The organism is Kitasatospora sp. NPDC057904, assembly GCF_042887925.1.
In the GTDB taxonomy this organism is placed as follows: Bacteria; Actinomycetota; Actinomycetes; order Streptomycetales; family Streptomycetaceae; genus Kitasatospora.
In genome coordinates this window covers 1-55,687 of record NZ_JBHVOL010000039.1, presented here as the reverse complement: position 1 = coordinate 55,687, position 55,687 = coordinate 1, and the positions used below count along the sequence as shown (strand labels likewise).

Annotated in this window: 53 protein-coding genes (1 of these 53 cut by a window edge); 23 read left to right on the top strand and 30 right to left on the bottom strand. The window is 73.2% G+C overall.

The genetic code is table 11. From position 1 onward, the window contains the following. The 9 genes from ACFVSN_RS43305 to ACFVSN_RS43265 all read right to left on the bottom strand — a co-directional run. Positions 1-625, bottom strand: the 5' portion of a protein-coding gene (locus tag ACFVSN_RS43305) for a hypothetical protein (protein WP_387597008.1). The gene continues 119 nt to the left of window position 1, outside the view; the window shows 625 of its 744 coding nt (coding positions 1-625); it begins with the start codon at positions 623-625; its stop codon lies beyond the left edge, outside the window. A gap of 186 nt (positions 626-811) precedes the next feature. Next, complete coding sequence (locus ACFVSN_RS43300) at positions 812-1,234, bottom strand: hypothetical protein (RefSeq protein ID WP_387597005.1); 423 nt, start codon at positions 1,232-1,234, stop codon at positions 812-814. A 9-nt stretch (positions 1,235-1,243) separates the two neighbouring features. Beyond that, the gene (locus ACFVSN_RS43295; RefSeq protein ID WP_387597002.1) at positions 1,244-2,434 is read right to left on the bottom strand and encodes a hypothetical protein; all 1,191 of its coding nucleotides are present in this window, start codon (positions 2,432-2,434) and stop codon (positions 1,244-1,246) included. Continuing rightward, positions 2,431-3,111, bottom strand: a complete 681-nt coding sequence (locus ACFVSN_RS43290; RefSeq protein ID WP_387596999.1) for a DUF4142 domain-containing protein — start codon at positions 3,109-3,111, stop codon at positions 2,431-2,433. Before ACFVSN_RS43290 ends, ACFVSN_RS43295 begins: the two co-directional genes overlap by 4 nt. Before the next feature lie 120 nt (positions 3,112-3,231). Next, positions 3,232-4,230, bottom strand: coding sequence for a trypsin-like serine peptidase (locus ACFVSN_RS43285; RefSeq protein WP_387596996.1), 999 nt, complete (start codon positions 4,228-4,230; stop codon positions 3,232-3,234). Positions 4,231-4,328: 98 nt separating this feature from the next. Further along, a complete protein-coding gene (locus ACFVSN_RS43280) occupies positions 4,329-4,688 on the bottom strand; it encodes a WhiB family transcriptional regulator (protein WP_387597042.1) in 360 nt (119 codons plus the stop codon). Positions 4,689-4,729: 41 nt separating this feature from the next. After that, entirely contained in the window at positions 4,730-6,055 is a 1,326-nt protein-coding gene (locus ACFVSN_RS43275; RefSeq protein WP_387597039.1) for a DUF1996 domain-containing protein, read from the bottom strand. Between the two features lie 199 nt (positions 6,056-6,254). Continuing rightward, positions 6,255-7,148 (bottom strand): helix-turn-helix domain-containing protein, encoded by an 894-nt coding sequence (locus ACFVSN_RS43270; protein ID WP_387596993.1) that lies wholly within the window; start codon positions 7,146-7,148, stop codon positions 6,255-6,257. 88 nt (positions 7,149-7,236) lie between these two features. Next, entirely contained in the window at positions 7,237-8,100 is an 864-nt protein-coding gene (locus ACFVSN_RS43265; RefSeq protein ID WP_387958996.1) for a hypothetical protein, read from the bottom strand. A 1,109-nt stretch (positions 8,101-9,209) separates the two neighbouring features. On the opposite strand from ACFVSN_RS43265, the gene ACFVSN_RS43260 reads away from it, so the two are divergent. Next, entirely contained in the window at positions 9,210-10,283 is a 1,074-nt protein-coding gene (locus ACFVSN_RS43260; protein WP_387958993.1) for a hypothetical protein, read from the top strand. 30 nt (positions 10,284-10,313) lie between these two features. On the opposite strand, the gene ACFVSN_RS43255 is transcribed toward ACFVSN_RS43260, so the two are convergent. Continuing rightward, positions 10,314-10,913, bottom strand: a complete 600-nt coding sequence (locus ACFVSN_RS43255; RefSeq protein ID WP_387958991.1) for a carbonic anhydrase — start codon at positions 10,911-10,913, stop codon at positions 10,314-10,316. Between the two features lie 495 nt (positions 10,914-11,408). Between ACFVSN_RS43255 and ACFVSN_RS43250 the strand changes: the two genes are divergently transcribed. Next, positions 11,409-12,368 carry a LysR substrate-binding domain-containing protein gene (locus tag ACFVSN_RS43250; RefSeq protein ID WP_387596982.1) on the top strand — a complete coding sequence of 320 codons (960 nt, stop codon included), beginning with the start codon at positions 11,409-11,411 and terminating at the stop codon, positions 12,366-12,368. A gap of 57 nt (positions 12,369-12,425) precedes the next feature. Here ACFVSN_RS43250 and ACFVSN_RS43245 read toward each other — a convergent pair whose 3' ends face one another. Beyond that, entirely contained in the window at positions 12,426-12,641 is a 216-nt protein-coding gene (locus ACFVSN_RS43245; protein ID WP_387596979.1) for a DUF4287 domain-containing protein, read from the bottom strand. 107 nt (positions 12,642-12,748) lie between these two features. Further along, positions 12,749-16,735, bottom strand: coding sequence for a Pls/PosA family non-ribosomal peptide synthetase (locus ACFVSN_RS43240; RefSeq protein ID WP_387596976.1), 3,987 nt, complete (start codon positions 16,733-16,735; stop codon positions 12,749-12,751). 696 nt (positions 16,736-17,431) lie between these two features. Here ACFVSN_RS43240 and ACFVSN_RS43235 point away from each other — a divergent pair. Together ACFVSN_RS43235 and ACFVSN_RS43230 are read left to right on the top strand one after the other, a co-directional pair. Next, complete coding sequence (locus tag ACFVSN_RS43235) at positions 17,432-18,088, top strand: histone deacetylase (protein WP_387596973.1); 657 nt, start codon at positions 17,432-17,434, stop codon at positions 18,086-18,088. A 182-nt stretch (positions 18,089-18,270) separates the two neighbouring features. Beyond that, positions 18,271-19,023, top strand: a complete 753-nt coding sequence (locus ACFVSN_RS43230; RefSeq protein ID WP_387596970.1) for a dienelactone hydrolase family protein — start codon at positions 18,271-18,273, stop codon at positions 19,021-19,023. 125 nt (positions 19,024-19,148) lie between these two features. Here ACFVSN_RS43230 and ACFVSN_RS43225 read toward each other — a convergent pair whose 3' ends face one another. Then, the gene (locus ACFVSN_RS43225) at positions 19,149-19,409 is read right to left on the bottom strand and encodes a hypothetical protein (RefSeq protein ID WP_387596967.1); all 261 of its coding nucleotides are present in this window, start codon (positions 19,407-19,409) and stop codon (positions 19,149-19,151) included. Positions 19,410-19,518: 109 nt separating this feature from the next. On the opposite strand from ACFVSN_RS43225, the gene ACFVSN_RS43220 reads away from it, so the two are divergent. Then, positions 19,519-20,109, top strand: coding sequence for a nucleoside deaminase (locus tag ACFVSN_RS43220; protein ID WP_387958988.1), 591 nt, complete (start codon positions 19,519-19,521; stop codon positions 20,107-20,109). A 136-nt stretch (positions 20,110-20,245) separates the two neighbouring features. After that, positions 20,246-21,070, top strand: coding sequence for a hypothetical protein (locus ACFVSN_RS43215; protein ID WP_387596961.1), 825 nt, complete (start codon positions 20,246-20,248; stop codon positions 21,068-21,070). Between the two features lie 30 nt (positions 21,071-21,100). Here ACFVSN_RS43215 and ACFVSN_RS43210 read toward each other — a convergent pair whose 3' ends face one another. Continuing rightward, positions 21,101-21,727 (bottom strand): hypothetical protein, encoded by a 627-nt coding sequence (locus ACFVSN_RS43210; RefSeq protein ID WP_387596958.1) that lies wholly within the window; start codon positions 21,725-21,727, stop codon positions 21,101-21,103. 48 nt (positions 21,728-21,775) lie between these two features. Here ACFVSN_RS43210 and ACFVSN_RS43205 point away from each other — a divergent pair, with 48 nt between their 5' ends. The 3 genes from ACFVSN_RS43205 (at position 21,776) to ACFVSN_RS43195 (ending at position 23,522) form a co-directional block, all read left to right on the top strand. Then, positions 21,776-22,438 (top strand): hypothetical protein, encoded by a 663-nt coding sequence (locus ACFVSN_RS43205; protein ID WP_387596955.1) that lies wholly within the window; start codon positions 21,776-21,778, stop codon positions 22,436-22,438. Beyond that, entirely contained in the window at positions 22,435-22,749 is a 315-nt protein-coding gene (locus ACFVSN_RS43200; protein ID WP_387596952.1) for a hypothetical protein, read from the top strand. The genes ACFVSN_RS43205 and ACFVSN_RS43200 overlap by 4 nt, the downstream gene beginning before the upstream one ends. 77 nt (positions 22,750-22,826) lie before the next feature. Further along, positions 22,827-23,522, top strand: coding sequence for a GNAT family N-acetyltransferase (locus ACFVSN_RS43195; protein WP_387596949.1), 696 nt, complete (start codon positions 22,827-22,829; stop codon positions 23,520-23,522). Between the two features lie 214 nt (positions 23,523-23,736). Here the strand turns inward: ACFVSN_RS43195 and ACFVSN_RS43190 are convergent, their stop codons facing one another. Further along, positions 23,737-24,669 carry an alpha/beta fold hydrolase gene (locus tag ACFVSN_RS43190; protein WP_387596946.1) on the bottom strand — a complete coding sequence of 311 codons (933 nt, stop codon included), beginning with the start codon at positions 24,667-24,669 and terminating at the stop codon, positions 23,737-23,739. Between the two features lie 96 nt (positions 24,670-24,765). Here ACFVSN_RS43190 and ACFVSN_RS43185 point away from each other — a divergent pair, with 96 nt between their 5' ends. The 5 genes from ACFVSN_RS43185 to ACFVSN_RS43165 all read left to right on the top strand — a co-directional run bounded on the left by ACFVSN_RS43185 (position 24,766) and on the right by ACFVSN_RS43165 (position 27,353). Beyond that, positions 24,766-25,410, top strand: coding sequence for a TetR/AcrR family transcriptional regulator (locus ACFVSN_RS43185; protein ID WP_387596943.1), 645 nt, complete (start codon positions 24,766-24,768; stop codon positions 25,408-25,410). Positions 25,411-25,493: 83 nt separating this feature from the next. Beyond that, complete coding sequence (locus ACFVSN_RS43180; protein ID WP_387596940.1) at positions 25,494-25,883, top strand: GNAT family N-acetyltransferase; 390 nt, start codon at positions 25,494-25,496, stop codon at positions 25,881-25,883. A 103-nt stretch (positions 25,884-25,986) separates the two neighbouring features. Beyond that, positions 25,987-26,412, top strand: a complete 426-nt coding sequence (locus tag ACFVSN_RS43175) for an SRPBCC family protein (protein WP_387596937.1) — start codon at positions 25,987-25,989, stop codon at positions 26,410-26,412. 8 nt (positions 26,413-26,420) lie between these two features. Then, complete coding sequence (locus tag ACFVSN_RS43170; RefSeq protein ID WP_387596934.1) at positions 26,421-27,044, top strand: MarR family winged helix-turn-helix transcriptional regulator; 624 nt, start codon at positions 26,421-26,423, stop codon at positions 27,042-27,044. Between the two features lie 102 nt (positions 27,045-27,146). Next, the gene (locus ACFVSN_RS43165) at positions 27,147-27,353 is read left to right on the top strand and encodes a DUF397 domain-containing protein (RefSeq protein WP_359969935.1); all 207 of its coding nucleotides are present in this window, start codon (positions 27,147-27,149) and stop codon (positions 27,351-27,353) included. A 50-nt stretch (positions 27,354-27,403) separates the two neighbouring features. Here ACFVSN_RS43165 and ACFVSN_RS43160 read toward each other — a convergent pair whose 3' ends face one another. Beyond that, on the bottom strand, positions 27,404-27,703 hold the full coding sequence (locus tag ACFVSN_RS43160) for an MBL fold metallo-hydrolase (protein WP_387596931.1): 300 nt from the start codon (positions 27,701-27,703) through the stop codon (positions 27,404-27,406). Positions 27,704-27,815: 112 nt separating this feature from the next. Here ACFVSN_RS43160 and ACFVSN_RS43155 point away from each other — a divergent pair, with 112 nt between their 5' ends. Beyond that, complete coding sequence (locus tag ACFVSN_RS43155) at positions 27,816-28,349, top strand: hypothetical protein (protein WP_387596928.1); 534 nt, start codon at positions 27,816-27,818, stop codon at positions 28,347-28,349. On the opposite strand, the gene ACFVSN_RS43150 is transcribed toward ACFVSN_RS43155, so the two are convergent. From ACFVSN_RS43150 to ACFVSN_RS43115, 8 genes are all read right to left on the bottom strand, one after another. Further along, entirely contained in the window at positions 28,336-29,166 is an 831-nt protein-coding gene (locus tag ACFVSN_RS43150; RefSeq protein WP_387596925.1) for a patatin-like phospholipase family protein, read from the bottom strand. The two genes, ACFVSN_RS43155 and ACFVSN_RS43150, sit on opposite strands and share 14 nt — an antisense overlap. Before the next feature lie 441 nt (positions 29,167-29,607). After that, on the bottom strand, positions 29,608-30,831 hold the full coding sequence (locus tag ACFVSN_RS43145) for an RNA-guided endonuclease InsQ/TnpB family protein (protein ID WP_387596922.1): 1,224 nt from the start codon (positions 30,829-30,831) through the stop codon (positions 29,608-29,610). A 266-nt stretch (positions 30,832-31,097) separates the two neighbouring features. Further along, positions 31,098-32,369: a sugar ABC transporter permease gene (locus ACFVSN_RS43140; RefSeq protein ID WP_380446744.1), complete on the bottom strand. Its 1,272-nt coding sequence runs from the start codon at positions 32,367-32,369 to the stop codon at positions 31,098-31,100. Further along, entirely contained in the window at positions 32,366-33,151 is a 786-nt protein-coding gene (locus ACFVSN_RS43135; protein WP_387596919.1) for an ATP-binding cassette domain-containing protein, read from the bottom strand. The genes ACFVSN_RS43140 and ACFVSN_RS43135 overlap by 4 nt, the downstream gene beginning before the upstream one ends. Positions 33,152-33,203: 52 nt before the next feature. Further along, a complete protein-coding gene (locus ACFVSN_RS43130; RefSeq protein ID WP_387596916.1) occupies positions 33,204-34,298 on the bottom strand; it encodes a sugar ABC transporter substrate-binding protein in 1,095 nt (364 codons plus the stop codon). Between the two features lie 346 nt (positions 34,299-34,644). Continuing rightward, positions 34,645-35,010 (bottom strand): hypothetical protein, encoded by a 366-nt coding sequence (locus tag ACFVSN_RS43125; protein WP_387596913.1) that lies wholly within the window; start codon positions 35,008-35,010, stop codon positions 34,645-34,647. A 115-nt stretch (positions 35,011-35,125) separates the two neighbouring features. Further along, positions 35,126-36,025, bottom strand: a complete 900-nt coding sequence (locus tag ACFVSN_RS43120; protein WP_380446733.1) for a neutral zinc metallopeptidase — start codon at positions 36,023-36,025, stop codon at positions 35,126-35,128. 129 nt (positions 36,026-36,154) lie between these two features. Next, a complete protein-coding gene (locus tag ACFVSN_RS43115) occupies positions 36,155-37,000 on the bottom strand; it encodes a helix-turn-helix transcriptional regulator (protein ID WP_387597036.1) in 846 nt (281 codons plus the stop codon). 118 nt (positions 37,001-37,118) lie between these two features. Here ACFVSN_RS43115 and tnpB point away from each other — a divergent pair, with 118 nt between their 5' ends. Continuing rightward, positions 37,119-38,576 carry an IS607 family element RNA-guided endonuclease TnpB gene (tnpB, locus tag ACFVSN_RS43110; RefSeq protein ID WP_387958985.1) on the top strand — a complete coding sequence of 486 codons (1,458 nt, stop codon included), beginning with the start codon at positions 37,119-37,121 and terminating at the stop codon, positions 38,574-38,576. Positions 38,577-38,598: 22 nt separating this feature from the next. After that, positions 38,599-39,456 (top strand): NAD-dependent epimerase/dehydratase family protein, encoded by an 858-nt coding sequence (locus ACFVSN_RS43105; protein ID WP_387596907.1) that lies wholly within the window; start codon positions 38,599-38,601, stop codon positions 39,454-39,456. Positions 39,457-39,502: 46 nt separating this feature from the next. On the opposite strand, the gene fusA is transcribed toward ACFVSN_RS43105, so the two are convergent. From fusA to ACFVSN_RS43085, 4 genes are all read right to left on the bottom strand, one after another. Next, positions 39,503-41,602, bottom strand: a complete 2,100-nt coding sequence (gene fusA, locus ACFVSN_RS43100; protein WP_387596904.1) for an elongation factor G — start codon at positions 41,600-41,602, stop codon at positions 39,503-39,505. Between the two features lie 115 nt (positions 41,603-41,717). Continuing rightward, positions 41,718-41,861, bottom strand: a complete 144-nt coding sequence (locus ACFVSN_RS43095; RefSeq protein ID WP_387596901.1) for a hypothetical protein — start codon at positions 41,859-41,861, stop codon at positions 41,718-41,720. A 135-nt stretch (positions 41,862-41,996) separates the two neighbouring features. Beyond that, the gene (locus ACFVSN_RS43090) at positions 41,997-43,625 is read right to left on the bottom strand and encodes a protein kinase (protein ID WP_387596898.1); all 1,629 of its coding nucleotides are present in this window, start codon (positions 43,623-43,625) and stop codon (positions 41,997-41,999) included. A gap of 442 nt (positions 43,626-44,067) precedes the next feature. After that, a complete protein-coding gene (locus ACFVSN_RS43085) occupies positions 44,068-47,109 on the bottom strand; it encodes an AAA family ATPase (RefSeq protein ID WP_387958983.1) in 3,042 nt (1,013 codons plus the stop codon). Positions 47,110-47,353: 244 nt separating this feature from the next. Between ACFVSN_RS43085 and ACFVSN_RS43080 the strand changes: the two genes are divergently transcribed. Beyond that, positions 47,354-48,883, top strand: coding sequence for an MFS transporter (locus ACFVSN_RS43080; protein ID WP_387958981.1), 1,530 nt, complete (start codon positions 47,354-47,356; stop codon positions 48,881-48,883). Between the two features lie 49 nt (positions 48,884-48,932). Further along, on the top strand, positions 48,933-49,916 hold the full coding sequence (locus tag ACFVSN_RS43075; RefSeq protein ID WP_387958978.1) for a zinc-binding dehydrogenase: 984 nt from the start codon (positions 48,933-48,935) through the stop codon (positions 49,914-49,916). A gap of 202 nt (positions 49,917-50,118) precedes the next feature. Here ACFVSN_RS43075 and ACFVSN_RS43070 read toward each other — a convergent pair whose 3' ends face one another. Both ACFVSN_RS43070 and ACFVSN_RS43065 read right to left on the bottom strand, forming a co-directional pair. After that, positions 50,119-50,694, bottom strand: a complete 576-nt coding sequence (locus tag ACFVSN_RS43070; protein WP_387958977.1) for a hypothetical protein — start codon at positions 50,692-50,694, stop codon at positions 50,119-50,121. A gap of 72 nt (positions 50,695-50,766) precedes the next feature. After that, the gene (locus tag ACFVSN_RS43065) at positions 50,767-51,681 is read right to left on the bottom strand and encodes a DMT family transporter (RefSeq protein ID WP_387958974.1); all 915 of its coding nucleotides are present in this window, start codon (positions 51,679-51,681) and stop codon (positions 50,767-50,769) included. A gap of 49 nt (positions 51,682-51,730) precedes the next feature. Between ACFVSN_RS43065 and ACFVSN_RS43060 the strand changes: the two genes are divergently transcribed. The 4 genes from ACFVSN_RS43060 to ACFVSN_RS43045 all read left to right on the top strand — a co-directional run. After that, positions 51,731-52,321: a MarR family winged helix-turn-helix transcriptional regulator gene (locus ACFVSN_RS43060; RefSeq protein ID WP_387958971.1), complete on the top strand. Its 591-nt coding sequence runs from the start codon at positions 51,731-51,733 to the stop codon at positions 52,319-52,321. Positions 52,322-52,348: 27 nt separating this feature from the next. Continuing rightward, a complete protein-coding gene (locus ACFVSN_RS43055) occupies positions 52,349-52,900 on the top strand; it encodes a DUF6328 family protein (protein WP_387958969.1) in 552 nt (183 codons plus the stop codon). A gap of 47 nt (positions 52,901-52,947) precedes the next feature. After that, complete coding sequence (locus tag ACFVSN_RS43050) at positions 52,948-53,700, top strand: hypothetical protein (protein ID WP_387958967.1); 753 nt, start codon at positions 52,948-52,950, stop codon at positions 53,698-53,700. A gap of 814 nt (positions 53,701-54,514) precedes the next feature. Further along, positions 54,515-55,687: trypsin-like serine protease (locus tag ACFVSN_RS43045; RefSeq protein WP_387958965.1), on the top strand; the 1,173-nt coding region annotated here is incomplete at its 3' end.

Genomic DNA, 55,687 nt, shown 5'->3' with positions numbered 1-55,687 from the left:
GCGGCACCGGCGCCGGGCCGTCGGCCGCCTGGCCCGGCAGCCGGCTGGACGAACGGAGTTTCAGGAGCAGGACGATGGCGACGGCCGCCAGGCAGACCACGTACGAGATCGTCACCCAGTCCTTGCCCGCCCTTCCGGATTTGAGGCCGTGGATCAGGGCCGCCCCCCAGGCCAGGTACGACGTCATGTGCAGTAGCCGCCACAGGCGGGCACCGCTTTGGGAGGCGAAGCGGCTGCGGATCGCGCCGGTGATCGCCACTCCGGCGAAGACGTATCCGGCGAGGGTGCCGAGGCCCACGAGTACCGGTTGGGCTCCGTCGGTGAAGGGCAGGACCGCTGCGAGCCCGGCCACGTGGTTTTCGGATACCTTGATCCATATGTGCAGTGCCAGGAAAGCCAGTCCTGCCACTGCCAGGACCCGGTGCACGCTCTGGGTGATCAGCCGGTGGTCCGAGTACAGGAAGAAGCGGTCGGTCGACGCCAGCCCCCACAGCACCGCCCCGCTCAGGCACACCAGGGCGAAAACTCCTGCGCCGAAGTCGAGGAACTGCTGTACTCCGGACGATAGTTGGATCGCCCCCAGGTAGAGCGCGGCGAATGCGGCGGCGGCCAGAGCGCCGAGCACGCCGCGTAACAACCTGCGGCGGAAGGGGGCTGGGGTCCCCGTGTCCGCGGGGTTGCTCGCTACGGCTGCGGGGGTGGCGGTACGGCCGCGCTGGGCCCTCGTTCCGTAGCGTCGTCGAGGAGGCATGCTCGTTGTTCCTTCCTTCCGTCGGGCCCTGCCGGAGGCGGGGCCGCGCCTGAGGGTCAATCAGTGTTCGGGGTGGCTCAGGTGGGAGTCGCCGGTCTCGACGCTCCCGCCGAGCATCCTGTGCACCTGTCCGGCCATGGCGTCCGGCCACGGAACCACCACCCACCGTTCCCCGGTGACGTATGTCCCGCCGTAGTCCTTGGCCAGGCCGAGCCACTGGCACTTGGCACTGTCGTCGGCGAACGTCAGCAGGCGGTAGTGGACATCAGCAGCGCTGCAGTCGGACTCGGCCATTTCGGGGGTGTCCACGGCCGTGTCGGGCGAACAGTTCAGCTGGGCGGATGTCCGCAGCACCAGGGCGGCCGGCGACGGTCGACCGCTGTCGAAGGGGGTGGGGGTCGGCCAGCAGAGTGCAGTCACGGATATGACCGACAGCCCGAGGCAGTAGAGGAGGAACCATCGGGCCTGGAACGCGTTGGCCATGGCGCCGGGTCAGTTTCCGCGGACCACGACACGGGTCGACAGCCCGGCCGAGGAGAACGGCCACCAGCAATCGTGGTCGCCCCTGCCCCGCACGTCGAGGATCTCCGTGTCCCCCCCGAACCAGAAGGCGCGCTCACCGTTGATGGTGAGCTGCACGAGACCCGTTTCGGTGACGACCTCGCCGATCTGAAGGCCGAGCGAGCGATCGAAGTCCCTCAGGTCCGCCCTCCTCACCGGTCGCCACTGGCTGAGGCACGCATCGCGGCACCTGCGGCGGTCGCCCAGGAGGATTCCGTCCCCGTTCAGGTAGATCACCCGCCTGTTCAGGGAGAGCACGTCGCCGATGGCCGGCACCACGACGACCGTCAGGTTGGTGTCGGCACCTCCCTGGGGGCCCGGTTCCTTGCCACCTTGGCCGTTGCCGGCTGTGCCCTGGCCGTTGCCACCCTGGCCCTTGCCGCCCTGACCGCCCTGCCCCTGGCCGTTGCCGGCTGTACCCTGGCCCTTGCCGCCCTGACCGCCCTGCCCCTGCCCCTGCCCCTGCCCCTGGCCGTTGCCGGCTGTGCCCTGGCCCTTGCCACCCTGACCGCCCTGCCCCTGGCCGTTGGCCCCGGCCTGGCGCTTGGCAGCCTTGGTCCCGTCGGGGGCGGCCAAGGCCCAGAGCCCGTTGCTCGCCCCGTTGCCCTTGGTGTCGCCGGGGGCGGTGTCCATGACGTACGTGTACAGGGGATGGCCGGCGATGGTCACTTGCTGGGTGTTGTCGTCGCGCGTTACGGACCCGACCGGTCCTGTCACCCCGGGCCACTGCTTGGTGGTGTCCACCTGCGGGACCGGACGCCAGGTCTGCGCGCAGTCGCCGTTGCAGTTCGACTTCGGCGGGTTGGCGGTGTCCTTGTCGAAGACGTAGACGGAGTTGCCCAGCGCGTCGGTCAGGAAGTTCCCCACCTCGTCGTTGGACTTCACCGCCAGTCCGTTGGGCCCGGCGCCCCCGGGGCTCGGCGTGGGGGAGTCGGGTGTCGGCCCGGTCGCGTTCTCGTCAGTGTGCGGGATCGCGCCCGTGTTGGCGGCCGCCTTCACGCTGGCGGTCGTGGCGGGTCCACACCCGGACGTCGCCAGGAGGGTGACGGCTACGGTTCCCGCGAGCACGTACTTGAGGAAGGGGATGGCGTCTGCCGTCCGCTTCTGTGCGATGTTCCTCATTTGGCTTCCTCGGCAGGCTTCCAGAGTTGGGTCTTCTCGAGCATGTCCATGTGATCGCGGACGGTCTTGTCCGCGACCTCGGCGAGCTGGCGCACCTGGCTGTTCTGCGTGTGGGCACGGGTGTAGGCCAGAACCTGGAACACCTTGCCGTGCGCTTCCCGGGTCAGGTTCACGAAGAGCGGGTCGAACCGGTCCGCCGGAGCAGACCGGATCTGCGCCAGCCAGTCCTTCTGTTCGCTGGTGGGTTCGGTGGGCATCCGGTCCACCTTCAGGAGTTGGGCCGCAAGTGCGTCCGCGACGTTCAGGCTGTTGTGGCCGTCGACCATGTGCTCGCCGGCCACCTTGACCTGGGCGGTCCTGCTGGTCTGCTGGGCCTGCTGCCCAGCGGGGCCTTCCCAGAGACCTGCGAGTTTCACCCGGCGGACGAAGTCGCGGTCGATCGCCGTGAGCGGCCCGTACGGTGTGCTCCGGACTCCTTCGCCGTCGTCGGTGAACCCTGCGGGGGTCGCGGCGGTGAGCGGGGTGCTCGCGCTGGTGAGAGCGGACGCGCGCCTGGCTTCCCCGAACAGTTTGACGGGTATCGCCAGGGACGCGATCGTCGCGGCCAGGCCCATGACGATGCCGGCGGTTACCACTCCCTTCGATACCTGGATGGTGCTGATCAGCCCCATTCCCATGAATCGCGCTCCGGATGGGGTCCGCCCCTTCCGCCCGCTGATGGCCATTCGTGATCATCCCTTCCAGTCCACACGGAGCCGGCCGGCGGCGATGCCGGGCCGGTGTCGGCGGGCCTGCCGTTAGCTCGGCTGCACCTGCCGGTCGAAGAAGTCGAAGACCTGCTTGGCCTCGTCCCCCAGTGCGGGTCCGGCGAGCCACTGTGCGGGGCTGGGGCCGATGGACGTGTTACTGACCAGGAACCTGCTCCCACTCGGCGTCCTGACGATCCATCCGCCACCACTTGATCCCCCGGTCATGGTGCAGCCGATAGTGAGCATCGTGGGGCGGGCGGGATCGAAGGACAGCCGGGCCGGCCCGACGGGCGAATTGCAGAGGTCGAGTCTGCGCCCGTCGAACGGCGGAGCGGCCGGGTAGCCGAAGACCGCCATCGAGGCCAATCGTTCCCGTGCGACATCGAAGCGCACGGGGATCGACCCCCCGACGGTCTCCTCCAGTGATCGCGCTCCGGAGGGAGGCGTGACACGCAGCACGCCGAAGTCGAACTGGCTTACCGGCCCGCCCTGTTCACCGCCCTCGGCGGTCCACTGGGGTGAGACGATGTAGCTGATGCCGTTCCAGGCGCCGAACGGACGGCCCTGCTGTTCCGACGGGGCCGCGCCGTCGAAGGCCGGGACGAAGGCGACGTCGGTCATCGGCTTGCCGCCCTTGCCTTCATGGAGGCAGTGCGACGCGGTCCACACGAGGTTGCTCTTGCCTGGATGCACCGGGTCGGTGATGACCGTGCCCGAGCAAACCAGTGCTGCTGCCGAGCTCCGCATGAAGATCTTCCCGAAGACCGCGAGCGAACGGTCGCCTGGCTGGGCCGATTTGGGCTCTATCGGGTCCGGGAAGGGGTCGGTGGCTGCAGCGGCGGTGCCAGCCGTCATGGACGGGGCCGCCGCTCGGGCCGAGCGCATGTCGTCCATGCTCCACGATCCCGTCTGCATGGGCTGTCCCAGGTTCTGCTGCCGGGCCCATCGCTGCCAGTCGGCCATCGTCCAGCTCTCGGCCTTCCGCGGATCCGACTGGCCGGCCGTGGTCAGGGCAGTGTCGGGCTCGCATGCCGTGGCGGCGATCATGACCATCGCCGTCAGCCCGAGAAGTGCCGCCCGGCCCCGTGCAGGCCCTTCCGTGCGGCCTTGCCGTCCCGGGGTCCTGACCGTCCTTGCGTATCGCTTCATCGTTGTGTGTCCTCGTTCCCGGACACGAACTTGAGCTGTTCGTCGATCACCCGGACCAGCAGGTCGGCCCGGCCCTCTGCCCTCAGGCGGATGAGCGCCTGGCGCTGCACCGCTGTCGTGCCCCCGGAGATCCCGCTCTGTCCGGTGATCCCAAACGCGATCTGCCGTTCCAGGCACGCCTCCCGCACTCCGGGATGGCATTGGGCGCACAAGGCGAGTGCTCGGCGTTCCTGGCGTGTGGGCTGCAGGGCGTTGTTGCTCTCCTGGCGGGGGAAGAAGAGCCGGAGGGAGGCCGTCGTGCACGGCTTCACCTTGGAGTCATGCGGTGAGCGGTACGCCGCCGGTAAGGACTTCATTGCGGTCACGCTCCTCTTCACCTGTGCCAAGGTCTCCCGGCTCAGCATTTCATTCCCGAATTTATGCAGGCGACAGCCTTGTCCATCAGGGGACGGTTCATGACGTTGATGAAGTCCGCGTGGTCGGTGACCGGCTTGTGGACCTGTTCCGGGAAACTGTCGACGGCGTAGAACTGTCCAGGCGGAATGACATAGGACACCGTCATCACCAGCTGCGGTACCGGGTGAAACCCTTTTGGACACTGCCCGCGGTCGTTCGCGAAGGCCGTGTGTGAGCGGTGGTTCGCGCTGTCCTGCTGCCCGTTCGAGCAGTCCGGGAAGGCGAAGGTGCGCACCATCTTGGAATTTGCGGGGCAGAGCGGGTACTTGTCCTTGAACTGGATGTTCTCGAAACCCGAGCAGCTCCACGAGGCGTGGGCGTTCCCGGGGCCGTTGGTGAAGGCCTTCGCGTCACCGGTGATGATCCGTGTACCGAAGTCCATTGCCTGGACCGGACCTGCGGGATTTCCCCGGAACGTGATGTCGAAGCCGGCCGGGGTGAGGATGCTGCCTTGATTCTGGTCCGGACCGCCTCCAGGCCGATTGGCGTCCTGGCCGGGCGGGCTGCCGAGGAGCCGCACCACGGGTGCGTAGTAGGTGGACAGGTCCCCGTTCGTGCAGGTGGTGCGGGCTGCTTGCAGGGTGGTGAGGCTGGAGCGGAAGTCGGTGCTGGTGTTGCCCACGTAGTCGTGTTCGTGGTGGGCGGCGGCCTGGACGCCGGGCGTCACGATGACATTGTCGGCATTGAGGTGCTGCTGGTTCTCATTGGTGCCGCACCTGGAACTGAACGTCCCGGTAGACGCGCCCTTTCCGCCTGTGGGCGGCGCGGCGTTGGGCTGGGCCTTGGTGATGTCAACGAAGTCCCTGCTGCTCAGCCCGTTCGCCCGGGCCTTGGCACCTTTGCCGTTCTGGCCGCTGAGGGCGGTGACTGCCCCGTCGGCGGCGGGTCCGGCGGCTTCGCTCTTGACCGAGCACGTGGCCATCGTGAGAAGGGCGGAACGCTGGTCAGCCGCCGTGTGCCGACTGTCAGCGATTTCGGCAATGGTCTGCCGCCGCCTCGTGGCCAGGTCTGCGAGTACGTCCTCGGTGTGCTTCGGGCTGCCGTCCGTACCGACCAGGGTCTGGTAGGCATCGGCCACCTGTTGGTCGAGCAGCCCGAGGCTTTCCTGCGTGGCAGGGTCGGTGCTGGTGCTTCCTTGAAAGCTGTCCCCGACATCGGGGCAGCTAATCGTGCTGAGATTCCGAATTTCTGCGGCGGACTCCGTACGGCTCTCCGGTTCACCGGCGGTCGAGCACGAGACGACGGACAGTCCGCCGCCGGCCAGCATCACCGTCACAGCGGCGAGCCTCGCAACATTTCCGAATCGAACCCGATTTCCCATATCCACTGCGGCAACCCCCTATCCTTTACCCGGAACCTGGAAACTGATTGCCGGACCCGATGGATCGAGCCTATGACGCCACCGAATTCCTCCTAGCAGTCGTGAGAACTGAACAAAAAAGTCGTGCCGGGCTGTGCGGAAACTGCTAGTCCTGAACTCGCCCGGCCGCCCGATGAGAGGGGTGCTCTCCCGGCCACCCCTCCAATGCCAGGACGGCGTCCGCCAGCATCGACGCGTCCGCCGCGTCTCCCAGACGCTCGTGCACTAGGGCGAGCCGTCCGAAGCATCCGGCGGCACGCGAGACGGCTCCTGCGGCGACGGCGAGACGCACCCCCACATGGCAGTACTCCTCGACCTTGGCGAAGTCGGCGAGGTCCTGGTGGAGAGCCGCGGCAAGGTCGCAGATCCGCGAGATCAGCGCCAGGAACCGGGCGCCGGTCGCCGGACCGTAGCCCGCACCGGCCAGGAGGGAAGCGAGGAACCCGAACTCGCCGTCCACCGAGCGGCTCAGGGCCTCCGGCTGCACCTGGCTTCGCATCGACTCCAGCACGGCCACTCTCGATTCCACCCGTGCGACCACCCCGGGACCGAGATAGCCGCCCGCATGGGACGGCTCCGTCGGATCGGACACGGCAGCGAGGGCGCGGTTCACCAGTCCCGCCAGGGTCCGCCCGACAAGCACCGGCGCCTCGCTGTCCACGTGGGCGCCTGGGCAGCCGAGGCTCGCCAGCACCGCGATCGTTCCGTCGAAGGTCCAGGGCTGTACGGCCAGCACGACTTCCCGAGCCGCCACGTGCAGCCAGGCCGGCCACCCGAGGCGCAGCACGTCGTTGCCGGACACGCCATGGATCTTCGCGATCGCGAGCTGAGTGGTACGGTGCGGCACAATCCGCCCCGATTCCCAGCGCGAGACCTTCTCCCGTCTGGCCGCCATGTTCCCGTACCCCAGCTCCGCGTGGGTCCTGGCCACGAGTTGGGCATAGGCCGGGTGGCTCAGCCCCCGTGCCTCCCGCAGAAGGGCCAGCGGATGCTCGGTCATCGTGCACTCACATCTCTCATGTCCGACGCACGCGCCATCGCCCGCGGGCGATGGCGCGCACCCGGGGCCGGTCCGGCGCGGAAGAGGGTCAGGAACCGGCAGCCGACCGGAGCTCGGCCAGAAGAGCCGAAACCGACGGCACCGTGCGGTATGCCGAGAAGACGCCCCGGATGTGTGTGCCCAGGGAGGTCGGCATGCCGCCGAGGAGCAACACGGCGCGCCTGGCGTGATGAACGGCCTCGTCAACGTTCCCCAGGTCGAGGTGTACGCGGAGGGCGAGGGGGATGATCCAGGTGGGCATCCTGAAGGGTCTTTCCGGAATGTCCGCTCCAAGGGCGGGCGAAAAGCCATCCAGGGCCCGACGCGGACGCCTCAGATCAGCCCAGATAATCCCACTGCTGACAGCCAGCCATTCCTCGGTCACCGACTGGCCGGACGACAGTATTCCGCCCGGAACAACACCGCACCGGCCGGACACTTCCTCATATGCTCTTTCCAGGAGTCGGAATGATCCGATCTCATCTCCGGCTCGTCCACGGCCGACCGCTTCCCGGCACCGGTTCAGTGCCGTGAGGCCCGGATCACCATGACCGGCCATCGAGCGTGAGACGTCGAGAAGCAACAGGCCGTCGTCCGGGTCACCTGCTCGCATGTGGCACATGGAGAGGTTCGAGAGACAGACGGCCGCCAGGACCGGTTGACCGATCATCGCTGCGGTGCGGGCGGCGTCGAGGAAGAACCTCTCGGCATCAGCCCACTTCCCTCCGGCGGCCGCCAGCCGACCGCACAGGTCGCCGGCCCGTGCGGCCAGCAGGAGCACTTCCCCCCGGACCTCCGGGCTGAAAGAGGTGCTGGAGAGTGCCACTGTGAGGTGCCCGAGGCAGCCCGTTGCCGCCGGCAACAGGACCCATGGGCTGACCTCAGGGATGAGCTCTCCCAGTGAGTCGACCAACTCCCGGAAGCCGGCCGTGCATTCCGCACCCGACGCACCCGCACGTGCCTGCGGGACCGTGGAGCTCAAGGAGGACAGGGAACGGGCGAAACGGGCGAGTGGCTGCCCGGTCAGGGAGACGTACGACCTGGACGGGAGGTGCGCCCTGAAGACCCGGCCCGGAGCCATCGCACCGGTCTCAGGGGCTGTCGCGACTACGCCCGGGCCGAAATCTCCGGAGGCCAGATGAAGCCAGTGCGGCCATCCCGACCTGTACACGTCCTCACGCCTCACGTGGTGAATGTGGGCGATCGCAAGCTGGGTCTGGATATCCGGCGCAACCGCACCCGACTCCCAGCGCGAGACCTTTTCCCTGCGTGCAGCGATGCCCCCGAATCCCAGGTGTGCGTGGACCTCGCTTATCAGCCGCGCATAGGAAGTCTGGGTATATCCGAGAGAAGTGCGCAGGAACGCCAATGGGTGCCGCGCCATGGTGCAGACCTCACCGCCTTCTGTTGCTGGAGATGCGACAGCGCGCTCCTGGCACGCGCATCGACCGCCGATGCTAGAGGGATTTTTGGCGACGCCATGACAGCGGCTTCGCGCAGGCACCAACGAGGCACCCCCTCGCGGGAGGGAGATTAGCTCGGCCCGCCCGAGGCCCGACAGGTCACGATTCCCACCCTTTAAGTCATCGCTGCGCCCCTTTGGGGCCCCCTCACCGCACCCGCGTCTCGTCGGGCCGCCTTGGCACAACCTGTCCTGATGTCCAGTCAGATACGTTGGAGATACCGCCTTGGCATAGGCACGACGGATGTGATGATGCGCCCGTCTCTGACGAAGATCGGCCCCAGGTCCACGGCGGCCTTTCCTCAACCCGTACGGGAGGAGGCACCACGAAGACACCGAGACAAGCCGCTGAGGGGCCATAGGCTGCTCCCTGCCCCCAGCGTCTTCCTTCGAAGCGGGCCGGCCGACCCTCCACGAAAGTGGACTGAACCGAAGTCCGAGACTCAAGGCGGCTAACCATGACGGCGCATCACACAAGCGGCCGCGGACACGTCCTCCTCCTTGCGACGGGCGCCCGGCAGCGTCACTCCGGGTTCGACTCCGAACACGGGGCGGCGGCCATGGCAGCCGTGACATCTGAGACGATGCTCTCCGGCTGGACGGGACCGGTCGACATCACCCAGGTCATCAACCCGGGAGAGTCCCAGTCGGTGCTCGCGCGAATCCATGCAGCGGCCATCGCCAACGGCCCCCTGCTGATCTACCTGTGCGGCCAGGTGACCCGAGACCGCCTTCACGGGCAGCTCCACATCGTCCTGACGAAGACGACCGGCGGCACGAGGCGCTACACCGAACTGCCGTGGCATTGGATCAGCCTGGAACTGACCCAACGTCGGCCCAACACCACCACTGTGATCGTCGACCTCCTGGCAGACGCGTCGTGCTTCCCGCTGCGACCGACCGATCTCCAACTACCGCCGCACACCGCGCAGTGGGGAGTCGTCCACCCGCCACGAGGACGCTACGCCCGAGAAACCACTCCCGTTTACTCGACGGCATTGGCCAGGCTCATGGCAGCACCCGGAGGAAGCCACCTGGCCCAGCTCCACGCCATGGCCATCGAGACGGCCAAACTCGGCTCGGGCACCGTGGTCCTCGGTGGAAACGCCTATCCGGTACAGTCCGCCGACCGGGGCGCACCTCCGCCCGCTCCACCCGCTCCCCGGATGACGACAGGCCTCGTCCGGCCGGCAGCACCCGGCCTGGAGACGAATGTGCGTCCCACTGAGCCGGCTCTGCGTTCGGCCATCAACCACGCCGTGCATGCCGGAAACTACGGGGCCGCGGCGCAGATGGCGGCCCAGTGGGAACAGCAGGTCGTCCGCGACCACGGCCGGCAGGGCTCCTGGATGGTGGAGGTACTCGAAACGCAGGCGGTGATCGCAGCCGCAAGCGGCGACACCACCAGAGCCACCCAACTGTGGATCAAAGCCGCCCGGCAACGCGCTGTCTGGCTGCCCCAAGGGTCCGGCCCTCGGCAGGAAGCCCTTCAGAATGCCCAGGCCAGCTGGTTCCGGCTGGACGCGAGCTGGCCCCAGAGCAAGCCGCTCGGCTCGGACCTGGCCGCGGTCCTGCTTGAAGCCGGCCAGGCTCAGGCCGCCGCAGCCGTCGAACAGCGGCTCGCCACCATGTAGAGCCGCAGCCCGTCACGCCGCCGCAGCGCCTCAGAGCGGGCGGAATGCACCGGGCCCGGGGCGCCAGGACAGCACCTCGCCCGATTCGACACGGTAGAACCACGCGTGCAGACCCACCCGCCCGCTGACGAGGTGTCGCGCGACCACGGGATACGTCCGCAGGTGCGCCAGCTGCACCAGCACGTGCTGCTGAGCGCGCGCCGAGAGCACGGACGGTCCCGGCATCACCGTCAGCATCGGGACGGACGCCGTCTCCGCCGTCCGTGTCAGCCACCCCTCCATCAGGGGTGTCGTGGTCCGCCGGTGGACGAGGCCTCGCAGGGCGTCGCAGTGCGAGTGCCCGCAGACGATGATGTCGGGCGTGTTCAGCTCCTCCAGTGCATACTCCAGTGTCGCTCCCACGCCACACACCGCATCGGGCCGGTAGGCTGGGATGACGTTCCCCGCCATCCGCAGTTCGAGGACCTGGCCCGGCTCTGCACCGGTCATCGACGAAGGCTGCACACGGGAGTCCGAGCACGAGATGAACAGGGCCTGCGGACGCTGGCCGAAGGAGAGTCTCGCCAGTTCCTGCCGACGCCCCGCCATGTCCCGTGAATACCGGCGGGTCCGGGCTATGAGTGCTTCCACTGCTTACTCCTGGATCTGCAAGGGGGACACGGGCCTTCCGCAGGGGCGGTGGACGATGCGGCCTCGTCGTCCCGGCTGCCGCCGGCCCGTGTACCCCGCGGAACGTCCATCAGGGGATCGATGAAGCGAGCGAGACGATCGAGATGACGCAACCCGCCGACCAGGGACAGGAAACTCACGGCGAACGGTGCCGCGACCTCCAGGAGGGCACTTGTCCGAACCCACACAGCACACTCCCACTTCGGTCAGCCGTAAGTTCCCTGCCGCCCACGAGAGTTCTCACGAAGACGGACTCTCCGATGCGTTCACGGCGAGCCTCGCCAACTTCCCACGGCTCCTGGCCCCTTTCTCACGGCCTTACCGGAAACCGATGAAAAGGGACCTGCTCTTCACCCGAAACGTGTGTCAGCCGGGGATGACCAGGGGCCGCCACCGGGCACAGGGCCCAGAGCACACACAAGGCACCTCCTGGCTCCTTGGCGCCTCCTACGATGAATGTCAAGATCATGCCCATGCCGAAATCTGCCTGAGGGGCCACTAACGCATTCCAGTTCACTGGGAGGGATCATCAACATCCGCCGCCTTGAGGTGTTCCTGGAGATCCTGGACGCCAGAAGCTTCACGACTGCCGCCCGGCGACTCATGGTGAGCCAGCCAACCGTGTCGAAACACCTCCGCCTGCTGGAGAAGGACCTCGACGTACAGCTCATCCGCCGAAGGGCGGGCGGGCTCCCCCAGGCCACTGCGGCGGGCGAAGTGTTCGCCCGCTATGCCCGCGGCCTCGTCCGGCTGACCCGGGAGGCCAAGCGTGCGGCGGCGGCGGCCGACCGATCCGGCGCAGAGGTGCTGTCCATCGGTGCCACGAGCATGGTGGGTGCCACGCTGATCCCGCGGCTGCTCCGAACGTTCCATTGGCGGTTTCCGGACGTCGAGGTCGACCTGCAGGTCGGGAACCAGGAGGCCATCGCTCAACGCCTGTTATCCGGCTCCTGCGCCGTGGGAGTCCTGGCCGGGCGCCTTCACGAACCGAGGCTGACCCAGAAGGCGTTCGCCAACGAGGATCTCGTCCTGGTGACCAAGCGCGGACACCGGTTGACCGGGTCGCGGATCGTCCCCTCCCAGCTCGGGAACGAGGTGTTCCTGCTGCGCGAGACCGGCTCCAGTGACCGCCGGGCCCAGGAGGAATCCCTGGCGAGATGGGGGCTGGAGAACGTACGGACCTCACACGTGGGTTCCGGAGAGGTCATCAAGCGAATCCTGGAGACCGGCTACGGCGTCTCCCTGATGGCCCGGACGGCGGTGCGAAGCGAACTGTCCACCGGCTCCCTGAGTGTCCTGGACATCGACCCGGCACCGGCCCGGCGGCTGATCACGGCAGCCCATCGCATCGATCACGCGCTCACCCCCGCAGAACGCTCATTCCTCGGCCTGCTCGACGAGATGGGCCCCCCGTAATGCAGTCCCACGAAAGGTCCGGCTGCCGAAATGCGGTGCCCCGCGGGCCGAACCCGCTCAGGCTCCGGCAGCCTGCGCGAGGGTGTGGGCGACGAGGGCGTTGGCGTGGCCGTGGCCCAGGCCGTGCTCGGTCTTGAGCCAGGCGACGAGCTCCATGTGCCTGGTGAGCGGGGAGGTGCGGATGAGGTCCTTCCACTCGGCGACGGGGCGGCCGTACTTCTTCTCGATCGACGGGAAGTAGGCGGCGGGGCCCTTCACGGGGGTGGCGGTCATGGTGCGGTGTCCTTCCGGGGTGGCACACAAATAGCGTGCGCGGTGCGTTTCACGGGTTGAGACCGTGATCGCACCGCGCACTCATCGCTTCACGCGCGTGACTCGCGTCACACCGTGGCGCGCCGCCTTCCCCGGCCGGCGCGGCGGCCGGCGGGCGGGGTGGGGTCGGCGTTCCAGGCGGCGACGGGGTTGCCGAGCCAGCGGGTGGAGCCGGGGACGTTCTCGCCGCGCATGACCAGGGAGGCCGGGCCGACGGTGCTGCCCTCGCCCAGGGCGGAGTTGAGCAGCACGATGGAGTGCGGCCCGGTGGTGGAGCCCGCGCCGAGGTGGACGGTGCCCAGGCGCATGACGCGGTCGTGGAAGAGGTGGGTCTGCAGGACGGTGCCGCGGTTGACGCTGGCGCCGGCCTCGACGGTGACGAGGTCGCTCTCGGGCAGCCAGTGGGTCTCGCACCACACGCCGCGCCCGATGCGCGCGCCCAGGCTGCGCAGCCACAGGTTGAGGTAGGGGGTGCCGGTGATGCTGGAGCCGCCGAAGGGCATGGCGAGTTCCTCGACGAAGGTGTCGTAGAGCTCGTTGCGCCACACGAAGGAGGACCACAGGGGGTGCTCGTCGGTGCGGAAGCGGCCCACGAGCAGCCACTTGGCGGCGGTGGTCAGCGCGCAGGCGATGACGGCGGCCAGGGCGAGGACCAGTCCGCCGGTGGCGATGGCGGTGGGCACGCCGTAGTCGTCGCGGATCTCCTGGAAGGCGGCGAGGACGAAGTCGCCGAGGACGACGGCCAGGACGATCGGCAGCAGGCGGCACAGCTCGACGCCGGCGCGCGCCCACATCAGGCGCCTGGGCGGGTCGTAGGTGCGGGCCTCGCCGCCGGTGTCGGCGACGCGGGGCAGCGCGAAGGCGGGGCGCCCGAGCCAGGAGGAGCCCTCGGGGGCGTGGGCGGGGGTGTCGGACAGGACGCCGACGAGGGAGTTGTCGGGCAGGTGGCGCCCGGGGCCGACGATGCCGGAGTTGCCGACGAAGGAGCGCTTGCCGACCTGGGCGGGGCCCAGGTGCAGCCAGCCGGCGCGGACCTCGTAGGGGGCGACGAGGGTGTCGTCGGCGAGGAAGGCGCCGTCGTCCACGCGCATGAGGCCGGGCAGGGACAGGACCGTGGAGGCCTCGACGCGCCGGCCGATCTTCGCCCCGAGCAGGCGCAGCCACAGCGGGGTGAAGAGGCTGGCGTAGAGGGGGAAGAGGGTGCGGCGGGCGGTGTCGGTGAGGCGGTGGACGGCCCAGGCGCAGAAGGCGACCTTGCCGTGGGCGGGGTGGTGGCCGGGGCGCAGGGGGCGGGAGAACAGGCGCACGGCCAGGACTATGAGCGTGGCGTGGCAGAAGAGGGTGAGGACGGTCAGGGGGATGGTGAGGGGAAGGAGCTGGAGGATGGCCTGGCCCAGGGTGCGGTCGGCGTCGATCATCGGGTAGATGATCGCGAGGGCCGGGGCGGCGGCGATCAGCGGCAGGAGGCCGAAGAGGGTCAGGCCGGTGCCGTAGGCGAGGTTCCAGGCGCGCGAGCGTGCGCGCGGGGCGGGGTGGGCGGGCCAGCCGGCGGGTGCCTCGGGGGCGGGGCGGGCCGGGGAGCCGTGCCAGTGTTCGCGGGCGGGGACGGTGCCGGTGACGCAGGAGCCGGGGGCGATGTCGGCGCCGGCGCCGACGCGGGCGCCGGGCATGAGGGTGGAGCGGGTGGCGACGCGGGCGCCTTCGCCGATCTCGACGTGGCCGAGGTGGAGGATGTCGCCGTCCAGCCACCAGCCGGCGATGTCGGCCTCGGATTCGAGGACGGCGCCGGTGCCGATGCGGGCGAGGCCGGTGACGGGGGGCAGGGTGTGCAGGTGGACGTCCTTGCCGACGCGGCAGCCCAGGGCGCGCGCGTAGCGGGCGGCCCAGGGGGTGCCGGGCAGGGCGCCGACGCCGAAGAGGGCGACGGTGCGTTCGGCGAGCCACAGGCGCAGGTGGACGTGGCCGCCGCGGGGGTGGCTGCCGGGGCGGATGCCGGCGGTGATGACGCGGGCGCTCGCGGCGGCGAGCAGGGTGCGGCCGGGGGCGCTGTAGAAGAGGAGGAGGCCGGCGAGGACGGGCCACCAGGAGGAGTGGGGGGCCCAGGGCAGGTGGGCGCCGGTGAGGTTGTCGAGGGCGGTGAGGACCAGGACCCAGCGCAGGCCGGCGAGGGTGAAGAGGCCGAACAGGGCGATGGTCTGCCACAGGCCGGCGCTGGCGGGGGTGCGGCGCACGTCGCGCCGGCGGGGCGCGGGGGCCTCGGGGGTGCGGGCGCCGGTGTGCGGCGGTGCGAGGGAGTCGAGGTGGGCGGCCATCGCGCTCAGGCCGGGGTGGGCGTAGAGGTCGGCGACGGACACGCCGGGGTAGCGGGTGCGCAGTTCGGAGACGAGGCGGGCGGCGGTGAGGCTGGAGCCGCCGAGGGCGAAGAAGTCGTCGCCGGCGCCGGGGGCCATGCCGAGCAGGGCCTCCCAGTAGCCGGCGAGCCAGCCGGCGGTGCCCTCCAGGGGGCCGGCGGCCGCGGCGTCCTGGCGGCCGGTGGTGGCCAGCGGCCAGGGCAGGGCGTTGCGGTCGACCTTGCCGGAGGTCTTGGTGGGCAGGGACTCGACGAGGGCGAGGACCGGCACGAGCGGGGCGGGCAGGCGCTCCAGCAGCAGCTGGCGGGCGGCGGCGAGGTCGGGGTGGGTGCCGGGGCGGGCGACGAGGTAGCCGACCAGCAGGTCGGCGCCGGCGGGGGTCTTGCGGACGGCGGCGGCCGCGGCGCGCACGTCGGGCAGGGCCTGGAGGGCGGCGTCGATCTCGCCGAGTTCGATGCGCCGGCCGCCGAGCTTGACCTGGTCGTCGGCGCGGCCGACGAAGACGAGGCCTTCGGGGTCGTTGCGCACGAGGTCGCCGCTGCGGTAGACGCGCGGGGAGGCGAAGACGGGGTGGGGGCTGAACTTCTCGGCGTCCTTGGCGGGGTCGAGGTAGCGGGCGGTGCCGACGCCGGTGATGAGCAGTTCGCCGGTCTCGTACCAGGGCACGGGGTGGCCGTTCTGGTCGACGACGGCGATCTCCCAGCCGTCCAGGGGGGCGCCGATGCGCACGGGCTGGCCGGGCAGCATGCGGGCGGCGGTGGCGACGACGGTGGTCTCGGTGGGGCCGTAGGTGTTCCAGAACTCGCGTCCGGGGGTGGCCAGGCGCTCGACGAGTTCGGCGGGGCAGGCCTCGCCGCCGACGATGATCAGGCGCACCGCGTCCAGGCACTCCTGGGGCCACAGGGCGAGCAGGGTGGGGACGGTGGAGACGGCGGTGATGCGGCGCTCGACGAGCCAGGGGCCGAGGTCGGTGCCGGCCTTGACGAGGGAGCGCGGGGCGGGCACCAGGCAGGCGCCGTGGCGCCAGGCGATCCACATCTCCTCGCAGGAGGCGTCGAAGGCCACCGACAGGCCGGCCAGGACGCGGTCGCCGGGGCCCAGCGGCCGCTGCTGGAGGAACAGGCGGGCCTCGGCGTCGACGAAGGCGGCGGCGCTGCGGTGGGTGACGGCGACGCCCTTGGGGCGGCCGGTGGTGCCGGAGGTGAAGATGATCCAGGCGTCGTCGGCGGGCGAGGGCCAGGCGGGGCGGCCCGACGGGCGGGCCTGGGGGCCGGCGCTCAGCTGGTGGCCGGCGCCGATGACGGCGCACACCTGGGCGTCGTGCCAGATCATGGCGGCGCGCTCGTCGGGGTCGTCGGCGTCCACCGGCACGTAGGCGGCGCCGCAGCGCAGGACGGCGAGGACGGCGACGTACAGGTCGGCGGTGCCGGAGGGGATGCGCACGCCGACGCGGTCGCCGCATCCGATGCCGTGGCCGGCCAGGGTGCCGGCGAGGGCGTCGACCTCCTGCAGGAGGGTGCGGTAGTCGAGCACCCGGGTGCCGGTGTCCAGGGCGGGCGCGTGGGGGTGGGCGTCCGCGGTGGCGGCGATGATGTCGAGCAGGCTGCGCGGGTGGGCGGGCTGGGCCACCGGCCAGGCGGCCGCGTACCCGGGGTGGGGGCGGTGCAGCGTGCCTGGGCCGGCCGTGTCCTGGCGTGCGTCCATGGGGGGTGGTTTCCTCGGCTCCGGTTCCTGGGTCAGGTCTGTTGGCTCGGGTGCGGCGTCACCCGCGGGGTGGGCGGGTGCGAACGCGCACGGGCGTCACTCGGGGTGACGCCCGTGGAAGCACGTTCTTTCACCATGACTCGGTGGGGAGTCCTGCGGATGCAGATGGAGCGTGGTCAAAGGAAATTCTCACGATCTGTGCCGCACGGGACGGCAGGGGAACGATTCGAATGTGATTTCGGTCTTTATGGGGTGTTTTCGCTGGTGAAGGGTAGCGGCTGCGGGAGGACGGCGCCGTGACGGGAGGGATGGGAGTGATGAACGCCATGCGACCGGAACGCTACCGGCTGCGGCGGGGACACCGCCTCCGCGGGGGTGTGCGAACCGTTCACCCGGACGACACACCGTGACGGCGGCGTTGACCTGGGCGGACTCTTCGGGAACGCACCGGGGCGGCCCCCGGGGCCCGGGTGAGGGGCTGGTGAGGGAAGCGCGGGGGCCGGCGACGGGACGCACACGCATTCGACGTAGGAGGTGCCGGGGACGCCGTGGACCGGCCCCGGACTTTCTCCCGGACATCCCCCCGAACTCCCCACCGGGCGTCCCCGGACCTCCCCCGCCCCTCGCACTCCCCCGGACTTCCCCGCCTCCCCGCCTCCCCGCTTCTCCCGGCCGCCCTTGCTAGCGTCGTCGTCCGTGAGCCTGGTCTGGTACGCGGCGTACGGGTCGAACCTGGACGCCGCCCGCATGGCCTGCTACCTCGCCGGCGGACGCCCCGAGGGCGGCGCACGCCACTACCCCGGATGCCGCGACCCGCGCCCGCCGCGGCGCGACGCCGCGGTGACCCTGCCCGGGACGATGTACTTCGCCTGGCACTCCCCCACCTGGGGCGGCGGCGTCTGCTTCTACGACCCCGACTTCCCCGACCCCGGCTTCCCCGACCCCGACTTCCCCGACCCCGACGCGGGCGGCGAAACACCCTTCCGCGCCTACCTCCTGACGGACGGCCAGTTCGGCGACGTCGCCGCCCAGGAGATGCACCGCTCCCCCGGAACCGACCTCGACCTCACCCGCGTCCTCACCCACGGCCGCGACCGCACCGGCCCCGGCCGCTACGAGACCCTGCTGCGCGCGGGCACGCTCGACGGCCTGCCCCTGCTCACCTTCACCGCCCCCGGGGGCCTGGCCGCCGCCCGCCTCAACCCGCCCACCGCGCCCTACCTGCGCACCCTGGCCGCCGGACTCGCACAGTCCCACGCCTGGAGCGCCCGCCGCTGCGCCGCCTACCTCGCCACCCGCCCGGGCGCGGCCGGGCACTGGAGCGAGCGGGACGTGCTGGCCGTCCTGGGCTGACGGAAAAGGGGGTGCGCGCAGCCCCGTGGGGGACTGCTAGCATCCCCTCCCGTAACCGTGACCGCACGTCAGGAGGTGGAACCCGTGAACGCAGTGACCACGCGGGTGCTCCCTCTTCCCGTCACGGCATAGGTATTCGCCGGGAGCGCCGAGAACGACGCATGTCCCGGAAGGTGATTCCTATGTCCTCTCTCCACTTCACGTCCGACACCGCCTCCGCCGGTGTCCGCGAGCGCGACTTCCTCCTCGGTGAGGTCCCCGGCGTCCTGTGGTCGCCCGAAGCCGGCTGCCGGCAGGCGCCGCTGGTCCTGATGGGCCACGGCGGCGGACTGCACAAGAAGACCCTGGCCCAGGCCGACCGCGCCCGGCACCTCGTGCGGGCCTGCGGGTACACGGTCGTGGCCATCGACGCGCCCGGTCACGGGGAGCGTCCCCGCACGGCCGTCGACGACCGGGCCCGGGCCGACATGATCCGGGCCCGCCAGGACGGCGAGCCGCTGGGCCCGATCGTCGCCGCCTACGGCACCCACCTCGCCGAACTCGCCGTCCCGGAATGGCGGGCCACGCTCGACGCCCTCCAGCGGCTGCCCGAGATCGGCCCCGACGCGCCGATCGGCTACGGCGGCGGCATCACCCTCGGCACGGCGATCGGCATCCCGCTGGCGGCCGCCGAGCCGAGGATCCGGGCCGCGATCTTCGGCGGCGGGTTCATCCCGCACGAGGGACTGCTGGCGGCGGCCCGGCGGGTCACCGTCCCGGTGGAGTTCCTGCTCCAGTGGGACGACGCCGAGGTCCCGCGCGAGCTGGCCCTGGGCCTGTTCGACGCCTTCGCCTCCAAGGAGAAGACCCTGCACGCCAACCCCGGCGGCCACGGCGACGTCCCCGCCTTCGAGGACCCGGCCCTCTTCCTGAGCCGCCACCTCGGCACGGCGTAACGCACCCGAGTGGGAAGTCGGCACGGCCGGCTTCCCCCTCCGCCCTCCCGCGCCGCGGCGGCGTGGCCGAGCACATCATCACTATGCCGCGCCACCAAGGTAGTTCACTCGCCAGTGGCAGGTGATCAGAAGGCACCGGCCGGGCGCTGGTGCCCGCACGGCACCGGGTCGCCGTTCCCGTCGACGACTTCGGAGGCGTTCGCCGAGTTCACCCACACCGTGATGCCCTGGGCGTGCACGACCGTGTTGAACGGCGACTCCTCGGGATCCTTCCCGGTCACCACCGTGAACTCCTCGCCCGGACGCATCCAGTGATCGGTGCCCCACGGCTCCACCCAGAGGCAGAGCATGCTCTCGGTCTCGTTGCTCACACTGGTCCTCGACACACCGGAACCCTACGACCACGCGGGCGTGGGAAGTCGGATCGGCCGACTTCCCACGCCCTGCCCCCGGTCGCCGCTAGCGTGGGACGCCGCCAACGAGGAGGGGACCTCCATGGACGTCGCCCGACGCCGGATCCTGCAGGCCCTGGCCGGCACCGCGCTCCCGGTCGCCGCCCCGCCGCGTGCCGCGGGCGGCGACGGCGAGCACGAGCGGTTCATGTGGCTGGCCGTCGACCTCGCCCGCACCAACCCCCTCTACCCCTTCGGCGCGGTCATCGTCGCCACCGACACCGGCGAGGTCCTGGCACGCGGCGTCAACGCCAAGGCCTCCAGCCCGCTCCTGCACGGCGAGACCGCCGCCATCACCGACTACGTCGCCCGGCACGGCAACGACGGCTGGGCCGACACCACCCTCTACACCACCGGCGAGCCCTGCCCGATGTGCACCGGCGCGATGATCTGGGCCGGGCTGCGCCGCATCGTCTGGGCGAGCTCCGTCGACGCCATCCGCAGCTCAGGCATCCCCCAGATCGACCTGTCCGTCCGCGAGGTGACGGCCCGGGCGGACACCTTCTACACCCCCGAACTGCTCCTGGGCGGCGTACTGGCCGACTGCACCGACGCCCTCTTCGAACAGGCCCGGCAGCTGCGGAGGCACACCGCCGCGGCGGACGGAGTCAGGCCCTCATCCATGCCGCGGTGAGCAGCGCGAAGACGGCGCCGGCCGGGTCGGTGAGGGCGGATCGGGGTGCGCACCCGCCGCAGCCGGGCCGGTTTCCCGCCCCTCGCGACTGCGAATCCGGTGGCGCCGCGCCACTGCGTCGCGCCAGGCTGGGCGGATGGCCGACCGTTGCACCATCGTCGTCGTCCGTGAGAGCGGCGAGCACGAGCTCTACCTGTCCCGGTTCGGGGCGGTGGGGCTCGACCTCGCGCTGCTCGCCGGGCCCGGGCGGGCGCTCGCGCTGCTGCCCGGCCTCCAGCCCGGCGATTGGTGGCCGGACGACGTGCTGTGCCAGGGCGCGGCGCTCGTCGACCACCGGCGGCGGGTGCTGCTGGTGTTCGCGTGGGAGGGGCCGAGCACCACGATGGTCCACCGGGCGGCGGCCCTTGAGCTGCTGCGCGAGGCGTGGGCGGGGTGGGAGGTGCGGTGGGCCTTCGACGGCCCGGCGGACCTGCGGACGTACCTGGGGCTGGACCCGGAGGCCGTCCGGGACCGGGAGCGGCGGGTGTCGCCGGGTTTCCTGGTCGACGCGGACGACGCGGAATTGGCCGGGCCGGAGCCGATGGTGGCGGTGGTGACGGTCGGTTCGCAGCGCTGCCACCTGGTGGCGGGCGGCGGCGACCATCCCGTGCGGGAGGGCCCGGCGCTGCTGGAGCGGGTGGCGCGGGGCCGGGACCTCGGGGTGTGCCGGGTGCGGGCCGAGGCCGGGATCCACGTCGATCCGGCGCGGCGCCGGGTCGGGTGGTGGACGCTGGGTGCGTGCGCGCAGGCGTACGAGATGGCGGGGCGGTGGCCGGGCTGGACGGTGGAGTTCTGGCGCGACCGCTTCGAGGAGCACGTCCGGGCGTGCGGCGGGCGGATCGCGCCGCCGCCGGTGGACCGGGAGCGCGCGCTGGCGGCGGTGCGGGCACAGGCCCAGGAGCACTGGGCGGCGCGGCCCTGACGCCCCCGGCGGCTACGGCGGCTACGGCGGCTACGGGCGGTGCAGGGCGCGCGCGTGGTCGGTGGCCCGGCGCAGCTGGGTTGCGGTGAGGCGGCGGGCGTCCCACAGGAGTTCGGCGATGCCGGCGGTGGCCGTGCGCGGCGCGGGGGCGGGCGGTTCGAGGCCGGTGAGCGCCGCCAGGCGGTCGGCGGGGATGTCGATCACGGCGGCGAAGTCGGCCAGCAGGTCGGGGGTGAGCGCCACGGTGCCGCGCCCGACGCCGCCGTAGGTGACGGCGGACCAGCAGCGGCCGGTGACGACGTACAGGGTCTTGGCCAGGTTGAGCCAGTTGAGGTTGCGGTTGCGGGCCAGGCGCATGAGGACGGCGCCGGGGCCGGGCGGGTACTGCTCGTAGGCGCGCGGTTCGGGCAGCGGGCGCACCGGCTCCTGCTGCGGGAGCGCGGCGAGGTGGCGGCGCAGTTCGCTCCGCCCGGCCGGGGGCAGGGCGAGGGTGTGCTGGGCGAGGTGGGGCACCCAGGTGCCGGCGGCGGGGTCCGCCGGGGCGAGGTCCTCGGGTACGGGCGTGCCGGCGATCGCGAAGCGGTCGGCGGCGTGGAGGTCGTGCGCGTGCTCCGCAAGCCGTCCCGCCGTGCCGCCGAAGCCCTCGTTCCCCGTCATCTGGCCAGTCTAGAAGCGGTGTCGGCGGCGGGCGCTATGGTCCCCGCCATGGAACGGGAACTCTTCGCGCAGTGTGCTCCGCTGGACGGCCGGGTCGGTCACGTGGGCGGCATCGAATCGCTCACGCTGGACGGGCGCCGCTACTACTTCGGCTTCGACTACCGCAGCGACCTGGTGCTCTCCCCGCTGTTCGACGACGCCGGGGCGATGGCCGCCTTCGCGAGCGCGCACATGCGCCAGACCAGTGGCCGGCACGACGAGGCCCACTGGGCGGGCCTGGTGGCGGCTGCGGCCGGGCACACGGAGCTGGGCTGCGACGACGCCCAGCGGGACGTCGTCTCGGCGCGGTTGGGCGGCGCTCTGCCGGAGGCCGGGGGCTACCTGCTGTACCTGCTGGGCGCGGTGACCGGGTGGGACGACTGGTTCGGGGCGGCGCCGCCGGAGGTGCAGGAGGCGCTGGACGGGCTCGGGTTCGCCGGCGGGGACGACGGCGGGGACGACGACGAGTTGGCGGAGCTCGTCGACGACTGCCTGGAGGCGGTGCGGGAGTTCGGCGCGCAGGCGCGGCCCGACGAGTGGGCGGTGGTGCGTTTCCACCTGACGGCGGCGATACGTCATCTGCCGGGCACCTGGGGCCTGGTGTTCGCGCCGCTGGCCCAGGGCGTCCTGGCCCAGGGCGTCCTGGCGCAGGAGGCGGACGGGTCCCGGTGAGGCGGCCGTACTGGCAGGCGTACTGGTGGCGGCTGCTGTTCCGGGCGGACGGCGGGCCCGGATGGGTGGCGGTGGGTCCCGGGGAGTTCGCCCGGGTTCCGGACGCCGCGCTGAGGGAGGCGTCCCTCGACGGGTGGGCGGATGCGCTGCTGGCGCAGGCGCCCGGCGAACTCGACGACGTGCGCGGTGACTTGCTCCTCGAGTGCTTCGCACAGCCCGCTGCGGCCGCCGGTGCCGTGCCGGTGTACTCGCGCCGGGTGCGGCTGCCCGGGCCGCGCACCCGCGGCCGGGGCCCGTCGACCCGGCATTGACTCCTCGTTGACGGGCGGCTGGTGGACTGCGGGTATCGGCCGGAGCGGCCGGGTGTCCACCGGAACGGGGAGGTGCCGTGATCCTGACCGACCGGCTGCGGCTGAGGCGCTTTCGCCTCGACGACGCGCCCGCGCTGGCGCGCTACCGCAGCGACCCCGAGGTGGCCCGCTTCCAGAGCTGGCGCTCGCCGATCGACCCGGCGCAGGCGGCGGCGATCGTGGCGGGCTACCGGGCGGAGTCGCCGCAGGGGCCCGGGTTCTTCCAGTGGGCGATCGAGCTGCGGGAGCGCCCGGGGCTGATCGGCGACCTGGCGGTGGGGACGGTGGCGGCCCGCGGCGGCGGCCTGTGGGCGCTGCTGGGGATCACGGTGGCGCCCGAGCACCAGCGCCGCGGCTACGCCGGCGAGGCGATGGGCGCCGTCGCCGCGCACCTGCGGGCGCGGGGCGTGCGGCGGGTGGCGGCCGAGTGCGACGTGCGCAACACCGCGTCGGCGCGGATGCTGCGGCGGGCGGGGTTCCGGGAGACGGGGCGCGCGAGCCGGTTCGTCGGGCAGCGGGGCCGGCGGGCCGAGTTCCTGCTGTTCGGGATGCCGGCCGAGGAGGCGTGCCGCGCCGTGAGGGGCGCGGCACAGATGGAGGAGGAAGAGATGGTGGATCCAGGGCGTGTGAGCCCCCGCGTCGCCCCTGCCGGGGACCAGGCCGAGCAGCCGGAACAGCCGCAGGAGTCGGAACAGCCGCAGGAGGCCGACGGGTTCGGGGAGGGTGAGGCGTAGGGGGCGATCACGCACGAGCGCGCGCCCCGGGTCCGCCGCCCGGGGCGCCGCCGCAGGCGGAAGCGCCCGCGCAGCTCTGCGACCACCTGGCCGGACGTCGGTTCCGCCTCGTCGCACGTTCCGTCGGGATGCCGGGTGCGCGGCTTGCGGTCGCGGAGGACGTACCTGGCGTTCTCCTCGCCGCGCTGGTGTACGGGAACCGGCGAGTAGAGCTTTAAAGAGCGGCCGGCGGCGTTGCGGCGATGAAGTCCAGGAGGCGTTCGTTGACGAGTTCCGGGCGTTCCAGGTTGAGGCCGTGGCCGGCCTTGTCGACGATCTCGGCCCGCACGCCCGGGATCAGGGCGGTGACGCGCTCGTGGACGCGGCGCGGGCGCAGCAGGGCGCTGCGGCGGCCGATGAGGACGAGGGCGGGCAGGGTGAGGGAGCGCAGTTCGTCGTCGGTGAAGGGGCGGGCGGCGGGGCGGGCGGCGGGTTTGTAGGTGCGCATGCCGAGCATGAGGGGGGCGATCATCTCGGGGGGTGCGGCGAGGGCGGGGTTGGCCAGGAGGCGGCCGAGGGCGGGGCGCAGGCGGCGGGGGGCGAGCATGCCGAAGAGGCCGGCGGCCATGTGGGCGTAGAAGCGGGCGGGGACCTTTTCGATGCCGCCGGGGTCGAGGGCGGTGACGGTGGCGAGGCGTTCGGGGGCGTGGATGGCCTGGTTGAGGGCGAGCCAGCCGCCGTAGGAGACGCCGACGAGGTGGACGCGGTGGAGTCCGAGGCCTGCGAGGACCTCGCCGAGCCAGGCGGCGTTCTCGCGGGAGCCGGGGGCGGCGGTGTGCTGGACGCTGCGGCCGGGGTCGTCGAGGGTGTCGAGGGCGTAGACGGGGTGGTGGGCGCCGAGGGCGGCGATCTGGGGGTGCCAGTTGGAGGGGTGTCCGGCGTGGCCGTGGAGCAGGACGACCGGGTCGCGGCCGTCCTCGGGGCCCCCGTGGCCGTCCTGCGGGCCGGGGCCGGGGCCGTGGTGGTGGACGTGGACGGTGCCGTAGGAGGTCTCGACGTCGAGTTCCCGGCGGGGGGCGGGCCACAGGTGCATGGCGCGGTCGTAGGCGTCGAGGAATCGGGTGCGGGCTTCGTCGCTGACGAAGTGTCCGACGGCCGTCCTGGTCATGGGGTCCCCTCCTGACGGGCAGCGCGGCGCTGCTCGGGGCGTTGCCGCAGCACTTGATGGTATGTTTGTACCATAAAACAAATCGGAGGGAGCCGGATGCCGAAGCTGGTGGATCACGGGGAGCGGCGCGCCCACATCGTCGACGCGCTGCTGCGCTCGGCGGCGGCTGGCGGGCTGCACGCCGTCACCATGCGGTCCGTCGCCGTCGAGGCGGGCGTGTCGGTGCGGCTGGTGCAGTACTACTTCGACACCAAGGAGCAGCTGCTGCTGGCCGCGATGCACCGCCTGGCGGCGCGCATGGGCGAGCGGGTGAGCGAGCGGGTCGCCGCGCGGGTGGCGGCGGGGACGGGGACGGGGGCGGCGGGTTCGGGATCGGCGGCGCCGGCGCCGCGGGACGTCGTGGAGGCGGTGCTGCTGGAGGCGGTGCCGACGGACGAGGAGAGCCGGACCTTCCACCTCGTGTACACCGAGTACGCGGTGCTGTCGGTCACCGATCCGGCGCTGGGCGGGCAGGCGTTCCTGGCCGCGCCCAACGAGATGGAGGCGTTCCTGGCCGCCCAGCTGACCGCCGCGCAGCGGGCCGGCCAGGCGGCGGCGGGGCTGGACGCGCGCCAGGAGGCGGTCGTGCTGCTGGCGGTGTCGGCGGGGCTGGGGCTGAGCGTGCTGCTGGGGCAGCGGACGGCCGAGGACGCGACGGCGGTGCTGGGCTACCACCTCGGGCGGGTCTTCCCCGCGCCGTAGTGCCACGGCCGACTGCCGTGGCGCGCCCGCGTTGTTCGAGGCCGGCCCCTCCCCCGGCCGGCGGCGCTGCGATGCTGTCCCGCATGGAAACGATCACGCTGTCCGTCCGTCCCGACCTGAGCGACGCCTCGCTGAACGAGCTGTTCGCCGCCTCCTGGCCCGGCCACCGGCCCACGTCCTTCGCGCCCGTGCCGGCCCGCAGCCTCGCCTGGGTCGCGGCGCACCGGGACGGGCGGCCGGTCGGGTTCGTGAACGTGGCCGGGGACGGCGCGCTGCACGCGTTCGTCCTGGACACCACGGTGCATCCGCAGGAGCGCCGGCGGGGCCTGGGGGTGCGGCTGGTGCGGGCGGCTGCGGCCGAGGCGCGGGCGCGCGGGGCGCAGTGGCTGCACGTGGATTTCGAGCCGCATCTGGGGGCCTTCTACGAGCGCTGCGGGTTCCGGCCGACGGCGGCGGGGCTGATGGCGCTGTGAGACCGAGGAGGGGCGGCGGGCGGGCGGCGGGGACCCCTTGCACGATAGTCGTCGCGAAGATAATCTCTGCGTAGAACATTTCGAGCGATGGGGAGAGCACGACATGTGGAGCCACGAGTACACCGGTGAGACGACGGCGGCGCCCGAGGCGGTCTGGGCGGTGCTCAAGGACCTCGACAACTGGCCGCAGTGGGACACCTCGATGGAGTCGGTCACGCTGCTCGGCCCGTTCGAGGTCGGCGCGAAGGTGTCGATGACGCCCTCCGGCCAGGACCCGATCACCTCGGTGATCACCGCGATCGAGGAGAACGCCCACTACGCGGACGAGACCGCGTTCGCCGGCGTGGTGCTGCGCTTCAGCCACCGGCTCAGCCCGCGCGGCGACGGCGGCACCACGGTGGTGCACCGCCTGGAGATCGACGGGCCGGCCGCCGGCGAGATGGGCCCGCAGCTGGGCCCGGCCATCACCGAGGACTTCCCCGAGGCGATGGAGGCCCTGTTCACCCACGCGGGCGGCTCCGTCTTGTGAGCCCCCGCGTGAGCCCCCCGGCCGCAGGCCCGTGCCACGAGACGTGCCGACGGCCGTGGCACGGCGCGGGCTTCCGGCCGTGGCAGGCGGTACTGCGCCGGCGGCGGGCGGTGGAGGCGGCGCCGGCGCCGTACGGCCTGACGCACGGCCAGTTCGTGCTGCCGGCCTGCGCGTGGCACCCCGGCGGGCGCGGCGAGGCGCCCAGCCAGCGGGCACTGGCCCGCCGGGCGGGCACCGACGCGCGGACGGTCTCGCAGGTGGTGCGCAGCTTGGAGGCCAAGGGGCTGCTGGAGCGCGAGGCCGACCCGCGCGACGCCAGGACCCGGCGCCTGCGGGTCACCGGCCGGGGCGCGGAGGTGGCCCGCGCGGCCGTCGCGGCGGTGGAGCGGGCGGGCGCGGCGTTCTTCGCCCCGGCCGCCCGCATCGACGCCTGCCTCGACGCCCGCACCCTCGACGCCCGCCTCGACGCCCGCACGCTGGAGGCCCTGCTGCGGGCCCTGGCCACCGGGCGGCCTCCCGAGCCGGCGCACCGTCAAGGGGCCACCGGTGCGCCCGGCGGGCCCCCACGGCCGGCCCCCGCTCCCCGCCCGGCACGTGCAACAGATCATCCGCCGTCCCGGACCGATCCTTGACGGGTCCCTGACAGACATGGCCGGGGCCGGGTGTCGCCGCCGGGTGCCGCGCCCGTACCGTGGTGGCCAGTTGACCGTGTTCTATCAGGAGGGGTTATCGCGATGGACAACGACCGTACGACCACCTGGCGCAAGAGCACTCACAGCGGCGATTCCAACGGCTGCGTGGAGGTCGCCGACGGGTTCACCGGGGTCATGCCCGTGCGGGACTCCAAGGACCCGCACGGGCCGGTGCTGCGTTTCCGGTCCTCGGCCTGGCAGGCCTTCGTGACGGCCGTGCGCGGCGGGGAGTTCGACCGCCCGGCCTAGCGCGGCCGCGTCAGAGCGCCGGCACCATGCCTTCCTCGGCGGCGAGGACCTCACCGCCGGGGAAGGCGGCCCGGGCCTCGGCGGGGGGCGGCGTGGCGGGCGCGGGCGAGGGCGCCGAGGTCGGCGCAGTGGTCGAGGTGTTCGTGGGTGATGACGACGGTGTCCGGCTCGGCCCCGGGGGCGGCCAGGCGCGGGTGGGTGCCGTAGCCGAGGTCGAGGGCGAGGGCGAGGGCGAGGACGAGGCGGTGGCCGTCGCGGTCGAGGAGGAGGCCGCTGGCGGCGCGGTGGGCCTCGGGCCATGCTCCGCAGGTGCCGAGGACGGTGAGGTGGCTCGGCATGCGGACGATCACCGCACGCCCCCCTCCCCGCCCGGGGCGGGAGGAGGGGCAACGGCCGTGGGTGTCAGGGGCGTTGGTGATAATCGGACGCGCACACACGGCACACCACGAAGGGGGAACGCTCATGGCCGAACGCGTACGGAAGCTGACGGGCACCGACCGGCGCCACATGAAGCTGGGCAGCCGTAACGGCACCGGGTTCTCGCTGGCCGGGTTCAGTCGCACGGATCGGGACGGGAACTGCTTCGCCACGCGCTGGTTCGCGGTGCTGGGTGTCGGCATCGTCCCGCTGGCGCGGCTGTACGTGCGCGAGGGCGGGACGACGACCGAGCACGGGTTCGGCAGGGGCGGGCAGAAGACGACCACGACCACGACGCAGTACGCGTTCCTGGGGATCGGGCGGCTGAAGGCCTGGGAGATCGTGCGGCACTACCTGTTCTTCCTGGTCACGATACCGGGGTCGGTGCTGCCGTCGTGGTGGCTGATCGTGGTTATGGACGGCAGCAGCCGCCCGGGCGGGATCCCGCTGTTCCTGCTGTGGCTGCTGGGCGTGCTCGGCATGCCGATGGTGATGCTGGTGGTCTTCGTCCTGCTGCTGCACCTCTACCGGGCCAGGCTGGCCCCGGTGTACGCGGTGGAGTGGGTCAGCGTGCCGTGACGGGGCGCCAGGTGTCGCGCAGGAGGGCGGCGGCGGGGTCAGCCTGGGTGTGGCCGGCGCGGTAGGCGGCCTGCCAGGTGGCGGGGTCGGCGGGGCCGGTGGTGTCCAGGAGGCGGGCGGCGTCCGGGTCGGGGGCGAGGGTGAGGGCGCCGGGCGTCGCGCCGGCGCCGGGGTGGCGGTGGGCGAGCGGGTCGACGACGACCAGGGTGCGGGCGCCGGCGGCGAGGTCGGCGTTGGTGCCGGCGCGCAGCGCGCCGTCGATGTGGTGGCGGCCGTCGACGGTGACGGGCACCTCGATGCCGGGGAAGGCGCTGGAGGCGGCGACGGCGCGGGCCAGGGGCACGCCGCAGGCGGCGTCCCAGACGGCGGGTTCGCCGGTCTCCGCGCACACGGCGGTGACGAGCAGGCGCTGTTCGGGCCAGGTGTCGGTGGCGATCAGTGCGGCGCGGCGCCGCACGAGGTCGGCTTCGGCCTCGGGGTCGGCGGTGTCCAGGGCGAGGCGGCCCACGCGGCGGCGGGCCTCGGCGGGGTCCAGTCCCTGGCCGAGGAGGGCGAAGACGGCGCCGGTGAGGGCGGGGTCGGGGCGCCGGGAGGGGGCGGCGCCGGTGGGGGTGGCGAGGCGGGCGGGGTCCTGTCCGGCCGTCAGGACGGCGGCGATCATGGCGCCGGCGGAGGTGCCCACGGTCAGGTCGGCCTCGGCGAGGTCGACGCTGGCTTCGCGCAGGCCGGCGGCCAGGCCGGCCGTCCAGGCGGTGCCCAGGTAGCCGCCGGGGCCCAGCACCAGGGCACGGTCGGATGTCAGGGCATGGCCGGTCATGGATGTGTCGTCGATCCGCATAGTGACTCCCCCCGTTGTTGATAACAGCCGTTCCATACACTGGCATATTCCGGAGACACATGAAGAGGGGGACGGTGGGCATGGAATGACCGGCCGGCTCGAACCGGTCTGAGCGCCCCCGCGCTGGCCACCGACTACGTGCAGGCCCAGGGGCTGGCCGGGCTGAGCCTGCGTCCGCTGGCCGACACGCTCGACACCGGCCTACGGGTGCTGATCTACGACTTCAGCAGCAAGCAGGAGCTGTTGACTCCCGATCTCCCCGGCGTGAGCGCCGGGGATTTCCTGCCACGCTGCGTGCGGCATCGCTGCGCGGGCGTGGCGGTCGGTTCCTGGTTCCTCCCCATCACTGGGGGTTGCTCGCGCGCCTCTGATTCCCGACCAGAGGTCTTCCAGCGATCCGCAGGCGTTTACCCAACTCGGTTACCCGGTTGGGGCCGGTACGTCCCCCGGTCTGTGGTGCTCTTTCATGGCCGCTCGGATGCGGCGGCCTTCGGTCTTCAGGTTGCGGCCGGAGTTGATGTCGCGGTCATGGGTGGTGCCGCAGTTCGAACAGGTCCACCGGCGCACGGACAGTCCGGGCAGGCCGCGCGGTCCGGTGCGGTGTCTGCAGTCGGAACACAGTTGGGTGGAGGGGAAGTCCCGGTCCACCCCGATCACCATGCGTCCCGCGCGGGCGGCCTTGTACTCCAGCATGTTGACGAACTGTGCCCATCCGCTGTCGTGGACGGACTTGGCCAGGTGGGTCCTGGCCATGGCGCGGATGTCCAGCGTTTCGACGTACACGGCTTGGTTCTCGCCGACGAGTCGGGCGCTGAGCTTGTGCTGCCAGTCCCGGCGGGCGTTCGCCACGTGGGCGTGCTGCCGGGCGACCTTGACGCAAGCCTTGTTCCGGTTGTGGCTGCCCTCGGCCTTGCGGGACAACACGCGCTGCGCCTTCCTGAGCTTCTTCTCGGCGCGGCGCAGCCATTTGGGGTGGTCGATCCTGCGTCCGCCGTCGAGGACGGCGAAGTGCTTGAGTCCGAGGTCGATACCGATGTCGGCGTCGAGTTCGGGCAGCACGTCGGCGGCAGAGTCGGTCTCGATGACGAAGCTGGCCCAGTACCGTCCGGCGGGGTCCTTGATCAGGGTGACGCTGGTGGGGTCGGACGGCAGTGTGCGCGTCCATGTGACCTTGAGGTCGCCAATCTTGGGCAGGTGCAGCCGACCGTCGGTGATCTTGAACCGGTCGGAGCGGGTGAAGCGGGCCGACTGGCGCCCATACTTCGACTTGAATGACGGCTCTCCGACCTTCGGGCCCGGTCGCATCCCGGCCTTGGACCTCTCGTGTTCGGCCCACGCCTTATCCAGGTCGCGCAGCGACTGCTGCAGTACGCCCACCGGGGCGTCAGCCAGCCATGGCCGTGCACCGGAGCGTTTCGCTTCGGTAATGACGATTTTGGACAGGTCCGGGTTCTTCGGGACGCGGTTCCACGGCCCTTCGGCAAGCCGCTTGCGCGGATTACCGAGGGCTTTGTTCGACTCCTTCACTGGCTTGATCAACGCCAACCCGGCGTTCCATACAGCCCGCTTGCACCCGAACACGCGGGCAGCACGCTTGCACTGACCTACTGTCGGGTCTACCCGGAAGGAGTAGCAAAGCTGCATGCCAACCACCATAGGAGAGTCGGTTGGTTTATGGCTCTAAATCAGAAAATTCGCGCTGGAAGGCACGGCGCTTTCGCACTTCATGCCCACGTGGTTTCGTAACGAAGCATCGGAAACGGGTGTTCGCCGACGCCCTCCTCAAGCGGATGGAAGAGATCACACGGGCGTTTCGCCGCGCTCCTGCGGGCTTGACGACGGCGCCGGGCACGCGCGGGGCCCGTGCCATCCCCTCGGATGGCACGGGCCCGGGCAGGCCGGCCGGCTGGTCAGGTGCGGCTGTTGGTGGCGCGGGTGCGCCGGGAGACGGAGTCCAGGACGACGGCGGCGAGCAGGACGGCGCCGGTGATCATGTACTGGATGGCCTGGGCCGCGTGGACCATGTCGAGTCCGGTGGTGATGGACTGGATGACGAGGATGCCCAGCAGTGCCGACCAGGTCTTGCCGCGTCCGCCGAAGAGGCTGGTGCCGCCGATGACGGCGGCGGCGATCGCGCTCATCAGGACGTTGCCGCCGCCGAGCTGCTTGTCGGCGGAGCCCTGCTGGGAGGCGATGAACAGGCCGCCGAGGCCGGCGAGGGTGGCGGAGGTCATGTAGACGGAGATGCGCACCCAGGCGACGTTGATGCCCGCGCGGCGGGCGGCCTCGACGCCGCCGCCGACCGCGAAGACCTGGCGGCCGTAGGCGGTGCGGCGCAGCACGAAGTCGGTGGCGAGGACGACGCCGAGCAGGACGACGAGCGGCAGGGGCAGGCCGCGGTCCTGGTTGAGGGCGTAGGCCAGCGGCAGGGCGAGGACGGCGAGGGCGCCGGTGCGCAGGGCGATGTCGGCGGTGGGGCGGGCGGTGAGGCCGAGGGCCTTGCGGCGCTGGGCGGTGCGCAGTTGGGCGGCGAGGTAGAGGGCGGGGGCGAGGACGGCCAGGGCCCAGGCGTAGACGATGTCGCCGTCGCCGAGGAAGTTGGTGTCGAGGGTGGCGATGAGGCCGTCGTGGCGGTTGTTGACGGTGCCGAGGTCGCCGAGGACGTAGTCCTGCAGGCCGCTCCAGGCGAGCATGCCGGCGAGGGTGACGACGAAGGCGGGGACGCCGATGCGGGCGAAGAAGAAGCCGTGCAGGGCGCCGATGGCGCAGGCGGTGGCGAGGGCGATGAGGACGGCCTGCCATTCGGCGAGGCCTTCGCGCACGGCGAGGACGGAGGCGATGGCGGCGCAGACGCCGGCGACGGAGCCGAGCGAGAGGTCGATCTCGCCGAGGAGGAGGACGAAGACGACGCCCACGGCGATGAGGCCGGGTCCGGCGATGTACTTGGTGATGTTGGTGAGGTTGTCGGCCTGGAGGAAGTGGCCGGTGGCGGACTGGAAGATGACGGCGATGAGGATGAGGCCGAGGACGACGGGGGTGGAGCCGAGTTCGCCGCTGGTGAGGCGGCGGCGGGCCTCGTCGAGGTAGCCGCTCAGGCCGGTGGAGCGCACCAGCAGGCGCGGGTCGGCGGCGGGGGTCTTGGCGGCCGGGGTGTCGGCGCCGGTGTCGGTGGGGGTGCTCATGCGGCGTCCTCCTGCGAGGCTCGGCGGGCCTGGCGGCGGGTGACCGCGTTGTCGGTGGCGCCGGTGATGGCGGAGACGATCTGTTCCTGGGTGGTGTCGGCGACGGTGAAGACGCCGTTGTTGCGGCCCAGGCGCAGGACGGCGACGGTGTCGGCGACCGCGCGCACGTCGGCCATGTTGTGGCTGATGAGGATGACGCCCAGGCCGCGTTCGCGCAGGCGCTCGACGAGGTCGAGGACCTGGGCGGTCTGTTCGACGCCGAGGGCGGCGGTGGGCTCGTCGAGGATGACGACGGCGGGCTCGCCGACCAGGGCGCGGGCGATGGCGACGACCTGGCGCTGGCCGCCGGAGAGGGCGGCGACGGGGATGCGCACGTCGGGGATGCGGATGGACAGGGTGTCCAGGAGCTCGCGGGCCTGCTGTTCCATGGCGACCTCGTCGAGGAGGCCGCCCCGGAGCTTCTCGCGGCCGAGGAAGAGGTTGGCGACGACGTCGAGGTTGTCGCACAGGGCGAGGTCCTGGTAGACGGTGGCGATGCCGAGGGCCTGGGCGTCCTGGGGGCGGGTCAGGCGTACCGCCTCGCTGCGCCAGGTGATGGTGCCCTCGTCGACGGGGTGGACCCCGGCGATGGTCTTGACGAGGGTGGACTTGCCGGCGCCGTTGTCGCCGACGAGGGCGAGGACCTCGCCGGCGTGGACGTCGAGGTCGACGTCGGTGAGGGCCTGGACGGCGCCGAAGCGCTTGGAGACCGCGCGCAGTTGGAGGACGGGTGCGCCTGTCACGTGAACCTTCTCGTGTGGTGGGGTGCTTGGAACGTGGGACCGGGCGCCGGTGTTACTGGAGGCCGGCGGCGGCGCAGGCGGCGGCGTAGTCGGCGGTGCAGATGTCGGCGACCTTGTAGAGGCCGTCGGCGACGACGGTGTCCTTGATGTTGGCCTTGGTGACGACCTTGGCGTCCAGGAGCTTGGCGGGGATGGCCTTGTCGGTGTCGCTGTCGACGCTGGCGGTGGCGAGGGACTTGACGTCCTTGCCCTTGAGGAGGTCGACGGCCAGTTCGGCGGCGGAGTCGGCGAGGGGGCGGTAGGCCTTGTAGATGGTGTAGGCCTGGTCGCCGGTGACGATGCGCTGGATGGCGTCGAGGCCGGCGTCCTGGCCGCCGACGGGGACCTTGATGCCGGAGCTCTGGAGCTGGGTGATGATGGCGCCGGCCATGCCGTCGTTGGCGGAGTAGACGGCCTGGAAGCCGGTCTTGCCGAGCTGGGTGACGGCGGCGCCGATCTTCTGGGAGGCGACGGTGGGCTTCCACTCGCCGGACTGCTCGTAGACGACCTTCTTGACCTTGCCGTCGAGGACCTTGTGGGCGCCGGCCTTGAACTGGGCGGCGTTGGGGTCGGCCTCGTCGCCGTTGATCATGACGATGTTCGCGTCGGAGGCCTGCGGGCCGACCGCGTCCAGCAGGGCCTGGCCCTGGAGTTCGCCGACCTTCTCGTTGTCGAAGGAGACGTAGGCGGCGACCGGGCCGGTGGCCAGGCGGTCGTAGGCGACGACCTTGACGCCCTTGGCGGCGGCCTCCTGCACCCAGCCCTGGGTGGACTTGGCGTCGTAGGCGTCCAGGACGATCACCTTCACGCCCTGGGCTATCAGGGTGTCGAACTGCTGCTTCTGCTTGGCGGCGCTGCCTTCGGCGTTGTTGTAGAGCACCTTGCAGTCCGCGCACAGGGACTTGACCTTGGCCTCGATGAAGGGGCGGTCGAAGGACTCGTAGCGCGTGGAGGAGGCGTTCTCGGGCAGCAGCAGGCCGATGGAGGTGCTGTCGCCGGAGGCGGCCGAGTCCTTCTTGTCGCCGCCGGCCTTGCCGCACGCGGCCATGGACAGGGCCATCGCGACGGCGGTGGTGGCGATGAGGGCGCGACGCGTCATTGCGTTCATGGGTGGGGTGCCTCTCGTGGACGTCGCCGCGGCGCAGCGGCGGAGTGGGGGGAGTTAAACCTGCCCACGCGTATGGCGTCAATAAGTAAATCCATGCTCCGGGGAATCGGCCATCATTCGTTATCTTCGTGAACGCTTGCCCGGGATCGAAACCTGGAGGATTCTCCAAGGGCCAGGTCAGGGCGTCGGGCGCGGCGGCGGGGTCCGGGAGCTGATCCATCTGACGAAGTGTCAGGTTACGGTCAGGTCGTTCCTGGTCAGGGGCGGCGGGAGCGGGCCGTGAACGCGCAAGGGGATGCCCGCCGTCCCCCCGTGACAGCGGGCATCCCTGCTTCTTGACGTGGCGTCAGGGGCGGTCGAGGGTGATCGAGTTGATCGGACCCAGGTCGTACCAGACGCCGTTCTGGGCGGCGATGTCGTAGACGCAGTCGGCGCCGCCCGCGCCGCGGCACAGGTGGGCGTGGGCGCCGCCGGTCTGGTTGTTGAGGACCCAGTGGTTGCCGTACTGGCCGCTGAGGTTGTGGGCGCCGTAGCTCCAGAACACGTCGCTGGGGGCGGAGGCGGGGTTCTGGTTCTGCGGGTAGATGCAGACGGCGCCGGACGGGCAGCCGGCCCAGGAGCCGTCGGCGGCGCCGGCGCTGCCGGCGGTCAGGGTCGTCAGGGCGGCGGTCGTCAGGGCGAGTGCGGCGGCGGCGTGGGTGATCCTGCGCATCAGGTGGTTCTCCCTTGCTGGTGTGCGCTGGTCTGGCCAGTGCCGTCAGCGTAGGAAGAAGCGGGCGGCGGCGGTCCCTGACAGGTGACAGGGTCCGCGCCGCCGCACGGGGCGCTCAGAGTTTGGTGGCGGAGAAGGTGTCGCACTGGGTCATGTCGCCGCCGCGGTAGCCGGTGGTGAACCAGGTCTTGCGCTGGTCGGAGGAGCCGTGGGTCCAGCTCTCCGGGTTGACCTTGCCGGTGGCCTGCTTCTGGATGCGGTCGTCGCCGACGGCCGCGGCGGCGTCCAGGCCCTGGGCGATGTCCTGGTCGGTGATCGAGGTGATCAGCGGGCGGCCGGTGGAGGGCTGCTTGGTGGTGGTCGCGTAGTGCGCCCACACCCCGGCGTAGCAGTCGGCCTGCAGCTCCAGGCGCACCGAGGCGCTGGTGGCGCCCTGGCGGTCGCCGCCGACCTTCTGCATGGCGCCGGTCAGGGTCTGGATGTGGTGGCCGTACTCGTGGGCGACGACGTAGGACTCGGCGAAGGGGCCGCCCTTGGCGCCGAAGCGGCTGGACAACTCGTCGAAGAAGCCGAGGTCGAAGTAGGCCTTCTGGTCGCCGGGGCAGTAGAACGGGCCGACGGCGGAGGTCGCCGGGCCGCAGGCGGTGTTGACGCGGCCGGTGAACAGCACCGTCTCGGCGCTCTTGTAGGCGGTGCCGCGCCTGGGCAGTTCGGTGCGCCAGAAGTCCTGGAGGCTGTTGGTGACGGCGACGATGCGGCAGTCCTGGCGCTTGTTGGCGTCGGCGCCGGTCTTGCAGGCCTGCCCCACCTCGCCGGCGGTGCGGGTGCCGGCGGAGGAGGTGGAGCCGCCGCCCGAGGACAGGCCCAGCAGCTGGGGGTCCACGCCCAGCAGGACCGCGAACAGCACGGCGATCAGGCCCACCGCCCCGCCGCCGATGGCGACCTTCCCGCCCGGGATGCCGCGCCGGTCGTCGACCTGTGAGGTGTCGAGGTCGCCCTGGTCGTCGAACTGCATGCCTGTGCCCGCTTCTGTCTCGTCGTCGTACGCGTGTGCCCGCCCCGGGTCCCCGCGGCGGGCCGCACCAGCCTACGGGGGCGGGCGGCCCAGGCCCGTCACCGAGCGGGGCTCACGCGCGGGAGGGGCTCACGCGCGGGCCGCGAGTCCGGCGCCGCCCACCACGCGCAGCAGCTCCAGGCGCCCGGCGCTGTCACTGCCCGGCGCGGCGCTGTTGACCACCAGCACCTGGTCCGTGCCCCCGGCGACCAGCACCTCGCACTCCAGCTCCAGGCGCCCCACCTGCGGGTGCAGCACCGTCTTGCGGCTGCTGCGCCGCACGGCGACCTCGTGGCGCTCCCAGTAGGCGGCGAACTCCGGCCCGGTGGCGTGCAGTTGGGCGAGCAGTTCGGCCACGCGCGGATCCCCGGGGCGGGCGGCGTGGGCGGCGCGCAGGTGGGCGACGTGACCGCGGGCCAGGTCCTCGTGCTCCTCGGGCGCGAACAGCTCGCGCGAGGCGGGTTCGGCGAACCAGCGCAGCACGAGGTTGCGCCGCCCGGGCGGGTGCGCGGCGACGTCGCCGAGGAGGGCGGCGGCCATCGCGTTCTGCACGAGGACGTCACCGAGGTCGGACAGCACCTGGGCGGGGGTGTCGTGGAGGCGGTCGAGGATGAGCAGCAGGCCGGGGCGCACGTGGGTGAGCGGGCTGTGACGGCGCGGCGGTTCGTGGCCGGAGAGGTGGAAGAGGTGGTCGTGCTCGTCCTCGCTCAGGCGCAGGGCGCGGGCCAGGGCCGCCAGGAGCTGGGGCGAGGGCTGGGGGCCGCGGGCCTGTTCGAGGCGGGCGTAGTAGTCGACGGACAGGCCGGCGAGGTGGGCGACCTCCTCGCGGCGCAGCCCGGGGGTGCGGCGGCGGGCGGTGGGCGCCAGGCCGCAGTCGGCGGGGGTGAGGCGGGCGCGGGAGCGGGTGAGGAAGTCGGCGAGGGCCGGTCGGTCGATCATGCGTCCAAGGATGACCCGGCGGGGCGGGGTAGCCAACTGTTGTCAATTTCATCAGCGTTCCTCAATAATTCGGGCGTTTCGTCCGGTTGTCGGTGATGAGCGGTACGGTCGGCTGGTGATCGTGACGCAGGCGTACCGGTTTGCGCTCGACCCGACACAGCGTCAGGCCAGTGCGTTGCTGCGGCATGCCGGGGCGGCGCGGGTGGCCTACAACTGGGCGCTCGCGCGGGTCAAGGCGAACCTGTCCCAGCGGGAGGCGGAGAGGTCCTACGGCATCGAGGACCTGACGCCCTCGTTCGGCTGGTCGATGTACTCCCTGCGCAAGGCGTGGAACCAGGCCAAGAACGACGTCGCACCGTGGTGGCCGGAGTGCTCCAAGGAGGCCTACGCCACCGGACTGGACCAGCTCGCCGCGGCGCTGAAGAACTGGTCCGGCTCCAGGAACGGCAAACGCAAGGGCCGCCCGATGGGCTTCCCGCGCTTCAAATCGAAGAACAAGGCCGTCAAGTCCTGCCGGTTCACCACCGGCGCCATCCGCCTGGACGGGCGCACGCACGTCGTGCTGCCCGTGCTCGGCCGGATCAAGACGCACGAGTCCACCCGCAAGCTCGCCCGCAGGATCGAGAACGGCACCGCGAGGATCAAGTCCGCGACCGTGCGCCTGGACGCCGGGCGCTGGCACGTCGCGTTCTCGGTCGAGGTCGACCGACCCGACGCGGCACCGGCGCGGCCGGACGCGGTGATCGGCGTCGACCTCGGTGTGAAGACCCTCGCGGTGTTCTCCGACGGCCGGCCCCCGGCCGAGAACCCGAAACACTACGACCACGCCCGCCGGAAGCTCCGGCGCCTGTCGCGCACCGTCTCCCGCCGCACCGGCCCCGACCGCCGCACCGGCCGGCAACCCTCGAAGCGATGGCTGCGCGCCAACGACCAGCGCAACAGAGTCCACCACCGCGTCGCCGACCTGCGCCGCGACGGCATCCACAAACTCACCACCGAACTCGCCCTCGAGTACGGCACGATCGTGGTCGAAGACCTCAACGTCGCCGGGATGGTCAAGAACCGCAGACTCGCCCGGGCCGTCTCCGACGCCGGATTCGGCGAGATCCGCCGCCAACTCGCGTACAAGACCGAATGGAACGGCGGCCGGCTCGAAGTCGCCGACCGCTGGTTCCCCAGCTCCAAGACGTGCTCCGACTGCCGGGCAGTGAAACCCAAACTGCCCCTGCGAGTACGGACCTTCAGCTGCGAACACTGCGGCCTGGTCATCGACCGCGATGAGAACGCCGCACGCAACCTCGCTTCCCTCGTGAAGCACCACGTCACCGGGAGTGGCCCGGAGACGCAAAACGGACGTGGAGCCGACCGTAAGCCGGGACCAGCTCCCGCCGGTGGCCACGAAGCGTCAACCTCGCACCGGCCCCGAGCCGGATCAGACGAGGACCTTTGCCCAGTAATGGGCAAATCCTTGAGGATCACTGATCCCTCAAGGGACGGATCGGCGGTCCGTGGTTGGAGAGGTCTCTGCCGCGGCGCTCCGGGGGCGGGCAGGGTTTGTTCCTGTCAGCGGTGAACGGCTGTGGACGGAGAAGACTGTGACGACGATTCTGGTGACGGGTGCGACGGGCAAGGTCGGGCGGCGGCTGGTGCCGCGGCTGGTGCGGTGGGCCGGTGCCGGGCGGGTGCGGGTGCTGGTGCGCGACGCCGCCCGGGCCGGCGACCTGGCCGCCCTGGGGGTGGACGTGGTCAGCGGGGACCTGCGGGAGGCGGGCGACCGGGCGCGGGCGCTGGACGGCGCGTCGGTGGTGGTGAACGTGGCGGCGGCCTTCCGCGGGGTGCCCGAGGAGGAGGTGTGGGCGGTCAACCGGGACGCGGCCGTGGCGCTGGGGCGCGAGGCGGCGGCGGCCGGGGTGCAGCGGTTCGTCCAGGCGAGCACGACGCTGGTGTACGGGCGGGGGCTGGGGCGCCCGGCCGTGGAGGAGGACCGCCTCGCCCCCGACCCGGCGTGGGGGATCTACCCGGTGTCCAAGGCCGAGGCGGAGGCGGGGCTGGCGGAGCTGGGCGGGCGGCTGCCGCTGGTGGTGGCGCGCCTGGCGTTCGTCTACGGCGAGGGCGACCCGCACCTGGCGGACTCCCTGCACTGGGCCGGCGCCTGGCCCGCGCACCAGCGGCTGGCGACGGTGCACCACGCGGACGTGTCGCAGGCGCTGTGGCGGGCGGCGGTGACCCCGGGGATCGCCGGGCGCACCTACAACGTGTGCGACGACGCGCCGCTGACGGCCTGGGACCTGCACGTCCTGAACGGGGCCGCGCACCCGGGCGGCGGCGCTGCGGCGACGGCGGAGTTCGACCCGTGGGAGGGCCAGGGCTCGACGGCGGCGGCGCGCCGGGACCTGGGGTGGCGCCCGCAGTACCCGTCGGCGTGGGCCGCGCTGGAGGCGGGGGCGCTGTAAGGGGTCCGCCCCCGGGCCCGGTGCGGGCGGGGGCGGACCGGGTGGCTCACGCCGTGGGCACCGGTGCGGGTGCGGGGGCGTAGCCGGCCGGGCGGGTGGTGAAGGTGCCGCGGCCCTGGGTGCGCGAGCGCAGGCGGCTCGCGTAGCCGAACAGCTCGGCCAGCGGCACCACCGCCGTCACCTGGGCGCCCGCCCGGGTGACGTCGGTGGCCTGGACGTGGCCGCGGCGGGCGGCGAGGTCGCCGAGGACGGTGCCCAGCGCGTCCTCGGGCACGCTGACCGTCACCTGGACGACGGGCTCCAGCAGCTGGAGGCGCCCGGCCCGCAGGGCCTCGCGCACGCCGTTGCGGGCGGCGGTGCGGAAGGCGAGCTCGGAGGAGTCCTTGGGGTGGGTCGCGCCGTCGGTGAGGGTGACGCGCACGCCGGTGACGGGGTGGCCGCCGAGCGGGCCCTCGGCGAGGGCGTCGCGGCAGCCGGCCTCGACGGCCTGCACGTACTCGCGCGGGACCCGTCCGCCGGTGACGGTGGACGCGAACACGAACTCCTCCTCTTGTGTGTTGTCCAGGGGCTGGACGTCGAGCACCAGGTGCGCGAACTGGCCGGCGCCGCCGTCCTGTTTGACGTGCCGGTGGACGAAGCCGCTGACGCCTGCGGCCAGGCGTTCGCGGTGGGCCACGCGCGGGCGGCCCACGACGGTGTCGATGCCGTGCTCGCGGCGGATCTTCTCCGCCGCGACCTCCAGGTGCAGCTCCCCCAGCCCGGCCAGCGTGCGCTGCCCGGTCTCGGGGTCGGTGCGCACCCGCAGCGACGGGTCCTCCTCGGCGAGGCGGGCCAGCGCGGTGGCGAGCTTGTCGGTGTCGGCGGCGCGGCGGGCCTCGACGGCGACGGTGACGACGGGCTCGGCGCTGGCCGGGGCCTCCAGCAGGATCGGGGCACCGGGCGCGCACAGGGTGGCGCCGGCGCGGGCGGCCTTGGGGCCGATCACGGCGACGATGTCCCCGGCCAGGGCCCGGTCGGTCTCGGTGCGGCGGTCGGCCTGGACGCGCAGGATGCGCGCGACGCGCTCCAGGCGGCCGGTGGCGGTGTCCAGCACGAGGTCTCCCTTCTCCAGTCGGCCGGCGTAGACGCGCAGGTAGGTCAGGCGTCCGGTGGGGGCGGCGCTCACCTTGAACGCCAGGGCGGTGAACGGCTGCCCGGGGTCGGCGGCGCGCTCCAGGACGGTGTCGTCGCCGGGGCCGGCGGTGCCGCGCACGGCGGGCACGTCCAGCGGGGAGGGCAGGTAGGCGCAGACGGCGTCCAGGAGCGGTTCGATGCCGCGGTTGCGGTAGGCGGAGCCGCACAGCACCACCACCGCCTCGCCGGCGGCGGTCAGGTCGCACAGGGCGGCCGTCAGGGTGGCGGCGCCCAGGGCGCCGTCGGTGCAGAACTCCTCCAGGGCGCCGGGGTGCAGGGCCGCCACCTCCTCCTCCAGGGCGCGCCGGCGGGCGGCGGCCTCGTCGGCGAGGTGCGCGGGCACCGGGTGCTCGCGCATGCCGTCCTCCTCGCTCCAGGTCAGGGCGCGCAAGGTGATCAGGTCGACGACGCCGGTGAACGCGTCCTCGGCGCCGACGGGCAGCTGCACGGCCAGCGGGTGCGGGTGCAGGCGCTCGCGGATGGAGGCGACGGCGGTGTCCAGGTCGGCGCCGGCGCGGTCCAGCTTGTTGACGAACGCGATCCTGGGCACGCCGTGGCGCTCGGCCTGGCGCCACACCGACTCGCTCTGCGGCTCGACGCCGGCCACCGCGTCGAACACCGCGACCGCGCCGTCCAGGACGCGCAGCGAGCGCTCGACCTCGTCGGCGAAGTCGACGTGGCCGGGGGTGTCGATGAGGTTGATCCGGTGCCCGGCCCAGGCGCAGGAGACGGCGGCGGCGAAGATGGTGATGCCGCGGTCGCGTTCCTGGGGGTCGAAGTCGGTGACGGTGGTGCCGTCGTGGACCTCGCCGCGCTTGTGGGTGGTGCCGGTGAGGTAGAGGATCCGTTCGGTGACGGTGGTCTTGCCGGCGTCGACGTGGGCGAGGATGCCGAGGTTGCGGACGGCGGCGATCGCGGTGGCGGTGCCGGTGGTCGTGGTGGTGGCGGTGCTGGTGGTGGTCTCGGTGCGCATGGCCCGGCCTTTCGGAGGTGATCCGCGGGTGGGTGGGCGCGCGATTCGACGGGTGCCGACGTGACGTCACCTGTGGTGGCGTGTGCGGCCCTCGGCCGTCTGCGGGTGGCCTTGTTCAGGCATTCGTCGCACCCGTCCCCCGGTGCCGGCCGCGCAGCGGGCACCGGAAGGACGGGGACACCAGGATCACCTCGTACCGGGACGCGGGAGAGGCGGCAGGAGCCGTGGAGGGGGCGGCGGCGGTGCGCTGGGCGGCCATGGCCACTCCCCTCCCCTGACTGCTGGTCTCGGCGCGTCACGGGCGTGACTGCCCGGCGAGTCTAGGGAAGGCGGGCGGCGCGGCGCGACGGGATTTCCCGCGGCCTTGTGCGCGGGTGTGTCAGTGCGGGGTGTGTCAGTGCGCGGACTGCTTCCAGGCGGTGGCGGTGAAGGTGAGGTCGCGGTCGGGATCCTTGACGCGCAGTTCGAGGTACATGACGCTGTGGCCGGACTGGTCGCTGCTGTCGAGGCAGAACCGGGTACCGGCGGTGAGCTGGTCGTAGGTCAGCGCGGTGTTCTTGTACTTCTGCCGGCTGTCCAGCTGCTGGAGCGCCGTCAGGCAGCCGGCGAGGTCCTTCGGCGCGTCCACGGGGGCGACGAGGTCGGTGGCGATGTGCAGGACGGGCGCGGCGCCCTGGCCGTCGCACTGGTAGGTGACGTTGCCCCGCCGGGCGGTGGCGTGCGGCGGGCCGGCCGGGTCGTCGAGCTGGACGCCCCAGCCCGATCCGCCGTTGAACGGGCAGCTCCCGCCCTGCATGGTGAACGTGGCCGGCTGGTAGAGCTGGACGTAGGCCGGGCCGCCCGCACTGGGCGTCAGCGTCGGGCCGCGCCCGGGCACGGGGAGTCCTCCGGGCTGCTCGCGGGTGCCCGTCGCGGCGGACGCGGCGCCGGTGTCCGGGGAGGAGCCGGGGGCGTTGACGAAGGCGATCACCAGGCCGGCGGCCAGCAGCATACAGGCGCCGATGAGCGCGATGCGCCGGCGGCGGGCGCGGATGACGCGGGGGTCGTCGAAGGTGACCGGGGACAGGAGGACGGGCCTGCGGGGCGCCTCGATGGCCCGGGGCGGCTCGGCGGCCCGGGGCGGTTTCGGTGTGTCGACGGCGGTCGGGGTCGGTACCGGTAGCGGTACCGGGGGCTGCGGTTGCCCGGCCGGCGGGCGCAGGCGGGCCAGGGCGGCGTGGGCGTCCTCGGGCCGGTCGGCGGGGTGTTTGGCGAGCAGGTCCAGGACGAGGGCATCCAGGTGCGCGGGGATGCCGGCGCGCACGGTGCCGGGGGCGGGCGGGGTCTTGTCGATGTGCTGGTAGAGGATCGAGCCGATGTTGCCGGTGGCGGTGTCGACCCAGGGGCTGCCGGTGAGCAGCTGGTAGAGGACGCAGCCGAACGCGTACAGGTCGGTGCGGTGGTCGAGGCCGGTGGCGCCGTTGATCTGTTCGGGGGCCATGTAGAGCGGGGTGCCGGCGATGGCGCCGGTGGCGGTGAGCTGGGTGGCGCCGGCCAGGCGGGCGATCCCGAAGTCGCAGATCTTGACCCGTCCGCCGTCCAGCAGGAACAGGTTGGCGGGTTTGATGTCGCGGTGGACGATGCCGTGCGCGTGGGCGGCGGCCAGGGCCTCCAGCACCTGGGCGGCGAGGTCGAGGGCCTGCTCCAGGGGCAGCCCGCCGGGGTGGCCGGCGATGGTGTGCTGCAGGTCGCGGCCCCGCATCAGCTCCATAACGAGGAACAGCAGGGGCTGCGTGCCGTCGTGGTGCTCGCCGACGTCGAAGACGGTGGTGATGCCCGGGTGGACCAGCTGGGCGGCGATCTCGGCCTCGCGGCGGAAGCGGGCCACCTCGGTGGCGTCCGCGCCGGCGGCCAGCGGCAGGATCTTGACGGCCACCGGGCGGCGCAGCCGCCGGTCGGTGGCGCGCCACACCTCGCCCATGCCGCCGCGGCCGATCAGGCCGGCCAGCTCGTAGCGGTCGGCCAGTTCCATCCCCGTGCGCACCGGCACTCCCCCGTGATCCGTGACACCCGCGCCCCTCGCGCGCGGGTCATTCCACCAGCGCGCGAGGGGCCCGGTCCAGTCGCGGAGGTGCGCACGGCGCGGGGCGGGGCGGGCGCATCTGCCGGCCGGCGTCCGTACGTTCCCGGACGACCGGTACCGCGGGCGGCCGCCGGGCCTGCCCTCCCCCGGAGGGTTCCGCGAGCCAGGCGTACCGGCGGCAGCTGCTTCCCGGCCCCGCCGCCGACGGCCGGGACCCGCGGCTCTCACAATCCCTCGCCCCCCCGGAGAGCTCCGCGAGGCCGCCCGGCGAACCGGCGGCAGCCACCTCCCGGCCCCGCCGCCGACGGCCGGGACCCGCGGCTCTCACAATCCCTCGCCCCCCCGGAGGGCTCCGCCAGGCCGCACGGCGAACCGGCGGCCGTCCCGCCGGGAGTGGCGGACGTCAGTCGAAGAGGCGGCGGTGGTGGGCCAGGGCGGCGGCCTCGGTGCGGGAGGTGACGGCGAGTTTGGCGAGGATGTTGGAGACGTGGACGCCGGCGGTCTTGGCGGAGATGAACAGGGCCTCGCCGATGGCGCGGTTGCTGTGGCCCCGGGCGACCAGGCGCAGCACGTTGGTCTCGCGCGGGGTCAGGCCCAGGCCCTGGGCGCCTTCGGGGGCGGTGGTGGTCAGGCGGTGGCGGGCGGCCAGGCGGGCGGCGTGGCGGGTGAGGGCGGGGGCGGGCAGGGCGGTGGCGAGGGCGTCGGCCTCGCGCAGGAACTCCTCGGCGGCGGTGCGCTCGCCGGTGGCCAGGGCGGCGTCGGCGGCGCGCAGCAGGGCTTCGGCGAGGGGGTGGGGGTGGGCGAGGGCGCGCCAGGCGGTGACGGCGGCGTGCTGGGCGGCGGCCTCGGTGCTCAGGAGGGCGCGGCAGGAGGCGCGGTGGGCCTGCTGGAGGGGGCCGGGGGCGGGCAGGTGCTCGACGAGGGCGGTGAGGGCGGTGGTGAGGCCGGCGGCCGCCGGGTCGGGGTGCAGGGTCTGGGCGGTGAGCAGGCCGGTGTGGGCCAGCGGCCAGGCGAGGGCGGGGTGGTCGGCCAGGTGCGGGTCGGCGAGGACGGTGCGCAGCAGGTGGGCGGCGCGGGTGTGGTCGCCGGTGGCGAGGGCGGTGCGCAGCTGGAGGTCGTGCAGGGGCAGGAGGAATTCGCGGCCGGTGTAGTGGGGGGTCAGGAGGTGTTCGGCGTGGGCGGCGGCCTCGGTGGCGGCGCCGGTGTCGTCGGCGGTGAGGGCGAGGGTGCCCAGGCAGGTGAGCAGGACGGCCCGGTACAGGGGCGGCGGGTCGAGGGCGAGGGCGTCGTCGGCGGCGGTGCGGGCCTGGTCGTGGTGGCCGAGGTGGGTGAGGGCGTCGGCGAGGACGGCGGCCAGGACGGCGCCGCGGCTGCCGGCCAGTCCGGCCCGGCGGGCGGCGTCCAGGCCGTGGCGGGCGGCGGTGGCGGCGTCCTCGTAGCGGCCGTCGGCCTTGTGGGTGACGCAGGCGACGACGGCGACGAGGGCGGCGGTGTCGTCGTCGCCGGCTTCGGCGGCCAGGCGGGCGGCGGTGTCGCAGTGGGCGCGGGCCTGGTGGGGGTTTCCGGTGTGGGAGGCGTGGGCGGCGAGGGTGGCCAGGGCGAGGGCCTGGACGCCGGGGTCGCCGGCCCGGCGGGCGAGGTGGAGGGCGGTTTCGGCGTGGCCGAGGGCCTCGTGGTGGTGGGTCAGGACCCACAGGCGGCTGGCGAGGGTGGCGAGCAGGCGGGCGCGGACGGCGACGGCGGGGGCATCGGTGGGGGTGTCCGGTGCGGTGGGGGTGTCCGGTGCGGTGGGGGTGTCGGGTGCGGTGGGGGTGTCGGGTGCGGTGGGGGTGTCGGGCAGGGTGCGGACGGCTTCGCGCAGGTCGTCCAGGCCGTCCTGGCCGGCGCGGTGCTTGAGCAGGCTGCGGGTCTCCAGCAGCAGGGCGCGGCGGGCGGCGGCGGCCGGTGCGGCGGGGCCCGTGGGGGTGGTGTCGAGGAGGTCGAGGGCAGTGGTGGCGTGGGCGATGCCGCGCAGGGCCTGGCCGGCGTCCAGGGCGGCGCGGGCGGCGTCGGCCGCCACGTCGGCGCGCTCGGGCGGGGCGTCGGCATCGGTGCCGGAGTGGCCGCCGGCGGAGTGGCCGCCGGTGGGGTGGCCGTCGGCGGGCCAGAGGTCCAGGACCCGTTCCAGTAGGGCGAGTTGCTCGGCGTAGGCGTGGGCGCGCCGGGCCCGGTCGGCGGCGCGGGCGGCGGCGGCCAGCGCGCGGGGGCGGTCGCCGGCGGCGTGCCAGTGGGCGGCCAGGGCCGCGTCGAGCCGGTCGGGTGCGGCGAGGGCGGGGTCGGCGGCCAGCGCGCGGGCGTAGGCGGCGTGCAGGCGGGCGCGTTCGCCGGGCAGCAGGTCCTCGTGGACGGCGGCGCGCAGCAGGGCGTGGCGGAAGCGGTAGCCGTCGCCGTCGGGCTGCAGCAGGCGGCGTTCGACGGCCTGGCGCAGCCACTGGTCCAGGTCCGCGTGGTCGGGCAGGACGGCGGCGAGCAGGCGGTGGCCGACGGTGTCCTCGACGGCGCAGGCGGCCGAGGCGGCGCGCACCACCTGCCGTGCGGCATCGGGCAGTTCGCGCAGGGCGGTGAGCAGCAGGTCGCGCAGGGGGACGGGGGTGGCGGGGCCGCCGGCCTCGGCGAGGGCCTCGACGAACAGGGGGTTGCCCTGGCTGCGGCGGTGGATCTCCTCGGCGCGGGCGGGGTCGAGTCCGTGGTCGGCCAGCCAGCGGGCGACGTCGGCGCGGCGCAGCGGGGCGGGGTCGACGCGGCGTACGGGGCCCAGGCGGGTGAGGGCGGTGAGCAGGGGGTGCAGGGGGTGGTCGTCGGGCAGGTCGGTGGAGCGGTGGGTGGCCAGGAGGAGGACGCCGGGGCGGGTGAGGGTGCGGGCGAGGTAGAGCAGGAGGTCGCGGCTGGAGGTGTCGGCCCAGTGGAGGTCCTCGACGACCAGGACGACGGGGTGGTGTGCGGCGGCGGCCTCGACGAGGGTGCGGACGGCGTCGAAGAGGCGGGAGCGTCCGTGGGGGTCGGGTGCGGGCGGTGTCCGGGGGTCGTCGAGGGCGTGCGGGTGGGGGGTGTCGTCGAGTTCGGGCAGCCAGGGGGCGAGGGCGCGGCGCCCGGCGGGGCCGAGGGCGCCGGCCGTCCACGGGGTGCCGAACTCGCGTGCCAGGGCGCGCAGCAGGGCGGCGAACGGGGCGTAGGGGAGGCTGTCGGCGCCCAGGGCCAGGCAGCCGCCGAGGTAGGCGCGGGTGTCGGTGTGCGCGGCGAGGTGGGTGGTGAACTCCTCGACGAGGCGGGTCTTGCCGATCCCGGCTTCCCCGCCGACGAGGACCGTCAGCGGGCCGGCGGCGGACGCGTGGGCGTGGGCGTCGGCGAGGGCGCGCAGTTCGGCGCTGCGGGCCAGCAGGGGCGCGGGGCGGGACGGCGTGATCACCGGCGGCATCCTACGTCGGGGCGGGCGGGGGTGCGCCGAGGTGCTCGGGGCGGGCGGGGCGAGCAGGGCGGGCGGGTCAAGGTCCTGGCCGAGGTCCTGGCCGAGGCGGCCGACGCCCTGGCCGGGGCCTGGGTTGTGTGCCGTTCGGCAGGGTTCGGGGCGCCCGGGCGCCGGATCTGAAGAGGTGTCTAGGCAATCCGCCCCATGTGCGGGGCGGGTGTGCGGAGCGAGGCTCTTCCCAGCGGTGATCGACACCGCCGCGCACCACGCGGTGCGCCGACGAAAGGCTCCGTCCGTGCACGCCGTTCTTCCCGATCCGCGCCGCTGGCGCATCCTGCCGGTGATCCTGCTGGCGACCTTCATGGCCGCGTTCGACTACATGGTCGTCAACGTCGCCGCGCCCTCCCTGGCCCGCGACCTGGGGGCGGGTCCGGCCGCGCTCGAACTGGTCGTCGGCGGCTACGGGTTCACCTACGCGGCGGGCCTGGTCACCGGCGGCAAGCTGGGCGACCTGTTCGGCCACCGCCGCCTGTTCCTGCTCGGCATGGCGGGCTTCACGGCCGCGTCCCTGCTGTGCGGGCTGGCCGCCAGTGCCCCCGAGCTGATCGCCGCCCGTCTCGTGCAGGGTCTGGCGGCGGCGGCGATGGCCCCGCAGGTCCTCGCCCTGATCACGGCCGCCTTCCCGGCCGGGGAGCGCCCGCGTGCCCTGGCCTGGTTCGGGCTGACGATCAGTCTGGGCGGCATAGCCGGGCAGGTGCTGGGCGGAGCGCTGCTGCAGGCCGACGTGTTCGGCCTGGGCTGGCGGGTGATCTTCCTGGTGAACGGGCCCGTCGGCGTCGCCGCGCTGGCCGCGGCCGCCCGTCTGCTGCCCCGGCGCGCCCCTGCCGCCCGCCCCGGCCTGGACCCGGTCGGCGCGCTCGCCCTGACCCTCGCCCTCGCGCTCGCCCTGGTGCCGCTGGTGGTCGGACGCGAGGAGGGCTGGCCGCTGTGGAGCGTGCTGTCGCTGGCGGCCGCCGTGCCCGCGCTGGCTGCGGCCCTGGCCTGGATGCGCCGTCTGGCCGTGCGCGGCGGCGAGCCGCTGCTCGACCTCGCCCTGTTCGCTTCCCGCCCGCTGCGCGTCGGACTGCTCGTCAACGTCGCCGTCATGGCCTCCTTCGGCGGTCTGATGCTCACCACCACCCTGCTCCTGCAGGGCGGGCTCGGCCTGGACGCCGCCCACGCCGGGCTGGTGTTCGTGCCGCTGGGCGCCGGCACCATGACCGCCGCCCTGCTCGGCCGGCACCTGGCCGCCCGCCTGGGCTCGCGCGCTCTGCTGGCCGGTAACGCCCTGGGCACCGCCGGCATCGCCCTGCTCGCCCTCGAACTGCACCTGGCCGGCGCCTCGGCCGGCGCGCCGCTGATAGCCGCGCCGCTGGCCCTGGTGGGCCTGGGCAGCGGGCTGACCATGCCCGCCCTGACCGGCACCGTCCTGGGCGGCGTGCGCCCCGAGCGGGCCGGCGCCGCCTCCGGGATCCTGACGACCACCCAGCAGTTCTCCACCGCCACCGGTGTGGCCGTCCTCGGCGCCGTCTTCTTCTCCGCCCTGGGCCACCACCCCACCCCGGCCGGCTACGCGGGCGCCGCCGAACACGCCCTGTGGCTCGCCGCGCTGCTGTACGCGGCGGCGACCGCCCTGGTCACGCGGCTTCCCCGGCCCCAGGCACCCGCCGCCGCGCCCGTCTCCGCGCCCGTCTCCGCCGCGGCCCCGGACACCAAGGCCCCCGTCTCCGCCTGACCCGCTGCCCCCCTCCCCCTCTCCCCCTCTCCCTGAAGGACTGATCACGATGCGCGGCTTCATCACCGACCCCACCGCCCCGGCCGGCCTGCGCCTGAGCGACACCCTGCCCGAACCCGAGCCCGCCGACGGCGAGTTCCTCATGGCCGTCCACGCCTACGCCCTCAACCGCGACGAGCTCAACCTCATCCGCCGCCGCCCCGACGGCTGGCGCCCCGGCCAGGACGTCGCCGGAACCGTGCTGCGCGCCGCCGCCGACGGCACCGGCCCCGCCGCCGGCACCCGCGTGCTGGCGCGCCTGGACGAGCACGGCTGGGCCGAGCGCGCGGCCGTGCCCGTCCACAGCGCCGCCGTCCTGGCGGACGCCGTCCCCTTCACGCAGGCGGCGACCCTGCCCATCGCGGGCGTCACCGCCCTGCGGGCCCTGCGCCAGGGCGGCCCGCTCCTGGGCGCGAACGTCCTGGTCACGGGCGCCACCGGCGGCGTCGGCCAGTTCGCCGTCCAGCTCGCGGCGGCCGCCGGCGCCCGCGTCACCGCCCACGTCAGCCGGCCCGAACGGGCCGAGGCCGCCCGGGCCCTGGGCGCCCGCCACACCGTCACCGGCCTCGCGGACGCCGCCGCCCACGGCCCCTACCAGCTGGTCCTGGACGGCATCGGCGGCCCCGGCCTCACCGACGCCGTCCGCCTGCTCGCCCCCGGCGCCACCGCCGTCCTGTACGGGAACGTCGCCGGGCCCTCCCAGCTGTCCATCGGCGACTTCTACGCCCAGGGCTGGAACGCCCGCCTCGTCGGCCTGATCAGCGGCGACCCCGCCGACGCCGCCGGCGAGGCCGGTCCGGACATGGCAGCCGACCTCGCCACCCTGGTGCGCCTGGTCGCCGACGGCCAGCTCACCCCCCACACGAGCCTCACCGCCGACTGGACCCGCACCCCCGACGCCCTCACCGCCCTGGCCCGCCGCGACATCCGCGGCAAGGCCGTCCTGACCCTGCCCCCGGCCGGCACCGACCCCACCCTCGACCGCCACCTGTGACCCACCCGGCAGCGGCCCACCGCCCTCACTCCCCCGCGCACGCCCGGCCGGCCGCGGCCGCCGAAGCCCCCACCCCCCACCGCGCTCCAACAACGGCGGCGTCCGTGCGCGGGGTGCGCACGGAGGCCGGGCAGGGGGTCGGTCGAATCCCCGGGGCGGGGGCGGCTGTTACGGACGGCCGGGTACGCCGGCCGCCGGTGGCCTACCCGGCGCAGGCCGGGATCGGTTCCGTTCCCGGGCAGCAGGTGGCGTCCTCGTCGGCGATCGCCTCGATGCAGCCCCCGCAGAGCCACACCGTCTCGGGCTCGACGGGCCCGGACGCGGACACCTCGTTGTCACGTACCGTCAGCTGCCAGGTGTCCCAGGACTCCTCGCCCTGGGCGTCGATCACGCCGTCGAGCACGTGGTCGAAGGTGAAGTCCCCGAACCCGGGCTCGCCCTGGGCGTGGGCGCCGGGCTTGAGGAAGTGGTCGACCAGGTAGGCCATCCACTCGGGCGCTTCGTAGAACTTCTCGTGCCCGTTCCATTCGATCGCGGCGCCGTCGTCCGTGGGCTCCCACTGGCACCACAGGCCGGGCTGGCCCGCCGGGGGCCTGCCGAAGTCGCGGACGTCCGGGTCGGGGCCCTGTCCCGCGTGGCCGGTGCCGTCGACGAAGTAGGGGCCGTTGGCACGGTCCATGCGCCGGGTGCCGGCGAACTTCCGCAGGTAGGCGGTCTCCTGCTCGTTGAGTGGCGGCTCGACGGCGATCCGGCCGGTGAATTCCGTGGTGTAGCCCATGCCCGGGATCGTAGCCACGCCCTGCGACATCCCGGACCGGCCCGACGGGCGGAGGGCCGCCGTGACGGGTGTTCAGCCGCCGGTGCGGGCCGGCCTGGGAGTGTCCGGCTGCGGGGCGCCGGGGCGGACGGGATTGCGGGCGGGGCCGCGGGGACGGCCGAGGAGGACGCCGGCCAGGACCAGGACCAGTCCGGCCCCCTGCCGCGCGCCCAGGTCCTCGCCGCCGAGCGCCGTGCCCAGCAGCACCCCGGCGAGCGGGTTGAGCAGGCCGAGCAGGCCGACGGTGCCGGCCGGCAGGTGGCGCAGGCCCGCGAACCAGAGCGCGAACGCGAGCGCGGTCGCGACCACGGTCACGTAGCCGAAGGCGAGCAGCACACGGGCGTCCATGGCGGGCGGCGGGCCTTCGGCGGCGGCGGCCAGCGGCAGCAGGAGCAGGCCGCCGGCGGTCAGCTGCCAGGAGGTGGCGGCCAGCGGGTCGGCGCCCTCGCGCCAGCGCGCGGCCAGGACGTAGCCGACGGAGGAGACGAGCATGGCCGCCGTGGAGGCCGCGAGCCCGCCGGCGGTCACCGTGGCGCCGGAGCCCAGGAGCATCAGCGCGACCCCGCCGAGCCCGACGAACGCGCCCGCCAGGTGGGCGCGCCGGGGGCGCTGGCCGGCCAGGGCCCAGGCGGTGAGCAGCATGGCGAGCGGGGAGGCGGCCATGACGGTGGCGGCGGTGCTGGTGGGCAGCTGCTGGGAGGCGAGGTAGAGCAGGACGAAGAAGACGGCGGTGTTGAGGGTGCCGAGCAGGGCCGAGCGCCACCACCAGGGGCCGTGGGGGCGGCGGCGGGCGAGGGCGAGCAGGAGCAGGCCGGCCGGCAGGGCGCGCAGGGCGGCTCCCCACAGGGGCTGGTCGGGGGGCAGCCAGGCGCGGGTGACGTAGTAGTTGGCGCCCCAGGCGAGGGGGGCGAGGGCGGTCAGGAGCACCCACCGCAGATTACCTTCCATGGAAGCCAATATAGCTTCCCGGGAAGCTATGCGCGCTACGATGGGCGCCATGGAGCCGAAGCACCCCGCCCCGCAGGACCCGCAGGACCCCGACCGGCAGGACCCGCAGGACCCGGCGGGCCCGGACCACGTGGCCGCGATCCAGGCCGAGTGGCGCCGCGAGCGCCCGGACCTGGACGTCTCCCCGCAGGCCGTGATCGGGCGCCTGCACCGCCTGGCCGCGCGCCTGACCGGCGAGCTGAACCTGGTCTACGCGCGCTACGGCCTGGGCGAGGGCGAGTTCGACGTCCTGGCGGCGCTGCGCCGGGCCGGGGCGCCGTACGAGCGGGCGCCCGGGGAGCTGGCGGCGCACACGATGGTGACCACCGGGGCGATGACCAAGCGCATCGACCGGCTGGAGCGGGCCGGGCTGGTCACCCGCCGCCAGGCCGAGGGCGACCGGCGCGGGCGCGTGGTCGCGCTCACCGGGGCGGGCGTGCGGCTGATCGACGAGGCGTTCACCGCGCACATGCGCAACGAGCACCGGCTGCTCGCCCTGCTCGACCCCGGGCAGGCGCGCGCGCTGGAGGGGCTGCTGACCGTCTGGCAGCAGCGCCTGGAGGCGGGCCCGGACACCGGCCGCCCGGCCGGCGGCCACTGACCCGCGCGGGCCCGCACAATGTGACGCATGACCAGCACCCCTGCGCCGCAGCCCCCGTCCGGCACCCCCTCCCCCGCGCCGCCCTTCTTCACGGAGAGCCCGGCGGCGCGGGCGGACCGGCGGCTGATCGAGCTGCTGCAGGAGCTGCGGGTGCTGCAGACCGGGGTGCAGATCGTGTTCGCGTTCCTGCTCGGGGTGGCCTTCACCCCGCGCTTCGCCGAGCTCGGCGACCTGCAGCAGGACGAGTACGTCACCACGCTGCTGCTGGCGGTGCTGGCCTCCGCGGTGTTCGCGACGCCGGTGGCGCTGCACCGCGGCCTGTTCCGCCACCCGGGCAAGGCACGGATCGTCAGGGTGTCGGTGCGCATCGCCCAGCTCGGCCTGGTGCTGCTGGCCTCGGCGCTGAGCGGTGCGGTGCTGCTGGTACTGGACGTCGTCCTCGGCACGCCGACGGCGCTGGTGATCTCCGGGGTGGTGGCGCTGGCGTTCGCGGGCCTGTGGTTCGTCCTGCCGTGGGCGGTGCGGCGCCCGCTGGAACGCGAGGCCACGGCCGCCGGAACAACGGTGATCAAGCCGTGACCTGCACGAATTTCAGTTCACCCGCGACCGGCCACTAGCGTTTGCCCGTGAACAGCAGTAGCAGCAACAACAGCAGTGACGACCGCGGCGGCGAGCTGCCCCGGGTCTGGCCGCGCAACCTGGCGTACGCGGCGGGCGCGGCGGCGGTGGCCTTCGCGGTGATGCGGGTCCTCCAGCCGGCCGGTGACGACGGCACCCCGGCCGCGAAGCCCGCCCCGGCGCCCGCCGCCTCCACCCCCGCCACCTCCGCCACCGCGTCGGCCTCTCCGGGCGCGCCGGCGCCGATCGCGCTGGAGGACGCGTACCCGGCGCAGGTGAAGGCCGGCGGCATCGTCTACACCCGGGTCGGCTCGAAGACGCTGACCACGTGCACGAGTGCGGACTCGGTGGGCCCGCGCCTGATCGCGCTGGTGAAGCAGGGTCACGGCTGCCTCAGCCACCAGATCGCCCTGTACAAGGACGAGCGGAGCAACCAGTACAACCTGTCGGTGTTCACCTTCAGCGACCCCGCCGACACCGCCCACGTTCTCACCCGGCTGGCCGCGGACATCACCGACCACCAGGTCGGCGCCCAGGCCCCGCCCCCGGGCGCGGGCCTGCCCGTCCTGCCGGCCGACAGCGGGATGGTGCAGTCCTTCGCGGGCGCCGGCCGCGCGATGATCGTCGGCCTCGGCCAGTGGTCCGACGGCCACGCCACCGACTACCAGCGCCTGACCGACCGTCTGAGCCCGCTGCTCGACGCGGTCTCCAAGAAGGCCCTGGCCCACGAGACCGGCAAGCCCCCCGCCGGCGCGAGCTGACCGAAGGCCGCGGGCGCCGCGATCGCCGCCCGTACACGCACACACACCGAGGCCCTGCCGCCCCCGTGACACCAGGGGCAGCGGGGCCTCGGCGCTCTCCGGACGAGGTCCTGCGGGAATCCGCGGACGCCGAATGCCCCGCAGGAGCGCCGGAACCCGGAGGGCCGGAAGGCGGCCACCGCCGCGGCACCGCCTCCCCGGGACCGCACACCCCGCACACCCCGCACGCCGAAATGTCCGGGAAAGCTCCCCGACTCTCCTTCGTCCACGCCTGATCCGAGTACGCGGCGAACGCACAGCACACGATGCGAACCGTCCGGAGAACGGGACGCGGAATTCCCGGCCGTGGCGCGAACCAGCTCTTCAGGTTTCCGCAACGGTCTCCAACACCCTGGTACGCGCCGGGCCGCAGTACCCCGGCAACCCCCCGGACCAGCGCGGGAACCTGCGTGATCATGCAGATCGCCGAGGATTTCCGGCCAAGATCCCCAACGGGCGCAGCCGTTTCTCCACGTCCTGTGATCTCCTACTCTTTGGCTTTGCCTTACTCCCCCATGACCTTCGGTCAGGGTGTCCCGGGGGAACGATGCGGGCCGTCCCGGGCGCATTGCACCGCAAGGTCCGCATGCGCTGCGGAGCTGCAGAAACGGGGGGATGGGTGCACGGGGCGAGTAGTCCTGCGCGGAGGGGTGCCGCTGTCCTGCCCGGCGCCGCCGTCGGCAGTGCCGCTACCACCACCGCCGCCACTGCCGCCGTCATCGCCGCTACCACCACCGCCGGCTGATCCCGGCCTTTCCCAGGGGGGAACGTTCCCATGTCCCACAGCACTTCGTCCCGTTCGCGCCGCGCGGGCATACTCTGCGTCGCGGTCGCCGCGGCCGCCGGTGCGCTGACCACCTTCTCCGCCGCGCCGGCCGGGGCCGTCGTCGGGGACGCGGCGGCGGACGGGGCGTACGCCTACACCGCGAAGCTCTCGATCGGTGACGGCCTGCGCTCCTGCACCGGTGCGCTGGTGGACCGCAACTGGATTGTCACGGCTGCCAGTTGCTTCTCCGACGACCCGGCGCAGCCGCAGGCGCTGACGGCCGGCGCGCCGAAGTGGAAGACCACCGCCGTCGTCGGGCGCACCGATCTGGCCGGGTCGGCCGGGCGGGAGGTGCAGGTGACGCAGCTGGTGCCGCGGGCCGACCGGGACCTGGTGCTGGCGCGGCTGAGCACGCCGGTGGACGGCATCGCGCCGCTGGCCGTGGCGACGGGCGCGCCGGTGGCGGGCGAGAAGCTGCGTGTGGCGGGGTACGGGCGTACCAAGGACGAGTGGGTGCCGGGCAGGCTCCACTCGGGGGTGTTCGGTCTGGACGCCGTGCAGGCGACGGCCGTCGCCACCAGTGGCCAGAACGGGGCGGCGGTGTGCAAGGGCGACACGGGTGCGCCCACGGTGCGTGAGACGAACGGCAGGGCCGAGCTGGTGGCGGTGGCGTCGCGTTCGTGGCAGGGCGGGTGCCTGGGGGTGGCCGAGACCCGTACCGGGGTGTCCTCCAGCCGTGTGGACGACGTGGCCGGGTGGGTCAACGGCGTCGTGCACAAGCGCGGCGTGCGCGGTGACACGGACGGCGACGGGCGTGCGGACGCGCTCATGGCGTACTACCACGCGGACGGGCGGATCGGTTTCTACACCGCGCCGGGCGACGCGAACGGGCTGCTGGGCGACTTCACGGCCGGGTACGTGGTGCCGGCCGAGGGCCACTGGGACCGCAATGCGATGAAGCTCGTCGCCGGGGACTTCAACGGCGACGGCCGCACCGACCTGGCCATGCTCTACCGCCGCCCCGACGGCTCGATCGACTTCTACACCGCGCTGGCGGACGCCACCGGGCACATCGGCGCGTTCAAGTCCTCCCCCAAGTCCACGCCGGCCAGCGGCAACTGGGACTGGAACGCGATCCAGCTGTTCGCGGGCGACACCAACGGCGACGGGCGCGACGACGTC

Coding starts and splice junctions, on each gene's coding strand:
- ACFVSN_RS43300 (WP_387597005.1), bottom strand. CDS start 1,234: ATGGCCAACGCGTTCCAGGCCCGATGGTTCCTCCTCTACTGCCTCGGG.
- ACFVSN_RS43210 (WP_387596958.1), bottom strand. CDS start 21,727: ATGACGGGGAACGAGGGCTTCGGCGGCACGGCGGGACGGCTTGCGGAG.
- ACFVSN_RS43190 (WP_387596946.1), bottom strand. CDS start 24,669: ATGACCAGGACGGCCGTCGGACACTTCGTCAGCGACGAAGCCCGCACC.
- ACFVSN_RS43175 (WP_387596937.1), top strand. CDS start 25,987: ATGTGGAGCCACGAGTACACCGGTGAGACGACGGCGGCGCCCGAGGCG.
- ACFVSN_RS43120 (WP_380446733.1), bottom strand. CDS start 36,025: ATGCAGTTCGACGACCAGGGCGACCTCGACACCTCACAGGTCGACGAC.
- ACFVSN_RS43215 (WP_387596961.1), top strand. CDS start 20,246: ATGGCCGACCGTTGCACCATCGTCGTCGTCCGTGAGAGCGGCGAGCAC.
- ACFVSN_RS43185 (WP_387596943.1), top strand. CDS start 24,766: ATGCCGAAGCTGGTGGATCACGGGGAGCGGCGCGCCCACATCGTCGAC.
- ACFVSN_RS43065 (WP_387958974.1), bottom strand. CDS start 51,681: ATGGAAGGTAATCTGCGGTGGGTGCTCCTGACCGCCCTCGCCCCCCTC.
- ACFVSN_RS43245 (WP_387596979.1), bottom strand. CDS start 12,641: ATGACCGCCACCCCCGTGAAGGGCCCCGCCGCCTACTTCCCGTCGATC.
- ACFVSN_RS43250 (WP_387596982.1), top strand. CDS start 11,409: ATGTCAAGATCATGCCCATGCCGAAATCTGCCTGAGGGGCCACTAACG.
- ACFVSN_RS43095 (WP_387596901.1), bottom strand. CDS start 41,861: ATGGCCGCCCAGCGCACCGCCGCCGCCCCCTCCACGGCTCCTGCCGCC.
- ACFVSN_RS43155 (WP_387596928.1), top strand. CDS start 27,816: ATGGCCGAACGCGTACGGAAGCTGACGGGCACCGACCGGCGCCACATG.
- ACFVSN_RS43055 (WP_387958969.1), top strand. CDS start 52,349: ATGACCAGCACCCCTGCGCCGCAGCCCCCGTCCGGCACCCCCTCCCCC.
- ACFVSN_RS43060 (WP_387958971.1), top strand. CDS start 51,731: ATGGAGCCGAAGCACCCCGCCCCGCAGGACCCGCAGGACCCCGACCGG.
- ACFVSN_RS43145 (WP_387596922.1), bottom strand. CDS start 30,831: ATGCAGCTTTGCTACTCCTTCCGGGTAGACCCGACAGTAGGTCAGTGC.
- ACFVSN_RS43270 (WP_387596993.1), bottom strand. CDS start 7,148: ATGACCGAGCATCCGCTGGCCCTTCTGCGGGAGGCACGGGGGCTGAGC.
- ACFVSN_RS43260 (WP_387958993.1), top strand. CDS start 9,210: ATGGCAGCCGTGACATCTGAGACGATGCTCTCCGGCTGGACGGGACCG.
- ACFVSN_RS43280 (WP_387597042.1), bottom strand. CDS start 4,688: ATGAAGTCCTTACCGGCGGCGTACCGCTCACCGCATGACTCCAAGGTG.
- ACFVSN_RS43230 (WP_387596970.1), top strand. CDS start 18,271: ATGTCCTCTCTCCACTTCACGTCCGACACCGCCTCCGCCGGTGTCCGC.
- ACFVSN_RS43070 (WP_387958977.1), bottom strand. CDS start 50,694: ATGGGCTACACCACGGAATTCACCGGCCGGATCGCCGTCGAGCCGCCA.
- ACFVSN_RS43295 (WP_387597002.1), bottom strand. CDS start 2,434: ATGAGGAACATCGCACAGAAGCGGACGGCAGACGCCATCCCCTTCCTC.
- fusA (WP_387596904.1), bottom strand. CDS start 41,602: ATGCGCACCGAGACCACCACCAGCACCGCCACCACCACGACCACCGGC.
- ACFVSN_RS43290 (WP_387596999.1), bottom strand. CDS start 3,111: ATGGGAATGGGGCTGATCAGCACCATCCAGGTATCGAAGGGAGTGGTA.
- ACFVSN_RS43130 (WP_387596916.1), bottom strand. CDS start 34,298: ATGAACGCAATGACGCGTCGCGCCCTCATCGCCACCACCGCCGTCGCG.
- ACFVSN_RS43240 (WP_387596976.1), bottom strand. CDS start 16,735: ATGGACGCACGCCAGGACACGGCCGGCCCAGGCACGCTGCACCGCCCC.
- ACFVSN_RS43150 (WP_387596925.1), bottom strand. CDS start 29,166: ATGACCGGCCATGCCCTGACATCCGACCGTGCCCTGGTGCTGGGCCCC.
- ACFVSN_RS43205 (WP_387596955.1), top strand. CDS start 21,776: ATGGAACGGGAACTCTTCGCGCAGTGTGCTCCGCTGGACGGCCGGGTC.
- ACFVSN_RS43220 (WP_387958988.1), top strand. CDS start 19,519: ATGGACGTCGCCCGACGCCGGATCCTGCAGGCCCTGGCCGGCACCGCG.
- ACFVSN_RS43180 (WP_387596940.1), top strand. CDS start 25,494: ATGGAAACGATCACGCTGTCCGTCCGTCCCGACCTGAGCGACGCCTCG.
- ACFVSN_RS43165 (WP_359969935.1), top strand. CDS start 27,147: ATGGACAACGACCGTACGACCACCTGGCGCAAGAGCACTCACAGCGGC.
- ACFVSN_RS43075 (WP_387958978.1), top strand. CDS start 48,933: ATGCGCGGCTTCATCACCGACCCCACCGCCCCGGCCGGCCTGCGCCTG.
- ACFVSN_RS43140 (WP_380446744.1), bottom strand. CDS start 32,369: ATGAGCACCCCCACCGACACCGGCGCCGACACCCCGGCCGCCAAGACC.
- ACFVSN_RS43285 (WP_387596996.1), bottom strand. CDS start 4,230: ATGATCGCCGCCACGGCATGCGAGCCCGACACTGCCCTGACCACGGCC.
- ACFVSN_RS43125 (WP_387596913.1), bottom strand. CDS start 35,010: ATGCGCAGGATCACCCACGCCGCCGCCGCACTCGCCCTGACGACCGCC.
- ACFVSN_RS43275 (WP_387597039.1), bottom strand. CDS start 6,055: ATGCTGGCCGGCGGCGGACTGTCCGTCGTCTCGTGCTCGACCGCCGGT.